Source organism: Psychrobacter sp. SHUES1, from assembly GCF_001652315.1.
Taxonomy (GTDB): domain Bacteria; phylum Pseudomonadota; class Gammaproteobacteria; order Pseudomonadales; family Moraxellaceae; genus Psychrobacter; species Psychrobacter faecalis.
In genome coordinates this window covers 1-44,816 of record NZ_LXWA01000034.1, presented here as the reverse complement: position 1 = coordinate 44,816, position 44,816 = coordinate 1, and the positions used below count along the sequence as shown (strand labels likewise).

The following is a 44,816-nucleotide window of genomic DNA, read 5'->3' as shown; positions in this document are numbered from 1 at the left end:
CTATTATCAGTCAGTGAGACCACACCGTTTTAATGACTATTTAACACCGCTAGAAAAAGAGAAACGCTACTTTAACAAAAACCTCTTATCAGGTGTCCTAAATTAGTTGACCACTATATAATCGCGCCACCAACAAGATCAGTTTTACCTTCTACAACGAGGTCTATACCACCGTCTCCAGTAAAGAGTCCTGACTGTTCCCTAACGGCTTTATAGTCAGCATCAACGTTAGTCTTGCCACCATTGACCGAAAGACTTGAGTCTGCACCCTCTAAAGCAACATCAAGGGTAAAGCCTGCATTCTTCTGATTGCTGTCATAAGTGGAGGTGCTTTAGTTTGAGTTAAAAAAAGCTACGGTATACTAAGTATCGTAGCTTTTGGTCTAAGTAAGTTATAGCTAAGGCTTTAAAGGCTTCCAGTTATCAATTATTTCTGTTAAAAATCCTTTGTACTCGGGATGAATTTCTAGAAAACGTTCACAAGCTTTTTTTGCATAATTAAAGCTGACTTTTTCTGGTACATAGACTTTCATATCTGGGTTATCAAACCCTATTTCGAAACAAACTCCTTCAAATACATCATCAGGATAAGGGCTACTCAAGTCAGGATAATACCACCAACATCCTTCTACACCTGCAGAATCATACTCTACTAATACATTGTGAATAGATTCTAGAAAAGCTCCGCTTTTGTATAATGTACTGAAGCATTCCTTAATGACTGCGCTCTCGCCCTCTTCAGGACACGACAGTAAATCATAAAAGAAGTAATAATTATTTGAGTCTTCAGGGAAATAAGAAAAATTACTACTGGGGATGAACATTATTAATTGCTCCTGTTTTTTGATCTATATATACGTGGAATTTTACTCCATTAATAGTTTCATCATACTGTCTTTTACCTAACCTGATTGCTTCATTATAGCCTTTTGCGGCGGCTTCTAGACCCATTTCTAATACTTCAGAATCTGAAAACTTTATTGGATCGTAAACTGTTTTAGGAGAACTTATACTTTTCCATCCATCAGGATTACCAGCTCTGTCTAATTTTGGTATCTCGTATCTAATAGATACGATACCATCAATGCCTGTAGGAGTTTCCGATGCAATTCTTCCGCCTTGTTTTTTTAGTTCTGCTTCAAATCTAGCTCTATTATGACCACCTTTTATACCTTTTGAACGAGAAAATCCATCTACGTTTGCTAAATGATATTTAAGATTAGCATTGACACTTAAGCCTTTTAAGTCTTTTAATAATTGATCTCTTGCTTTTTTTTGAGCTAATGTTTTAGCAGCTGATAATCCAACAGTACTCAAAGCCTTAAGCTCATTTAAAGGAATGTAATACTGCTCAGGAAATAACGGTGTTATTCTGTCACCGCGAGTAGCAACATCAATCATCTGTTTGTCTAGCCCTACAACTAGGTCATTATACTTTTTACCTTTATTCCTATTACCTTGATAGCTTCCTCCATAGGTTCCATAAATACTATCATCATTATAGTAACCACTGTCATCAAACATTTTAATATCTTTGTCTTGTTTAGATGAACTATTCTTATCTTTTGGTAATACCTTATTACCATAAGTAGCTTTTAAATTTTGATAGACCTGTTCAGCAACAACTATATCACCTTCAATTATATCTGCGAAAGCTTTTCCATTAGGACCATGTTTCGGCCCTCCTTCTAAGTTTTCAGTCAACCAATCTAGTTTACCTTTCCCTTCTGCATCTAAATGTGAGTATGTAACTCCATACAGCATAGATTCCCAGTATTCAACACTTCTACCATACTTTTTATAAAGATCCTGAGCCGACTTATTCAAAAGTGTCATTTCACTGAAATGCAACTGTCTATTATTCGCATCGACATTAGTAGCGGTTACTGTACTTGAAGTATCAAGTCCTGCTGCTGCACCAGTACCTAGTAGCGTTAAACTAATCACACCGCTGGCTGTCCCTTTAGCAATATCTTCACTCATACCGCTTGCAATCAATGACTCTGCTATCTTCTCTTGTACCTCATTAAGCGTAGGTGCAGCGGCAGCAACGCCACCTGTCGTGAATGCACCCTCAACACTACCCGTACCTAATGCGCCAAGCGCTGTGTGAGCCGCTACTCGGTAGATTCCGCCTTCATCCCACTTTTTTATAGCTTCTAATTTCTCATCAAGGCTAAGAGTAGGATCAGCTTTGATAGCATTAATACGGCTTTGTGAGAACTCAGCTACTGCTTTCGGGGCTTCCTTACCAAACTCTTGAGTAATCTGCGCCTGCGCCCCAAGCTCTTCATTCACTCGATTGGCATCAAACACATTTTCAAGCGCACCTGCATATTCGGCTTGGTTGTCAGTAGTGATACCACTATTACCTGCAATACCTGTGATGCCCGCTTTCGTGATACTACCATCACTATCGCTATCAGTACCATAGCCTAAACCGTTAGTGTTGCCTTGTGGCTTTCTATCGGTCATACCGAGACTGACGCCAACTTGTATCGCGTCTCCCTCATAGCTGCTAGTATTTACTATATCTTGAGTCGTGATACCGCCTTTACTCACGTATTTGTTACGTCCAGCAGCTACTGCCGCATCGGTCGTGGTAATCGCGCCACCTATCAGCGTAGTTTTACCATCAACTTCTAGATCAAAGCCACCATCTCCTGTGAGTATTCCAGACTGTTCACCAACCGCTTTATAATCCGCATTGATATCAGTCTTACCACCATTAAGAGATAGACTAGAGCCTGCACCCTCCAAAGCAACATCTGCGGTGAAGCCGATGTTCTTCTGCTTGCTGTCATAAGTTGCAGTATCTTGTAACGATTCGATATTAACGTCGCCAAGGATTTGGCCTTGCGCTTTATTGGTGTTAATGACCCCGCCTTTGATGTTGACATCATTACCAATATCTAAAGTCGTGGTATTACCAACTTTAATGTTACTGTTGGCATAAGTCACTGAATCGCTGTTGGCATAGCCTTTAGCGCGACTGCCACTAGCGGTTATACCTACACCACTGCCTGTTGAGGCATAACCGCCGATAGCGGTATTTGAGCTTTTATTAGTGCTACGGGTATTACTGTTCTGTGCCACGCCACTGACGTTGAAGTTATTATCCGCTTGGAATAGGGCATTATTGGTGACGTTTAGATTACTACCGTTAATATTGATATTACTATCAGTACCTGCGCCGGTTGCGATAAGCGCTAGGTTATTAGTGTTAATATTTGAGCCTTGGTTGACCTCGTTATAGCTTGAGCTGTTGGATTGACTCTTTTGGCTGCCAATAGTAGCTTGGGCACGAGTATTACCCATGCCTTTTAGGTTGCCATCTAATAAATCATAACCAGCGCTATTGGCTTCTTTAGCAAGTGCTTTTACCTTGAAAGCGCCAGCGACACCTGCCATACCTTTCATGCGTACGCTGTCAGTGTTACCACCCGCATCCACAAGAGCGTTAATGCTTTTAGCACTGTCAACGAGACTGTTAGAGACCGATACGGTCATACCGCTTTGTTTAGATTTTTGCTCGCTCTGATTGGTGTAGACGTCCATGGCGTTGTCAATATTGATACTCTTAGCTCGAACGACGGTGTTGCCTCGATTGGGGTCTTTGAAGTCCTTATCACTGTCATCCCCCATTCCAGCGATCAAATTACTACCCGTTTGCTGATATTTGCCTCCTGCGGTGATAATGACGTTGCCGTCGATGGCACCGACATTGCTTGCGGTGTGGGTTAGTGCAGTGCTGGCATTGCTGTCATCGTTTTGCTGTTTGCCAATGGTAAAGCCCATGCCGCCATCAGCACTGAATAGGCCTGATTTCTTGGTTTGACTACTGCTGCTTTGGCTTGAGGTGTTCTTAGCGGCTAGGATGCTGATGTCTCTGCCTGCGGTAAGAGTAGTGCCTTTGTCACTAATGGCATTAGTGCCTGTGAGGCTGATGTTGTTACCCGCTTGGATGGTAACTTTATTACCTTCTAAGTTGCTGGTAATGGCATTATCGCTTTGTGAGTCAAAGCGCTCTTGGGTGATCTTTTTGCCTAAGAAGCCTTTGTCGGTAGATTTAGTGGCGGTGCTTAGGTTCTGAGTGTTACGACCCTCACTAAAGGTGATGTTATTGCCTGCAGTAATACCAACGGTGCCAGTATTGCTGCTGATTTGAGTGGCTGTGCCGGTGACATTATTACCCGCTTTAACAATGATGTCACTGCTACCCGTAAGGTTGCTGCCAACATCACGGGTTTCGCCTTCTTTGATGTAGTTATTAGCATCGCCAATACTATTAGTCTGGTAGCTAGTTTTGACAGCATCAAGAGCGACATTACCCTTAGTGTCAATAAAGCTGCTTCCGCCTTGATTATCTAAACGACCAGCGCTAAAGGTGGTGTTGCCGCCGACGTTGGCAACAAAGGTAGTTAAGGGGTTGCCACTCGCATCGACTTGACCTTTGAGGCCATCGCCGATATAGATGCTGGCGATTTGAGTGATGCCTGTACGGGTCCCATTGCTAGCGCCTTTAACGGCTTCAGTGCTATAAGTGAGGCTGTTATTATTGAGATCGCCTCCAATATCAAGTTGCATAGCACTGTTAGCGCTTAAGGTCGCACTGAGGTTGTTGAGATCGTTTTTAGTGCCGATTTGGACGAAGTTGCCTTTGATAAGGCCGCCGTTCTCATTGGTTAGGTTATTAGCATTGATTTTGAGGGTGTTATGACCGACGATGTTGCCTTGGTTGCTCAAATCTCCGGTTAGTTGCATGTTGATATTGTTGGCAGCGATTAAATTACCAGTGCCATCGATTTGACCTACCGCTTGGCGAGTATAGACTTTGGGTACCAATACCTTTTGACTAGTACCATCCGCTAAGGTGACCTCTTGCTGTACCAGCCATACCATGTCGGTAGTTAATTGAGCGACTTGATCAGCGCTCAAAGCAACTCCAGGACGCAGGTTTAGAGCTTGCGCTGTAGTAATGCCAGCATTCATAAGACCTTGATATTGAGAATCTTGATCACCGTAATTTCCTAAATAGTAGCGGCCTGTGAGCATCATGATCTGATCACGGATATACTGCTGCTCGTAGTAGCCATCGCCCAAACGCTTTTGAGTGATACTAGGATCAAGGCTGAGTCTATCGAGCATATAGTTTGACGAGAGCCAGTTTTTATAGTTGGCAAAGGCGGCATCGGACTCTACTAGATAATCCGCATTGCTATCAGGGTCGATACCGTAGAGACCACCATTAGGTAGAGTGACTTTATTGCCACTAGTTCTTATCTCTTCGCTGGCAAACTGATTAATTTGAGTGTTGATATTACCGATTAAGTCCTCAACTTGCGTCGCATTAATCGGCTTACCTTTATTTTGGGCAGCTATTAGATCTTGAATCTGTTGCTTTTGAGATTTAGTTAATTGGCTATTCTCAGCTTTAGCAAATTTATCTAATAAGTTCGCTGCGTCCGCCAGCTCAGTATTAGATACTTCAGTGTTGCCACTTTTGTTATCCGTAGTTTGACTATTTTGCGTAAGCGCCTGCAAAGCATTGGCTATAGACTTTAGCTCATTAACTTTAGGTGTACTAACACCGTAATCGATAACTTCTTTATTTATTTCTTGGTTTAGGATAAGTAGCTCATAAGTGTCTGTAATTATAGGCGCTGGACTATATTTTACAGGCCCCCCTATTTTATCACGGCTCTTTTTACTACCAAGGGCGTGAGAGCGGACTTCTAACAACTGATAGCTACCATCGCGAGCGCTAACTTCGTTACCGATTAAGTCCTCTTTGTTCTCATTAATTAACTCTTTGCCATAAATCTTTTTATTTTCACCAGATAAAATAATACTCTTCTCATTAGTAAAAGTATTACCTGCTAAATACATATCACTACCGGATATAATTCTGGAAGCATCGGAGGCGACTACTCTATCTTTAGATATCGTTTCCGTATAATTATAATCGTTATAGTCTTCACCTAGTTCCTCACCTGTTTCTTTAACATAGTAATCCCAACTGGATCCACGCAACTCGCTTGGATCAAACAATCGACCTTGTTTATCGTTTTTAAAGCGCCATTTATTAACATGTTTTTCAGAGACGATCTCAGTGGTTTTTCTAAAGTCTGCATTAACGTTATTAAGCGTATTAGCGCTGATAGCCATATCGCCTGCTGACTCAATAGAAGCGCCTTTATTAGTTACTGTATTAGCACGACCTATAGCTTGATGATTACTATCTAAACGACCGCCGATATGCATCTCGCCATTACTGATAATCTGCGCTTGACCATTGAAGTCCTCATTAAAGATACCGCTACGTGCCTGATTAGGATTATTATTGAGAGTGTTAACACCAATATCTAAACGGCGACGAGCTGCGATAACAGGAGCAGAGTCTGAGGTAACTTTGTAATATTTAAAGTTATTATTTGCCATTATCTGTTGATATTTACTAGGATCACTTGTTTCTAACTTGGCCAGTTCATCTAAGTAGGTTTGAGACATCCAAACTTGTTCTTTTGATGCGGCATCATAAATCTCTACCAAACACCCAGGACCTGCCTTGCAGTTATCAACCTGTGTTTTAGTAAAGACATCAGGGGTGTTATTTAGCGTTGTCGCCTTTATAGCGACGTGATCGCCATAGATACGCCCATTACTATAGTTATTGACGGTACTAACTGCATCCAGATAGCTATTGACCCCATTGATCAAACCACGATTGTCAATGTTAGCTGAGGCGTTGAGCGCCGTAGTGCCATTACTAGTGATCTCAGCGCCCTTTAGGTTATCGATGTTATTAGCACTAACCGTAAGAGCATTTTGTGCGGATAGTTTCCCACTATTAGTGAAATTGCCTTGAGTCGTCAATTTTAGATCAGCAGCGTTGATGGTATCGCTTGAGCCGTAGTAAACACTATCATAGACATTGATATTGGCTTGATCCACCGCACTAATCGTACCGCCTGCATTGCTATAGCCTCTAGCGGTGATACTCAGATCTTTATTGGCGTTGATTAGCCCTTGGCTGTTAGCAACGACTAGACCGCGCCCTGCTGTATTGCTATCGCTAATGACAATATCTTGACTATTGATGGTACCTGACTGGTTATTAAGCTGATTGCTAGCTTTGATAGTGATTTTATCATTGGCTAGCAGCTGTCCGCCCGTGTTGCTGATTGTAGAGGCGTTAATAGCTAGGGCATTACCAGCTAAGATGCCTTGGCTTTTTTCAGAATTTGCCGATTGCTTCGTACTTTGATTACTCAAAGTACCCGTGGTTAACGTTAAATCTGTGGCGGCTTGAATGAGACTGTCTACGCCATTGTTATTAATACGGCCACTGCTGGCATCACCTATGATTAGATCAACTTTGTTAGCTCCAATCTGACCGCCTTGGTTATCTAGAACAGCATTACCAGTCGCCTTGATAGTCAGCTGCTTAGTGGCTTGCAATTGACCTTGTTTATTGCCCACATTGCCTGAGCTATCAATGGTTAGATTATTAGCAGCGATAAGTCCAGATAGATTGTTCAAGCTACCACTAGTGATAGCCACATCACCATTAGTAATGATACCGAGCTGTTTGTCTGAATTAGCAGGGGTGTTAGTATTTTTATTACTAAGCGGCCCTTTACTTTTAACTAACAGCACTTCATCAGTGCCACTTTGTATAATCAGACCACTGTCGTTATTGATACCTTGCTGACTGAGTAAATCAATAGCAGCTGCAGACAAAGTACCCGTTTGATTATTGAGATCGCCACCCGTGGTGACTTTTAAGGTTTTAGTCGTTGCAATAAGACCTTGGTTGTTCAAAGACTGCTTAGTATCAATAGTCGTATCAGTAGCCGCTTGCAGACGTCCTAAAGAAGCATTGTTGACAGTAGTCGCACTGATCGTGAGATCTTTATTAACTGAGGCAATCTGCGCGTCATTCTTGAGAGTACCTCCATTGATACCCATAGACTCATTACTGGCTATAACCGCATCGCTGCTATTATTTAGACTATCATCCGCTGTGATGGTTGCAGTGCCTTGTGCCATTACAGTCGCTTTATCACTATTGCTTAATTGCTTAGACTCAATAGTGAGGTTTTGACCGCTTTGAATATAAGCTTTTTCGCCTTGATTAATAATATCTGTCGCAACTAGCTGAAGATCACCGCTTTGACTGACCAGTTGACCATTTAAATTAGTAAGTTTGCCCGCAGCGACTTGTAGCGACTTAGCTTGAACGGCTCCCTCAGTACTATCAAAGTCTTTATTAACCGTTGCCGTCATTTTGCCATTACTAATGAGCTTACCTTGCAGATTTAATAGAGAATCAACAATGATAGTAGCGCCACTGTTAGCACTAGTATTGACATTAGCACTATGGACTATTGACCCTTGAGTATTGTTAAGCTGTCCTTGAGTGTTGATAGTCAAACTTTCCGCTTTACCACCGATATATCCGGATTGATTATTGATATCGCCTTTGGTTACTAGCGTAAAGGCTTGATTGCCGGTCTGGTTGATCGTCCCTGCTATATTTGACAGCTCGCTGATCTGCCAATCAAACTGTCCTGCTTGTAGCACGCCGCTATCGTTAGATAAGCGGCCAGTGGCGTTTAGCGTTGCCAGATCTGCGACACTAGTATTGGCTTTATTTAAGTTAATATCACCAGCGGTAGCCCTTAGCAGTAGATTACGGCTTTGATTACGACTGCCTATTAAGTCAAGATCACTACCTGTCAAGCTAACACCACCCGTAGCAATGTTAGTACCTGCATTGGTTTGCTGTCCGCGACTAGTAACGGTCAAGTTAGCGTTACCACCAAGCTCGCCATTAGCACTGAGTCCTGCGATCAGCTGACCTTCTTTACTTTGATTTAGGCTACCAGTATTGATAGTGCTATCACCTAAAGCGGCAATACTGCCTGAATTACTAAGCTTGTTTTGATTAGCTATCGTGATGTCTTTGGCATAGAGACTGCCACTATTGATGAGACTGTTTGAATTGACTTGTAGGCTTTGGCTTGACGATATTTGAGCTTTATCATTTTGTAAGTTACCTGCATTGATAATGAGGCTGCCGGTATTACTAGTAATAGCGCCCTTATCAGTTTGCTCAGTACTGCTAGTATTATTGATTGTGCCGCTAACGTTGAGCTGACTATCCTTAGTTTGAGTAGATACCTTTTCCTTACTGGCTACTGCTAGAATTCGACCATCGATATTATCTAAATCACTGGCGGTAATATCGAAGCGCTGAGCTTGTATCACTCCATTTTGGTTATCGATGTTAGTCGCCACTTGCCAAGTCTGATCCCCTAAACTGAGCACTTGGCCTTTATCGTTAATCACTTTATTAGCAGTTATAGATAGACTAGGGTTAGCCTGCGCCGCCTGCATAATCGCGCCACTGCTATTATCTAAAGTACTAGTCGTTATAGCGACAGTACTGGCGTTACTCGCGATGCGACCACGAGTATTATCAATACCTTCTGCTAGACTTAGCATTAAGTTTTGATTGCCGGTTTGCGCGATTTTACCGTCAGTATTATCTAAACTCTTGGCTATAATATCGAGATTTTGCGCTGATATCTCACTGCTTTGATTGTTCAGATTGCCTTGAGCGCTATCAAGGGTCAAATTCTCTTTTGCCACTATCGTCGCTTTTTGATTGCTGATGTCACCAGTAGCCCTCATAGTGATATTACGAGCTTGCGTGACACTGTCATCTAAACTCACACTACTACCGCTGATAGTCATATCACCAGTAGCCATTTGCTTGCCTTGACTGACTACCTTATCTTTAGCCGTCACTGTCAGAGCAGCACTACCACCCTCAATTAAACTACCATCCGTTTGCATACCGGCAACTAGACTACCAGATGCCGTTTGCGTGATGGTGCTTGCGTTAATAGTAGTATTGGCTTGACTACCGATAAGGCCACTGTTTTGTAGATCATTATTAAGGGTAATTTGGTTACCCGTTTGTCCGTATATCTGACCGCTGTTAGTTAGACGATTCGCCACAATATCTAGCTGCTGCTGAGCACTAAAGCTACCTTGATCGTTAGTGACATCCTTAGCCTTGACAGTTAGTTTACCTTCACTACTAGTACGACCTTTAGTGTTAATAAGGTTGCCGTTAGCATCAATAGATAGATTGCCTTTGCTACTTATTATCCCTTGCGTATTATCAAGCTCACTACTATTAGTCGTTAGATTGCCATTACTCTGAATCACCCCTTGAGTGTTGTTTAGCTGGTTACCTGCATTAAGGGTAATATCGCCCATAGCCGCGATAGTCCCTTGGCTATTATTGATCTGATCCGATGAGCGAATGTTAATGTCTTTGGTCGCGGTAATTTGACCTTTATTATTATCAAAGTTTGCCAGTTGCCAATTGATTTGATCGAGTTGCAAACGACTGTCAGCGTTAGTGACTTGACCATTACCTGCAATATTTATACGATCTACGGCTAAGCTTGATTTGCCTTGGTTGACTGCGCTTAGCGCATCAATGTTAATCTTCCCATTAGTGTAGAGGCTGCCCGTATTGGTAAAATTACTGACACTTATATTACCATCACGAGTGATAGCAGGTAGGGGCGCAAGGTTCGGCGTGGACGCTTCAATATCATTACCTCCTTGCACACTGCTACCATTAGCGGCGCTAGTTGGTGGCTTAGTAGTAGGAGCAACCGTTGAGGGATTGCTGGCATTAGCATACAGATTTTGCCCGATAATGCCGCCTTGTTGATTAACCAAAGCGCTGGTATCAATTGCCAACTGACCACTGCCAGTTTGTAATAATTTACCGCTATTATTTAGAGCGTTAGCTTTTACATCGAAGCTACCCGTGGCGATCTCACCTGAGTTAGTGATATTACCTGTTTGCTGCAAGCTTAAAATATCACGGCTACTAATCACCCCGCTATTATCAAGCGAGCTGCTACTGAGCGCTGCCGCATCTCGACTGCTGGCGATAGTGCCCGAGTTATTGATAGTATTGCTACCAACATTGACAGCGACTTTACCTTGATTGGCAATCAGGCTGCCCGAGTTGATCAAATTACCATCATTGTCTAACTGTAAGCCACCAGAGCTTGCAATGATGCTACCCGCATTGGTCACGCCCATGCCTTTATCGGTACCAATCAGGCGGATTTTGCCCGCATACATGGCGCCAAGGGCTGAGACATCAAGCGCCACGCCTGTCGCTTGATTGCTACCAGTTGAACTTTTAGGCGTAATGGTTGATTCTGTACCATCGGCCTCATAGCTAATCTGATTATTACCAGTGATGACGTCCAAATTCTTAGCATAAACCGCACCATTAATCTGGGCGCTCTTGGCGAGTATTTGCGTGTAGTCTGAGCCGCTGGTATCTAAACCATCACCATCTATACGAACCTTACCACCTGTCACATCAAAGCCAGTGAGCTTGCCTTGATCCATCAACGCATTACCGGTGGTCAATGTTGTACGCGAGGCATTGATAAACCCGCAACCTGCGCAGGTAATACCAGCAGGATTGGCAATCACCAGCTCAGCTCGTCCGCCTGCAATTTCAGTGTAGCCACTTAAACGACTTGGATCACTTGAATTAACCTCATTTAAAATAACACGGGCTTCACCGCGAGCCAGATACGGATTACCTTCAACCCAACCAGCAAGCTGCGTCTGAGCATTGGTGCGACTGTTATTTATAATAGCGCCATCAGTACCGACATCAAATTGACTAAAAACGTTACGTGAGACGCCAGCCGCGCTTGGGGCTTGAATATTCACTTGAGTGGTGCCGTTCGAAGACTTCAATATGGTTGCTTGCTGATTGGCCGCCGCATTACGATCAGCGACAATACTCGTGGCATCAGCATAAGCGCTATTACTGATACTGACGCTGCTAGCAACGATGGTGGCAAGCCCTAACGCCAATAATACATGTGAGCGCAGCGCTACAAGCTGGCCGCCTTGATAGGTGCTATTTGTTTGAGCAGCCGTTTGCGAAGCGCCTGCTACTTGGCTTATTTTACTACCGCCATTAGCAGGATTGCCTGTTTTGCCTTGAGAGCGGGCTGATTCCGACACCACCATAAGCATTCCACGGGCTTTGTTAAAGATAACTCGGTAGCACTGTGCGTTCATGGTGATGTCCTTTAAGATATAGGGTTATAACAAATATCGGATAGTTTTAAAGCTAATGTGTTTTAAGAAACTCTTATTTATAAATAAGACGAGTTAGTGATTTGACTGATAGCAACTAATACTGCCAACCCAAGCTAAAGCCTGTCACCCACTCTTTATCACTAAAGTTATCTGGCTGAGCTAATGGGTAGCCAGCAAATAAGTCATAGCTGGTTCTAATCGGCGTGACGTAGCCTTTGACACCAACGACCCCGCCAACCAGATGATTACCAAGCAGTAGATCATCTTGCGCAGCATTGTCGAGCTTCACATAACCGGCATCAATACCTGCATAAACCGCATGCGGCTTATCTCCTATATAAGCACTGAGCTCTTGTCTTAATAAAGCACCATGATCGCCACTTAAGCTACGCTCACCATCAAAGCCTCGTACACTATAGCGACCACCAATGCTAAAGCGCTCATTGGATGTCAATGCCTCTGTCGCATATTGTCCTTTAAACGCTGCGTGATAATTGAGCGCTTTATCAGCAAGCTTGATAGGTTGATTGATATCAATGTTGGTTTTGATGATACCGGCACGCGCACTGCCTTCATTAAACAAAGCTTCAGGCGGACTGATGGCATTAAAGGCAGCGGTACCACGCTGATAGATCACATCGCCTATCCATTGGGTTTTACCAATGATGGTCTCGTAACCAATACCTGCTTTATACCCTGCCGTGCGGCGACGCTGCACTTCAACTTCAGTATCATCAATATAGTTGTTTTGCTGCTTGGCATAACCGCCCGCTTTTAGGTAGGTTTTACTGTGATTGTCACGGTGGACCAAGTGGCTGACTAACGCTTCCGTATTATAAGACTCACCGCTGTAGACATAATCTTGATTGGCACCGGCAACCGTCTGATCATAGTTGTAACCGCTGTGCGTGAGTGTCAGTTGGGTATTATCAATGGGCAATACATACCCTACGTTATAGCCCCAACTGCCATCATTCTTGTCATTACCGCCATCAAGATCATGGTTATAAGACAGATATAATAAATCGTTATGCCAAGTCGGGTTGTCTAGTGACAAAGTAACGTTACCTTGATAGATACCCGTGCTCTTTTGTCCTGAATCATCAACAGAGGCCGATAAGCGCCAGCGCTTATCTTGCTGCCACTTGACTGCAATATCACTATAGCCCGGCGTGCTCATACGGCTACTTGGCGCAATGGAGAAGTCTGCATCGGCCGTAGGCACACGCTTAAAGTTCTCAAGCGCTTGTTCAATATCACGAACGTTTAATAAATCACCGGAGCGCATTGGCATGGCAGGTGCGAAGTTGGCAGGGTTGCCACTGCCGTCAGTATAGATAGGACGGGACGCTTTAATGTCAGTGGCGACAATCTGATCAATACGACCCGGAATGAGGGTTAAATATAAATTACCAGATTTAAGGTTTTGATTTTGTACCAGTACGCGAGTGGTCACGTAGCCTTCTTCTATAATAAGGTTTTGAACGTTGGTGACTAGTCTGTTGATATCATTGACGGATAAACAGCTGCCAAGTAAGGAGGACTTACCCATCGTATAGGGCGTCAGTGCAAAGCTGAATTGCTCGCTCAGCTCGCCGGTTAGATAAATGTGATTGATATCGAAGCAGGGAAGAGAGGCTTGGTCAGCACTCTGAGAAGCAGGAGGTGTGATAGAGGCTGAAGGCGCACGTTTGAAGACGTTGGTATCGATCGTGACATTGGGATTAACCAGCTGTTGCTGCTTTAAGGCTTCGCTACGCTGCTCTTGGTATTGCTCAGGCGTGATAGCCTGAGCGGCCATGCTCATCAAAATACTTGTCACACTGATCGATAAAAACCGCCACCCATGTCCTGCTCTGTTCTGACCAAAAATACTTGTATACATAAGTCCACCATTTTTATAGTGGCAAAATTATGCTATTGATAGCAGCTCATTGCAAGCTTTTTTTTCATTGTCTGTTAATATCTACTTCATTGTTTTTAATATACTTTTAAGTGCTTACTTTGTATTAAATGAATACTTCTTTATGAGAATAAGCTTATTTATACAAAGCTTGTTTAGTTATGTAGTTGTACTCTCAATAATATGTTTTAGCTTAAGTTATGATAAAAACTAATAGCATTAGTTGAGAAGTTCAGTGAATAGATGTCAGTGACATGTTATCTTGAGGTAGACACACAAAGAACGCTGTTAATATTACTCAAAAAGCGTGTCTGTATAATGGGCGGACTTTATAATACTGGTTAAATAGTTTTGGCACTATATCTGTTATTTTACTGTGCGTTATATTTAGCGGATTCTTTTATTTACCATAACGTCTGTTATGGGAACAAAGCTCAACTTGCCTGATAAGCGAAGTTTAAGGGATCAACTAGAATACCCCTATAGGGGTATTAACCAAGCTAGGAATGCCGTTAAAAGTCTTCAGCATATTGTAAAAAGTCGAATTCTCCAGCCTGTCTTGACAGTAAGTGAGCAGCATAATGATCAATTGCTTCTGCTGGTTTCATTAGCTTTTGGATACTATAGATATCCTGATCTTGTATCAAATATATATCTTTTTGGATATGGTTAGTGACAGAAAATATCTGGAAATTCTTCTGTTGTTCTAGACCATTAAATCTAGTGTCAAGTAAGGCGTGTAGCTGAAAGTGTGTATCATGTTTTTCATCGCCTTCATACCCATATTCCACCAAAAAAGGTTGATCAAACTTTTCCTCTAAAAATACCACCTTCTTATGAGCTTGTTTATTTTTACCTTCAATATCTGGGCAAATTGATCCAATAGGCGGATTGTTACTCGATGGCAAACCGCTTGGAGCTAATGGTCCATAAACAGCGTTCTCAGGGATATACCAACCAGCACTACGCCATAGCCACGACTGAATAATCTCTAGGGGTAAGTTAAACTCATTTTCCTGAGCATCATCAGCAATATAAGGCGTATACCGCAGATAAATAATAATGCCATTTATATTAATACCAAATGCTGTAATATCTGAAACTATCTCTGGAATGGTTGTTCGTCGAATGGCATAGAAAAAGTCTTCTTTAATCTCAGACAAGACCTTATAAGTCTCAGGTTGAGTGTCTTTAAAGTGCGTAAAAAAATACTCGTTAAAACTTTGGTCTTTAGGTTTGGCATATTTAAAATTCAACGCATCAAATTCAATATCAGTTTCATCTCTATCTTTAATATATACATCTTCAATGGTTACTTGATTTAAGTCGTAATAAATCTCATCAAACCTATCTAAAACATGGATATTCATTTTATTTGCCTTATTAAGCTTTCACAGCTGGGCTAGTTTTTTATTGTAAAATCTAAGCTTATTGCATCAGTTAAGTGATACTACCTCATTAAATGGGTTCGGTTCCCTATTGAGGACTTAAACCCTAAGCTGTGGGCTAATTTTATCAAGGATTTTGGTTACTTTATTCATTGTAGTGTATAGTCAATCCCACCTAAAAGTGTTATAAACTAACTATCAAATTCAATTGTTATTATAAAGACCATGACTTACTCACTAGATTTTCGCAAACAGGTACTAAAAAGCTTAGACGAGGGTATGACCTTTGCCGAGGCGGCTGAGTTTTATAATCTGAGCCCAACCACCATACAGAACTGGAAGCGGCGTGTTCATAGTAAAACAACCAGGCAAACCAAGCCCTATAAAATACCAGATGATGTGCTACTTAATGATGTCAAAGAGTATCCCGATGATTACCAGTATGAGCGAGCTCGTCGTCTAAACTGTAGTAAAACAGGCATTCATCATGCCCTAAAGCGTCTAGGCATCAGTCAAAAAAAAGACTTTAGAACATCCAAAAGCCTGTCCGATCAAAAGAGCGATATACCACAGTAAGCTTAATAGCTTTAGGCAGCAAGGCTATCCCATCGTTTATATGGACGAAAGCGGTTTTGAGCACGAGACCATTCGCTCTCATGGTTATGCACCGATTGGTAAGCCTTGTATCGATAGCTACAACTGGCAAGGTAAAAAGCGAACCAACGTTATCGGTGCTCTATATGAAAAGATGCTGTTTGCCCTAGATTACTTTAAGCACAACATCAACAGCCGCATATTCTACGAATGGTGCAAACACAAGCTGATCCCAAGTCTTAAAACCAAATGCGTGATTGTGATGGATAATGCCAGATTTCATAAGAGTAAGCGTATTCAAAAGCTACTGAATAGACATGGTCATCGTATTTTATGGCTGCCACCGTACAGCCCTGATCTGAATCCCATTGAAAAGAAATGGGCTCAGGTGAAGTTTCTACGCCAAGGTTGGATGGAAAACGACTTATCCAAATTGTTTTATGATGTTTGTCCTAACCATAACAATTTTATTTTGAACTGACTATACTTCACAGTGTACATATTGAGATGCTTAATGTGATTTGATCATCTCACTCTAGAGTAGGTAATTGATTAACCAAAATAGCGGAAGGCTTAAAATATGAAAAAATTTATACCTCATTTAAATGCTGATATTATCCCATTAAAAAGTGCCGCAGGCATTGATATTGGATTAAGCTTTGATGAGTTTCTTAAACATGCACCACATAAGCTGGTTGATAATGAGGAATATAACAAGCCATCAAATACTAAAGGCTTATGGTATGTCATACATCACAAAGGTACTAATAGCTTAGGAAAAGAGTTTGATGCTTATGCCTGTCGCTGGAATAATGATGTTGTTTTACAGTTTGATGGAAAACCTACAAAAATTCTTTACGGAATCATAGTTTCAGGCAATTATCAAGGTTCGCTATTTAATGAATTGAGAATTAATGACAGATTAGACAAATTATCTAGTCAGTACAATTTAGGATTTTATGCGGATGGTCATTTTTTAATAGATAAAGAAGATGCAGATATTTATGTACCAATTGAAATTGGTACAGATTATTTAGCCAGCTATGAAGATGTACCTAATCAAATTATTCGATTATTTTATGTGATAATGCATTTTGAAGAACAGATAAAGCATGGTATTACTTGGGATTAATTACACACCTTAATCGGACGGGCAATTTCAATGCCTAAAACTTTCTGACGATTGAACTGATTTTGTAATAACTATAGTTCGGTGCGCTATACAGGCTTCGAACTGCTAGTATTGTATGTATATTAATAACTACGAAATCGTTAGCAGAGATCAAAACAGTTAATGGGCAATTCAATGATAAAGATAGAACCAGTAATGGACGCAGATATTGTTCCAGGTATTCAGGCTGCTGGTATAAAGTTAGGAATAAGTTTTGACTACTTTAAAAAAAGCACAGAACATATTTATAAACCTACGAAGGAAGAATGTGATGTGCTATCAACTCATAATTTATGGTTTTTTTTCCATAGAGATGAGATGACTATAGGTGGTATACATATAAATGAGATTTATTGCTACTGGGATAATAATATAGTTTTAGAGTTCAGTGGAGATGAGTCCATATTAACTGGCATACATGTAATGAGCAAATATTCAGGGTATTTGTTAAAAAAGGGAGTTTCCTAAAAACTGTGTAACTGCTTATAATCCACTAACCGGAGAATAAGCAATGACTACTCAATCTGACATTAAAAAGCTGGCCGAGCAAATGGCTGGTAGCATGAAAAGCTTCGATGACATCAAAGACTTCCAAAAGCAGCTCATGCAATCCTTTATCGATACTGCCCTTGAAGCTGAGATGGAAGACCATCTCGGCTACCCCAAACATGAAAAGGCGGATAAACCTAATAAGCGTAATGGGCACACTAAAAAGACCGTCCGCAGTGACACAGGCGATCTTGAGATATCCACCCCAAGAGACCGTGATGGCAGCTTTGAACCTGCCTTAGTGCGTAAGCATCAAACCCGTATTAGTGGCCTTGATGATAAAATCATATTCCTTTACGCCAAGGGTCAAACCACCACTGAGATCGTAGAGAGTATTAAAGAGCTCTACGATGTCGACATCTCAAGCTCTCTTGTCTCAAGAGTCACCGATAATATATTAGAGGACATCACCGCTTGGCAGAACCGGCCGCTGAGCAGTGTTTATCCTATTGTCTATTTAGACTGTATTGTCGTCAAAGTACGTCAAGATAAGCAGATTATCAACAAGGCTATCTATCTGGCGCTAGGTGTTGCTCTTAACGGTAAAAAAGAGCTGCTTGGTATGTGGTTATCAGAGAATGAAGGCGCTAAGTTCTGGCTGGGTGTTCTCACTGAACTACAAAACCGCGGGGTACAAGATATCTTCATTGCCTGTGTCGACGGCTTAAAGGGCTTCCCTGATGCCATCAATACGGTTTATCCCAACGCTCAGGTTCAGCTGTGTATCGTGCATATGGTGCGTTACATGAAGTTTGTACCTTGGATAGATAAGAAGGCAATAGCGGCTGATTTAAAAGCCATCTACGGCGCTGATACGCTTGAGATAGCAGAGGCCAATCTTGAGCACTTTGATGAGGTGTGGGGCGAGAAATACCCGCACGTGGTTAAGTCTTGGCGCAATAACTGGGAGGGCTTAACGGTGTTCTTTAATTATCCTAAAGACATTAGAAAAGCGATTTATACTACTAATGCGATAGAGTCGCTAAACAGCGTGATTCGGACAGCAGTGAATAAGCGTAAGGTGTTCCCCTCTGATCAAGCTGCATTTAAAGTGGTGTACTTAGCCACCCAGCAGGCATCCAAAAAGTGGTCGATGCCCATTCGTAACTGGACGTCTGCTTTGAATCGCTTTATGATTATGTTTGATGATCGTATTAGTAAGCACTTAATCTAAATGGCAGTTACACAGAATTCGGGATACCCCCTTAAAAGGTCACGTAGCCTTTTTCGATGGTGGTGTGTCAGAAAGTATGCTGAGGAAATAAAAGGAGGAGTGACAGCCAGAGCAAGATGATATATTTGAGGTTATGAAGACACAAATAGATATCAGTTGCCCCGACTGTCACAGTCCCAGTTTTTCGATACACGGCAAAAAAAGCTATGGCAAGCAGAACTACCAGTGCAAGGACTGCAAACGTCAATTCATTGGCGACCATGCCTTAACTTATCATGGCTGTCACTCTAAAATAGAAGACATCATACGGCTAATGACGGTTAGAGGTTGCGGCGTCAGAGACATAGCCGTTATAGCCTCTATTAGTATTGGTAAAGTCCTTAGCACCATAGGCTCATCTGTTTATAAGATTACGCCTAAGAAGCGCTATTATGAACGCTTAGAGGTTGATGAATTCTGGACTTACGTGTATCGCAAAAAGCGTAAAGTTTGGCTTATTTATGCTTATGACCGCGCTACCAATGAGATTGTTGCTTATGTTTGGGGCAAACGTGACCTGAAAACAGCTAAGAAGCTAAGAGCCCGTCTTAAACAACTGAAAGTCAGCTATGGTTCTATTAGCATGGATAACTGGGATAGCTTTAAAACCGCCTTTAAAAGTGATAACAAACGAATTGGCAAACAGCACACCATAGGTATAGAAGGTAATAACTGTCGCCTTAGACACCGATTGCGACGAGCCGTTCGAAAGACCTGTTGCTTCTCAAAGAAGTTTGATAACCACTTTAAGGTGTTTGATTTGGTATTCTTCTATGTCAATTATGGCTATGTCTGATGTCAGCATACTTTTTAGAACACCACCAAATAATAGTCTGATAAGGTTTAGTAAAGTCTTACAAGCTGTATGTTGAGCTTGAATACAATTAAACTGGAATTCAAAAGGGTTTGAACTATAGATTGCCAAGACAGGTGTGGTTTGATTATTATCGTCGAGCTGCGTAATTAAAATCTCCCAAGTTTAACTGGGCGGATTTGACGGCAGGGGTCATAGTTTCGTAGAGTATACCGTTAAATAGATATTGATGATAAATTCTTCTAAGGTCAGCTCATAACTTTGTTGATTTCTTAGTCGAAGACACTAGATTAGTGAGGTGCTCTTCTTTTTTCAATGCTATTCCATATTGATAGTGAATTAAAGCTTATAACTCACTTCTATAAAATAACTTCTACAGTTTAAAGATGAGACGACACTTTAGGATGAAAAGCGTTAAAATGTCTCTGTATATATAAGCAATGTTTAAATCAACTGTAATAGACAGATAATGTTTTATATTCCAAATCACACCTATAAATAATAAAAGATTGAGACCTTCTATGAGCTTAAATACGATTCCTGAGATTATCGAAGACATTCGTGCGGGCAAAATGGTCATCTTGATGGACGATGAAGACCGCGAAAACGAAGGTGATATTATCATGGCAGCGACTCATGTGCGCCCTGAAGACATTAACTTTATGATTACCCATGCGCGTGGCTTGGTTTGTTTGACAATTTCAAAAGCGCGTGCCCATCAACTGGCATTGCCGTTAATGTCAGATCGCAATGAAGCGAAGTTTAATACTAATTTTACTGTGTCAATTGAAGCGGCTGAAGGTGTTACTACGGGTATTTCTGCCGGTGATCGCGCGCGTACTATTCAAGCAGCGGTAGCCTCTTCAGCCAAAGCTGAAGATATTGTACAGCCTGGCCATATCTTTCCTATTATCGCGCAAGATGGCGGCGTATTACACCGCGCGGGTCACACCGAAGCGGGCTGCGATTTGGCGCGCTTAGCAGGACTTGAGCCAGCATCTGTTCTTGTCGAAATCCTCAATGCTGATGGAACGATGGCACGCCGCGATGATCTTGAGATATTTGCTAAAGAGCATAATATCAAGATAGGTACCATTGCCGACCTCATTAACTATCGTATTGCCAATGAGCAAACAGTGGAAGAAATTGACTCACATCCTTTTGAGACTGAGTATGGTACATTCACCTTGCATCGTTTCCGTGAGTTTGGCGCTGACGAAACTCACTTAGCTTTAGTAAAAGGTGATGTGAGTCAAGGCGTCAGTACCGTTCGAGTACATGGATTTCAACCGTTACGTGACTTATTTGCTGCTAAAAATGATTCAACTGGACGTAGCGGCTGGAGTGTGCGTTCGGCGTTAGAAGAAATAAATAATTCAGAGCGCGGCGTGTTAGTTTGGATTGGCAATCATCAACCGATTGATTTAGGTGACGCGCTTGATAAAACTTCTGTCAACCAAACTATGTCTACTAGTGCTCAGCAGCCTTACCGTAGCATTGGGGTTGGTGCGCAGATTCTACGCCATTTAGGTGTTCGTGATATGCGCTTATTGTCCTCACCGATGAAGTTTTACGCTTTGTCAGGTTTTGATTTGAACGTGGTCGATTTAGTACATGCTCCTGAGAAAAAATAAAGATACTCTAGTAAAACCAATGAAACAGACTGGATGACCGATGCTCTAGCTGTTTAATACGGTAATAGGTGAATGAGGCAATCCGTGGGATATCACAGATTGGCTCAATCCTGTAAGTATCTTTATAATAATCGATGAACTTAACCATCACTTGGGCGGCCGGCCGAGCTCCGTCTGGACGAAAATAGCCGCCGCCTTACGTATAATATCATTGGCTTGCTTTAGCTCTCTACTCTCTCGTTCAAGCTCTTTGATTCGTTGTTCTTGGCGTTGTGCTTGAACTGAGGCGAGTACGGTTTGATCTATGATCGAGGAGGAGTCGTTTGCTCCTTTAATTAGAATACGAACAGCGCGCTCTTTAATTTCAGGAGTGTATGCTTGTCATTGTCTTATTCTCTCAGAATATTAAGTCGCCGACAATTCCGAGGTAGTTCACTTGCTAGATGAGAAGGTTAAACTTGAGGTTTGAGGATTAAAGTCTCAAATTCAAAGTAACATAGTTCTTGAAAAAACAATGTTTGGGAAGTTACCTTCAAAGTGATTACTTATATCAAAAAACGGCCTAGAAAATCTAAGCCATCTTAATTTGATGAATATCTTAAAAATATCTACTAATTTGATTTTTTTAATGTCTCAGAAAAAAGCTCTCCAGAGATAGCCCAGTTTTCCGTTTTTACATCATTAAAAATTACATAAACATATTGAGGGTCTACCCCTGTATGTTTAGCGATAGACTCAGTCACATCTTTGGCGATTGAGGCTTTAGCTTCATCCCGACCTTCAAACATCTGAATATTTACTACAGGCATAATCACTAATCCTTATTGATACTTGTGGATGACTCAATGTCAAAGCTATCTTATAAGAATTGGTAGGTATAAATAAACAGTCCAAAAGCGTTTCTATTGTTGAATGATATTCCACAATATCGCATAAAGTTTCCTTATATGACTGTCTTTAATTTTTAGCTAATTGAAGTGGCCTTTAGAAGACAACCGTACGAATTCATCAATGATAAAACGGACACTGGGCATTAAATAACGATTGGCAGGCCATATTACGTGTAAACCGACAGGTTCAGGAGTTATCTGAGACAGTAGAGGCACAAGGTTGCCTCTACTAATCGCATCTCGCAGTAATGATTCTGGGAATTGACCCCTGCCGTCAAATCCGTACAGTTAAACTTGGGAGATTTTAGTTACGCAGCTTGACGATAATAGTCAAACCACACCTGTCTTGGCAATTTATAGCCTAAACCCTTTTGAATTCTCGTTTGGTTGTAGTACAACTCGATATATCTAATGATATCGGTAATAGCAGCAAATCTGGTCTTATAGCCCTGATGATATACAAGCTCATTCTTTAATACACCCCAGAAGCTCTCTATGGGTGCGTTGTCATAACAATTACCTTTGCCACTCATTGAGCCTATAAACTGATGCTGTTTAATAATCTTATGATACGCATGGCTACAGTACTGACTACCTCTGTCAGAGTGAACAATTAGTCCCTTGCTTGGTCTCTTATTCTTAATTGCCATGTTCAATGCTTTGCAAACTAAGTCAGCGGTCATACGTTTGTTGATGGCATAGCCAACCCGCTCTTTGGTATACAAGTCTTTAACGCCTGCTAAGTACAGCCAGCCCTCGGTTGTCCAGATATAGGTGATATCACTGACCCATGCTTCGTTAGGACGGTTGACGTCAAACTGCTGATCGAGCACGTTGTCATAGATGAGCTTATTATGATTAGAGTCAGTAGTGACCTTAAAGCGCTTGTGGCGACGGCATTTGATGCCATGCTCCTCTTTAATACTTCTGACCATGTATGGGCTGATATCATATCCTTGCTCATTTAGATGCGCATGCAGACGCTCAAAGCCGTAGCGCTCCTTTGTTTCACTGTTTGCCGCTTTGATTAGCAGCTCAGACTGGTTATGATGTATCTGCTGAGCGCTGATGTCACGACCCAGCCAGTCGTAGTAACTTGAGGGTCTAATCTGTAGTACACGGCACATGCTACTGATGCGAAAGAGTTGCTGGTTGTCTTTAACAAAGGCGTACTTTACTAGCTGTGTTTGGCGAAGTACGCCGTCGCCTCACTCGAGCATAGCTCTCCCCTTGCGTCGGGGCGAAGCAGTGCTTCGCTTTATCCCTCCTCATTTAGTATCTCGCGCTCCTCTTCAGCCACTTTAAGCTGTCTTTTGAGGCGCTTATTCTCTTCTAGCACGGCCATTAGCTGTGGGTCATATTGCTCAGTCCCTGCAAGCTTGCCTTGAGTGGCTTTGTTCTGCCAGTTAGATAGCGTTTGCATCGCTATACCAAGCTGCTTTGCAGTCGCTGAAATATTGCCGTTATTGTCTGCTATCTTCTTGACGGCTTCTGCTTTAAATTCATCGCTGTAGGTTCTTACTTTCTTGACCATGGTAAACTCCTCTTTGAGTCGTTAGTTTACCAAGTTTAGTTGTACGGTTTCTTCAGCATAGCTCAGTTTGGTGACGACTATTTTGTAATATTGCTCTACCATTAAATAGATATTGATGATAAATTCGTCTATGGGCATCTCACAACTCCATTGTATTCTTGGTCGAAAACAATAGATTAGTGAGGTGCTCTTCTTTTTTCAATCACTTTCGAAGTTGAGAGTGGGGTTGTATAACTTATGAAGCGTTGATTTGCAATGGCTTAACAACTGATGAGCAGGACGGAACACCTTCTACTTTTTAGCATGAATTTTATCCATTACAAATGAGATCACAACTTACTATTTATAAATGCATTGACAGTCAGTCTTATTAACGTAATAATAATCTAGATGTTAATGGTTATCAATAACGCTTAGGTGTTTTTAATTCACATTATCGATTACTAATTCTATCGCCTTGCTTGGCTAGCAATACTTATTGATTAAACTTTTGCTATTTTTATCTCTATTCTCCGCTACCTTATATTTTCAGATGCCACTTACTTGACGGTTATATGAATGAACCGTTATGTGATTTTCTGGCTTGGATGACCCTTTATGGCTGAAACGCTTACTCGTTATGACACCGATAAAACCCCATTAGCCATTGCTGATAAAGCCATGTTTATTCACCATCTTAATGAAGAGCATCAAGATGAACTTGCGATGTTTATCAATGCCTTTACCTCTGCCTCAGTCGGCGAGTACGATATAGTATCGATAAAAGAGCTGTATCCTGACGGCCTTTTGTTAGATGTTATGACGATGAATCGGTATCAAAATAACTCTAATGCGTTAAAAGATAGCAGTTCTACAGATAACAGCCTCACTGAAAACATTTCTAGTGTTAATCATCAATACTTCATCAACTTTTTTGTGCCTATTAGCGACGCTGAGACACTACATGAACAATATATAGCGTTATTGCAGGCATCCGCTACTAAGCTTGGTAAGCGTACGATCAAACTTCAAGAACAGCACTTTAGTGTGATTGATGGTTACTATGTCAGCCCTAATATGTATCGACTGGTGGTCACAGCACCCGATAATATCCCACTCAATCATCCAGGCTACGCGTATTTATTTGAGTTAAATGCTGAAGTTTTATCTACCATAAATGGTGAGTCAGAAAATAACGATAAACCTTTACAGCGCTACTACACCCTGCGAAAAGCATGGCGAGATCCAATCAGCTCGTCTGTTCAAGCTTGGATAGATGTTTATATCCATGGCGACACGCCAGGTGGTAATTGGGCACGCTCTCTCGTCTGCGGTATGCCAATAAAAACGGTGCGCGATTACCCTGAGAAAATAGAACACCTCAGTGAGGGACAATGCTTATTAATTTGCGATGAAACCTCTCTGCCTACCGTCGCCAATCTATTAGAAAACTGGCAAAATCCGTTGCCGCCCCTTGTCATTGCTATCACCGAAGATCCAGAAGACATCAATTATTTACACACTCTCAATCTCTGTCAGCACTTAGGTCATGATGAGCGTTTTCTACAAGACAATCTACTTCATATCATTAAAACGCCAACAACCGATCTTTCTGAACAAATCATGAGCTTATTACATGCAAGATTAACGACATTGCCTCTTAAGATTGGCAAGGTATGGGGTGCGCTTGAAGCGGCGGACATCAAGTCATTAAGACAACGATTAAAATCCACCCTTGGTTTATCTCGTCAAGATATGGTCATAAAAGTCTATTGGCGCGCTCAATAACTGCTTCAATTCCATAAATAAAATGAAAATCATTTGCATTAACCAGCTACTTTTCTTTAAAATGCCCCATTTACTTTCGACTGCTCACTATGATGCACATCAATAATCTAAGCCTAATTCGTCAAAAAAAAGTTTTGCTTCACCCGACTTCTTTTATCATCGAACCAAATAAACTGTATGCCCTCATTGGGCATAATGGTTCTGGTAAATCTAGCCTTATAAAAGCCATGGCAGGAGAGATGACACCCACGCAAGGTGGCATTGAAATAGAAAATACAGATTTGCGAAGTTTTTCCGCTAAAAGACTGGCGACGCATCTTGCCTACTTACCGCAAAATCTACCTGATGCGGGTGCTTTTACGGTCTATGAGCTTGTGATGTTGGGCAGATACCCTCATCAAAAATGGCTACAAAAGCCGACTGCTGATGATCATCAACAAGTAGAAAAAGCCATCGCCCTCACTCAAGTTGACGCCTTTAGAGATCGTCAAGTATCAACGTTGTCAGGTGGTGAGCGTGCGCGCGTCTGGTTGGCGATGTGCCTTGCCCAACAGACAAAGTATCTGCTATTGGATGAGCCACTAGCGGCGCTGGATGTGGTCTATCAAATAGAAGTGTTAAAACTGATTCGTCAATTGGTCGACGAGCAAGGCTTAGGTGTTGTGATTATCCTGCACGACCTAAATTTAGCAGCAAGATTTTGTGATGAATTTATCGCCCTAAAACAAGGCAAGCTGTGCCATATGAGTGATGTCAAACGCACCATGGAAAAGGATGTACTGCGCTCCATATTTGGTGTCGATTTTACCCTACTAACCCATCCTACCACTACTCATAAAGTCGCGGTTATATGAAAGCACTCACCTTTTCGTTCGGGCTATGTGTGGCATTATGCTCAAGTTTATTGTTAAGCGGTTGCCAGTCGTCTGACGCCACCTCACAAGCACCACAAGCGCCACAAGCAATGTCGCCTAAAGACAATCAAAAAGCGCCTAAAGTCATGACGCCTGATTGGGGTATTGCTGCGACACTGACTGCCATGGGATACCCACCAGTTGCTATGGGTGATAAACCTTTCTATAGAGAATGGGTCGGTAAGCCTCTTATACCTGATACGACTCTCGACGTAGGAACACGCTATCAGCCCAATCCTGAAATGCTCTCACAGCTAGACTTAGATTTGGTCATAGACAACGATTTTTATGCGCATCTGCGTCCTATGTACGGCGATTTGCCTATCCACTCTATTGAATTGACCAGTCCTAACAACATTGCAAAGTGGGAAGACTTTATAGAGCCGACGTTAGAATTGGGCCGATCTATCAATAAACCGCAAGCCGCACAAGATTATTTAGACAACAGTAAGAAACAAATCATTCAAGCAGGACAGACTTTTCACGCGCGTTATCCTCATATCAAAAAATTGGCTGTCGTGCAATTTGCCGATACCAATAATTTGCGTATGTTTTCTTATAACAGCTTGTTTCAACCTGCTTTAGAGACGATGGGACTACAGCTAGTGGCGTTGGCAGATGGCAATCAATGGGGGTTTACGCCCATTATGCTAGGAGATTTAGCGCAGCTTGATGACGATACTTGCCTTGTGGTCGTTGAACCTCTTAGTGACCTTCTCAAACTTGAATTAGAAGACAGCTTAGTGTGGCAGCGCTTGGGTTATTCCTTTGATCAAGCGCATGCATCGAGCAAAAAAGGCCGCTGTATCACCTTACTACCTGCGACATGGAACAACAGTGGCGTGGCTTCTATGAATGTCTTGGCCGAGCGCTTAACGAATGTCACTTTTGTAGGCCATACCGATTTATGATGAATAAAAATAATTTTTTGTCAGCTAACCGCATTTATATGATGGTCGTTTTCTTAATGCTGCTAGCAGTAGTCAGCAGTTATGCAGTCGTACATCAGCTATGGCCTCTCACTTTTTTAGAATTGTTCACCCCCTCGTTTGACCTATCATTTTCGGACATGAGTATCCAGCTACAAATCCTACCGACCATGTTGGTAGCATTGACCGCTGGTGGCCTTTTAGGATTGGTCAGTGTGTTATTACAACAGCTGGTGAAAAATACACTGGCCTCAGACACGACATTGGCAGTCGGTAGCGGTGCAAACATGGCGCTGCTCATTGTCACGTTATTTCTACCTAGTTTGGCGTTAGGGGGAAGTTTTTGGGTCGCCTTTATTGGCGCGCTTGGTAGTATGGCGATTGTTTTTCTTCTAGCTGCGCCTAGTCGCATGAATCCTTTGGTATTGGTGCTTGGCGGACTGGTGACCAATATTTTATTGGGCGCTATTACTGCTTTATTATTGATTTATTATGCTGAAGAAACCTTAAACGTTATGGTGTGGGCGGCGGGCAGTCTCACGCAGAATAACTGGCAAGTATCTACCGTATTAAGCACCGCTAGTGTGGTCGCCTTTATTAGCTTAATGCCTTTATTAAAGCCATTAGAAATAATGAGCTTAGATGATAGGCAAGCCAAAAGTTTGGGCGTTCCTATCAACCTCATTCGTGGATTGGTGGTGGGATTGGTGGCCCTACTGACTGCCCTTGTCGTCAGTCGCGTGGGCCCTATTGGTTTTATTGGCTTAGGGGCTGCCACGCTGGTTAATGTATTTTCGGTACGGCGTATTGGTTACCGCCTGCTTTTGAGTTATGTGTTTGGGGCGCTGTTGTTATGGATCACCAGTAATGCCACGACGCTATTACAACATTATTTAAGCCTAAATATTCCTGCTGATGCAATGACGGCCATACTTGGTGCGCCATTGGTAATATGGTTAATCGTGAGCCAAAGTCGTCAACATACCGATGAGGTTATACCGACTTTGGTTTCAGAACGCCGTGACACTCATTTAATAGGTTGGGGAATCGCCTTAATACTGTTGATAGTAGGCGTACTTATCTTTACGGCGACTTCAAATGGCTGGCAGCTTAGTACGCTAGGACATTTAATTATTGACTTTAGATTGCCTCGCACGTTAAGCGCAGCCGCCACTGGCATAATGCTAGCCACTGCTGGCGTGCTGCTACAAACCTTGACACGTAACCCGATGGCCAGCCCTGAAGTACTCGGTATCAGCTCAGGCTCGGCGATAGGTGTGGTACTGGCCTTTGTTTTCCTACCCAGTTTTGGCTACACAGGCATTATATTATCAGGATTATTGGGCGCTTTTATTGTCCTTAGCTTGATCTTATGGCTTGCCCGTCGAATCAATCCAGCTTATTTATTATTAGTTGGTGTGGCCATTGCCGCATTGATGGGCGGTTTATTAAGCCTGGTAAAAATATCTGGCGATCAGCGGCTACAAGCGGTGTTAAGTTGGCTATCAGGTTCAACATATCTTGCCAGTCCAGAAACGGCATGGATTTTAGTAGGGTTGGCTTTTATACTTTTCCTATTAAGCTTTATGGTCATAAAACCATTAGAAATATTGAGCCTAGGTAGCGGGATTGCCCGTGAGCTTGGGGTATCTTTGAGGTTGTATCAAACCTTGATACTCATTCTTGTAGCATTACTGAGTACGATATCAACATTGGCAGTGGGTCCGCTCAGTTTTGTGGGTCTGATGATTCCTCACCTTGCCAGCACATTAGGCGCGGTGAAGCTCAAACGTCAAATTCAACTGTCCGCTATCTTAGGCGCGGGCTTAATGGTCATAGCAGACTGGGTTGGACGCTATCTTATATTCCCCTATGAGATACCTGCTGGCACCATCGCTGCCATTATTGGCGGCGCTTATTTTCTATATTTGATGCGGCGTATTAGAGCGTAACCTATATGGTTAATACTTCAATAACGACATGACAACATTATCGCTATTTAGGGCTTTAAAAATTTTTAAAATTAATAACGCGCCACTATTGTAATGAAAATGCTTATCATTATAATAGTGATTTAACTTACATATTGGTAACATTCATGCAATTGTCTCGCCTATATTCTGCTCTATTTTGCCTCAAAGCAACTAACAGAGCGCGTCACCCATTTTCAGTAAAATCACTGTCTATCTTTCATCTTTCTACTTCAGTCGTTTTACTTGCTGCAAGCCAAGCAGCGTGGGCACAAACCGATATAAATAACAACAGTCAATCAGATGTACCAAGTGTGGTACTTGATACGATTGTAGTGACCAGTAGTGCGGATGCGTCAGCGGATGGATTGCCAGATGCTTACGAAGGTGGCCAAGTGGCGACCGGAAGCCGCGTAGGAATTTTAGGCAATCAAGACATCATGGATACGCCATTTTCTACTACCTCATATACCAACGAATACATTGCCAACCAACAAGCACAAAGCGTGGGCGACCTGCTCAAAAAAGACCCAACGGTACGCGTGGCCAGAGGTTTTGGTAACTTTCAAGAAGCTTACTTTATGCGCGGTTTCATCACCACATCAGACGATACGATGTTTAATGGCTTATATGGTATTTTGCCCCGACAGTATATCGCCACCGAATTATTTGAGCGTGTTGAAGTCCAACGCGGCGCTTCTGCCATGCTAAATGGTGCCGCACCTAGTGGCGGCAATGCTGGTGGTACGATTAACCTATTACCAAAACGTGCTAGTAATGACCCGCTACGTCAATTAACGCTTGGTTATGGTCAAGGTGACCAAGGTAAAATTGCCGTCGACGTGAGTGACCGTTTTGGCACTGAGGATGCATTTGGCGTGCGCTTTAACGCCGCTTATCAAGATGGCGATAGTGCCATCGATGATGAATCTTCAACATTAGGATTGGCAGCGCTTGGTCTAGATTATAAAGGCGAGCAATACCGATTATCAGCAGATTTGGGCTGGCAAGATAACAAACTCAAAGAGACTCGCCCTAGTGTCAATCTTGGCGGTGTTTCTAGCGTACCAAAAGCGCCAGACGGCTCAAAAAATTGGGCGCAGCCTTGGACGTACTCAGATGAAAAAGATATCTTTGGTACCATTCGAGGTGAATATGATTTTAATGATAATCTCACCGCTTATGGTGCTTACGGCATACGAAGTGGCGAGGAAGAAAACTCACTAGCCACCTTAACCGTCAACAGTGCTGATGGTGCGGGCACGATTTATCGTTTTGATAACTCTAGAGAAGATTTGGTACAAAGTGCCGAGCTTGGTCTACGTGGTAAATTACAAACCGGTGAAGTGACTCATAACTTGGTGTTGGCCGCAAACCTCTATGATCAAGAAGAAAAAGGCGCATTCGCATATGATTTTGGCAATCAGCTAGCGACCAATTTTTACCGCCCTACCGACTACACGGAAGTCCCTTTTACAAGTACAACTACGTTTGGCGGCAACTTAGACGATCCAAAATTAACCAATGAAAAGCAACTCCAAAGCTTTGCGCTGGCTGACACCATATCGCTGTTCGATGACAAACTGAAAACCACCCTGGGTGTGCGTCATCAAAATATAAAAACCACCAGCTATGATGCCAACACGCAGGCAGAAACGGCTCATTATGATAAGAGTGAGTGGACCCCAAGTATCGGTATTGTCTATCAACCGAACATGGACTGGTCATTCTACGGTAACTATATTGAAAGCCTTGCAGCGGGAAAAAGAGCACCTCTAGAGAATAATGGCAATCCTGTTACCAATGCAGGACAAGACTTAGCTCCCTATGTAAGCGAACAAACTGAAATTGGCGTGAAGTATGACAACGGGCTTATTGGCAGTAGTTTGGCAATATATCGTACTGATGCCGCACGTGACTATATCGATGCTTCAAACACCCTTATATCTGCTGGTAAAAACCGTCACCAAGGCGTAGAACTGACCGTATTTGGTAGTCCTAGCGAAAATATGCGCCTAAATGCGGGGGTCAGTTATTTAAGTGCCAAACAAAAAGACACCGGTGATGCGGCGTTAGATGATAATAAAGTCATTGGTCTTCCTACCTTACAAAGCAATGTCAATCTAGAATATGATGTTGCGGCACTCGAAGGATTAACCTTAACAGGTGACATCATTCATACAGGCCCACGCTACGCCGATAATGCCAATACCTTAAAGGTTGACGGTTATACGACGTTAGATCTTGGAGCTCGCTATAAAACCGTGCTAGCCGGACAAGATGTTACCTTAAAAGGCATGGTAACCAATGTCACGGGCGAAGATTATTGGCAGTCGGTCGGTGGCTATGCAGATGCTGGTTATTTAAATGCCGGTGAACCCACGGCGTTAAAAGTTTCAGCGACGTTTGACTTTTAAATTTAAACGCTAAGCTTCGCCAATGTGACTACTACACTGATTAAATTATCGTTATAGAATCATTACCAGAGTTAAATAAAAGGGATTAGGCGCCACCTACTCCCTTTTGTGCTATCTAAAAATACGCAAAATTCATTTTATTATTGAGTCCTTATGTCCTCTCGCGCTACAGCTTCTCTATATCATATGATCTGGTCGCATTATCGCCTGCCTTTTCTCAAAGTTATCTTACTGAATTTAGTCAATGCGGCGGTCAGTGTGGGTATTATTGCTTATATTAACCACACCTTTATCAGTCAGCCTGTTTTTAATACCTTATCATGGCAGAGCTTAGGCTATTTTTCAGCGTTAGTCGTCCTCCTATTAGTCACGACTTTTTTATCACAATATGCCCTAACCCGCTTGGGTCATAGATTTGTGTATGAGCTCAGAACCAAGCTGGTCAAACAAATCATCGATACCAACGTTCCGCAGATTGACAAATTAGGAAACGCCCAACTACTCGCCAGCTTGTCTACCGATATCCAATCGATTACCGTCGCCTTTGTCCGTATGCCAGAGTTGGTTCAAGGGGTAATTTTATCTAGCGGAGTCGCCTTATATTTGGGTTGGTTGTCATTGCCACTATTGCTGATCATCATGGTTTGGATTGTAATGACGATTTGGATAAGCACCATTTTGGTGAAGCACGTTTATAAGCACTTAACAGAATTAAGGGAGATTAATGATCTTTTGTATCAAGATTATCAATCTATTATCGAAGGGCGAAAAGAGCTTGCACTTAATCAGCACCGCGCGCAAAAACTGTATACCAATGATTTTTTGAGTCACGCCCAGTCCTATAAAGATCGCGTTATTAAAGCGGATACCTTTCACTTATCAGCAGTGAATTGGTCGAACATTATGATGTTTGCAGCGATTGGCGTCGTCTTTGCGGTCTCAAACTATCTTAATATACCCATGAGCGTTGCCACTACTTTTTCTTTAACCATTCTATTTATGCAATCGCCGCTGCTACAAGCCGTTGGCGCTTATCCCACTTTACAAACGGCGCAAGTCGCGTTAGATAAAATACAGACGTTGGCGCTTGCTGATTATCAACCAGCATTTTTAACCAATATAGCAGCAAATGACTGGCAGACCATCTCACTGAACAATGTGAGTTATCGGTATCAAGGTATAAACCACCATACACAAGAAGGTGTACCTGAAAATGAGACGCTTACTGATAGCATTTTAAAAAATGTCAATCTCACCTTGAGGCGTGGCGAAGTGGTGTTTTTGATAGGCTCTAATGGTAGCGGTAAGTCTACCCTTGCAAAAATAATTACTGGTATTTTTACGCCTACGACAGGCGCTGTAAAAGTAGACCAGCAGACAATTGATTCGGATAACAATACCAATTATCGGCAGCTGTTTTCTGCCATTTTTAGCGATCAACATCTTTTTAAACAATTAATTGGCAGCCAAGACAATGACCCTGATATGTCTTTAGTGACCGAGTGGCTGCATAAATTGAACCTGCAAGATAAAGTGACAGTAACTGACCATCGATTGTCTACCGACAAGCTGTCACAAGGACAACGCAAACGCTTGGCCATGCTGCTCGCTGTCGCCGAACAAAAGGACTTCCTGTTGCTTGATGAATGGGCCGCTGACCAAGACCCTGCTTTTCGCCGAGTATTTTATCAAACGCTGATTCCTGAATTAAGAGCCATGGGCAAAACACTGTTTATTATCAGTCATGATGACGGTTATTTTGAGCATGCTGACCGCTTGCTGATGATGAAAGAAGGAAAACTGACAGAGTTAAATGCAGAAGAACGCCAACGTGCCAGTGCGGACGCCATTGCTATGTTAGAGTAATTGCTCAGCTAGAATAACTGCTGACAAGTCATACCATTAAACTACTTAATTCCAAAGATTAGCATAGCCTTTGGCGGACAAGACACATAGCAAGCAGGAGAACTTTATAGCAGCATTTTATTTTTAACATAGCTCTTTTATATAAACTGACTATGCCAATTTTTCATAAACAACCATGCTCAAATATACAACTCCTGCTGCTACGATTAAGCTGGCAAACCAGACGACGATAAAATAACCAGTATGAGGTGCAAAAAAAGGGAAAATGAAACCTATCAATAGCAGTAGCAACCCCAGCCATCGTAACCATTGCTGTTTAGTGATATATCGTTTCTGCTCATAATGATGAAACTTGTCCCTATGTCTTTTACTGGTCATCATTAATGCCATCATACCTAGCAGATTAAATGCCAATAGCAATCCAGATAACAGCGCGTTAGACATACTATACATTTTCCATCTGAAGCTTTGAACGACTAGGCGACTTTATTTTTTGCTGGTGAGATGCTTTCTTAAAACTGACCATATAAGTAATATAAGCAAACAGCAGTGCTAGAATAAAAAACATAACGTCAAAGCTGATAAACAGCACATCGACGCTCAAGATACTGTGAAGCAATCCGCGCTCGGTAGTTAGGCTGTTGAGTAGCGGTGTGAATAAAAGCAATAGAGTGACCAATGATAATAATAGACGCCACGCCTGACGACTAGACAGTAATAACGTCAGCAAGAAACCAAGCGCCCAGATAATAAAAAACCCATCTACCTCCCACTTGCCTCGTCCTGTTAACTCTAACGGCAATAGACGATTGAGCCATAAAAAACCTATCATCGCTAAAGGCAATCCCGCTAGCGGCGCAATATTGAGCTTTTCTACTAACCAAAATCCCCAATCAGGCTTATCTATAGTTAATAATTGGCGGCGACGTTTAACCGTCCAAAGCACTAAGCCTGTTGCAATCATACCGCAGCCCGCTGCGCCACATAAAAAGTACAACCAACGCAGCCAATTATCCGCAAAGCGTCCTGCATGCAAACCTATCATGACCGCTTGTGTTTGGACAGCGAGCGGCGGAGGTCGACTGTCTTTGAGTACTTTTCCTGTTCGTCCATCATAAATACGAAACACCCCTAGCGTCGATAATTGATGCTCAGCTTTACCGTCGATAATAATCATACTTTGGTCAGTATTGGGATGATTAATACTGACACTGGTCACGGTATAATTAGGGTTACGTTTTTGCCAATCAGATTGTGTCGTGGCAAGCAATGGAGCAATACTGACCATAGGGGCAGCCTGTAACTCGGTTGCATCCGCTGCCCGATAAGAGTAAATCTCCTTAAAAAACTGCTCATTATCTACCCCAGATACCATGCCTGCCCACGGCATATACAAGGTTATTAAGGTAATGATGCCGGTAAAGGTAATCATCAAATGGAACGGTATTGGCAGCACAGAAAAAGCATTGTGCGCATCAAGCCACGAGCGTTGCCCCTTACCCCAACGAAAGGTAAAAAAATCCGTAAATATCTTTTTGTGGACAATAACGCCTGTGATAATAGCAATCAACATCATCATAGAAGCTATACCGACGATAATTCTGGCCCATATCACACTCATATAATGCAAATCAAAATGCATACGATAAAAGAAGTGACCGCCTACGGTATCTCTTGGCGTATATGCCATTTGGGTTTGCGTATCAAACTGGTATTTTAGCCTTTTGTCATCTGTAGTCACATTAATATGTAGACGTTGAGCAATATTATCGCCATTAATATCTTTAGCAATAAACCAGTTTTTGGCATGGGCTTGGGTTTGCTGTAAGTGAGCGATTGCCATAGCAAAACCATCTGACTTATCTTCTAGATACGTCATATTTTGGTTGTACGTAGATGCTGAAGACGTTAATAGCGTTTGTTGAGAGCGTGCTGGAAGTTCAGGTTGCATCCATGCCGTCAGCTCATTATTAAAATAACTGACCGTGCCCATCAGAAAAATGGTAAACAGCAACCAACCTAATAACAGGCCAAACCAAGTATGGACGTCAGACAAAATGACTCGATAGCCCTTCACTTTATTTTTACTTTTTGTCTGAATATTACTCATTGTGGCAGTTTGTATCTTAGTAGTGTCTGAGGGCATAATAACAGCCTGATGGTAAGAAAAAATCTAAATAGCGACATAATCAATCACCCCTAATAGCCCTGCAATACCGACGACCACCGCCCATGCCAGCCATAAACGACGCAAAAAAAATACTAAGACAAGGATGAGCGCGCATACAACAACGCTAGCAATTTGACCCCAATAGATGGCAGAAATCTCATCTATAGGTAAGGCCAAAAACATCAAACTCGTAAGCACCGCGATGCCATAGCTACCAATAATCGCTAAAAGAATACGACTGAGGACTTTAAACTCAGGTAGATAAAAACCATGACTGCTACGGCGCTTACTCATGTGACTGCCTGCGTATGAAAGTAAAAGGTCATGATTGGCATAAAAGTGAAAAGCGATCGATTAAAAGCGATAGGTTAATCTACCGACTACATTCAAAGGCTCACCGTAAGTCAATTCACTAAAAGTGCTGCCCGCAAGATACTTTTGATTGAACAAATTATTCACATTAACCTGCGCTTCAAGATTGTCGTTAAAGCTATATCTTGCCATGATATTGGCAAGCGTCACATCATCTTGTCCGTACTTTTCAGATTGTTTCGTCACAGGGTTTTTGACAATGCCATAGTATCCATTTGACCAGTCAACGCCGCCGCCAATGGTTAAATTAGGAATGATATGATCAAGATTATAAGTGGCAAACAGATTCAGCGTGGTATCAGCAAAGCCAGTATTGACGGTTTTGCCCTTGTTGTCTTCAGCATTGAAATGCGTATAACCAACACTCGCTTGCAGTTGGTCGCTGATTTGACCAGACACTTGTACTTCTACACCCTGACTGGTGGCACCTTTTGCTCCGTAGTAGGCTTTTTCCAGGTCGGTGCCGGGTATTATTTGACCGCCATCGAGTTGAGCAAGGTTGTCCTGCTCGATTCTAAAAATACTCACTTGGCTTTGTAATGCGCCATTATCTGACTCACTTTTTAGACCGATTTCATAGTTTTTACCTTCGATAGGATCGAGGAATTTACCGTTTATATCACGCTGAGTTTGAGGTTTGAAGATATCACTGTAGCTGGTATAAAGACTGTGATTGTCATTAATCGCATAGGTAATACCTGCGTACGGAGTCCAGATGTGTTTGGCTTCCGTGTTGACGTTACGGCCATACTGCACACCTGAGCGTTCAAAATCAGACACACGCGTGCCTAAAATAACGGCTAAAGGATCCGATAATTTGAGCTGAGTTGCTGCAAAAATAGCTTTTTCTTTGGTTGTGACATCAGAGCTGCGATTGCGCGCTCCCCATTCTGGTTCAGGATAACTGCCATCCCAGTCAGAAAAATCTGGGAGCGGCAATATACCATCAGGCGGTGACTTATAAGTAAAAGTATCAAGATCACTTTTGCTATAAGAGCCGCCTACGATGAGCTTATGCGTCTTTCCCAGCGCATCAAAATTACCGGTTAACTTGCTTTTGACATTGAACTGTTTGCGTTCGGTATCGGCATGAAATGGGTTTAGGTTAAAAATCAGTCCGGTATCAGGATTCACGACTTGGTCGCCATTGGCATACATATAAAGCAACTTTGGACTACTGTCACTCTCGTTATAGCTGGCATTGGTGGTTAAGTTCCAATCGGCATTAAAATCATGATCAATATCTGCAAAGTAATAGGTATTATCAGAATCCCAGTTTGTCCAATCTGCGCTGCCATTTTTACTGGTATCCCAATCTGCTTTTGAGCCATCACTTAGGTAGTTTGGCAAACCGCCCCACATGGTTGATTTTGATTTGTTGTGTTGACGGCTAGCACCCACACTGACCGTGGTGCTGTCGCCCACGTCCGCATCTACTGTGGCATACACCAGACTTTGACCCAATTCTTGACGGTCGATAAAGGTATCACCATCTTGGTAGCTAGCCACCACTCGGCCTCGTACCGCCCCACTTTCGCTTAATGACTGACTACGGTCAACACTGAGACCATACTGCCCGTAACGATCAACATTGGCGGATAGCTCTGTTTTTGGAACGCTACTATCAGCCCGTTTACGTATTAAGTTAACATTGGCAGAAGGGTCGCCTGAGCCACTCATCAAACCAGTCGCGCCGCGTACGATTTCAACATGGTCAAACATCGCGGTATTGGCAGAGTATTCGCCCATGGCAGCTTGCTGGACAAAATCGGTATTTAAGCCGTCAATTTGGAAGCTATTGATAGCAAAGCCTCTTGACGAAAGGCCATTACGCGCGCCATCAACGCTACTTACTTGGATAGTAGGCGTGCGTTTAAGCACATCTATTAGGGTGGTTGAGTTTTGATCTTTGATTTGCTGATTAGTGACCACACTGACCGCTTGCGGGGTTTCTTTGGCCGACAAGCCCATACCGGTGGCGCTACTAGTGACAGGGATTGTATAGCTGTCAGTATTTTCCGTGACTTGTTTATTGGTCTCTGCCATGACCACGATAGTCGGTAGCGTGGTACTTGGTTCTGACCTATTGTCGCCACGATTGATTTCAATGCCATTGTCATTGATTGGTTGCTGTGATACTTCAGCATGGATCATAGATGAGCTTACTGCCAACGAAGCAATGGCTGAAAGGTGCATGGTTTGCTTAACGCACCAACTTAAAGGGTTAGGTTTATGCTGTTTTCTACTTTGTGTAATCATAAACATCAATGGTATCTCAATGAAAGTGAGGAGAATTTAAGGGAAAGCAGTTATTCAAGACAATAGTGCTTACTAATACATGTCAGCTTTGTAGAGCATCATGAGAAATGAGCTATTTATTAATAGTCTTGGTGAATAAATATATGGTTTGTTACATTAGAGTTTGTACATGATAAAGATAATAATAATGATTATCAATACAGTATTGAAATATTTTTGATACAGTGAAGGTCTACGTCATGAGATAGCACTACTTTTTGACAGAAAACGTCAAAGATGAAAATAGCACAATAAAAGAGGCCACTTTTAAAAAGTGGCCTCAATTAAAGATAAGCACAGTATTTGTTAAAAATTAAAGGGTTGTCCTAGATAATCAGTTCATTTCTTGTTTAACCTATTGTTTTAGCTGAATGAGCTGCGCTCGATAAACTGTAGAACCAAACTTAGGTAATTCCAATCGCAATTTCGGTTAGTCTCTACCCTAATGGCAATACCAAGTCTATGCTTCTTCTTAAAGTTCCTAACCTCTTTTATCCTACTTGAAGTCAGTTGCCAATGCTGCGGAGCAATAACTTCACCCCCTATCATCAAAAATTCAGCTAATAGCCCATGTTGTGACGTTTTAATACCAAACTTTCAGTAATATCTAGAGGTAATGTGCTTTTTTTTGAGCGATGGGCTTATCGTTATTATTTAAGCGACTCGCGTTTTTATATAACTTTCGTGCATTGAGTAAATAAATATCTAACGCTTACGTTCTATAAAGCACCTTAACCACATGCCAGCCAAATTTGGTTTTCACTAAATGTGGGATAAAAAGTTCGCCGTTAAAGCAAACTTTATCAAATGCTGGTACCATTTGACCTTTTTTAAACTCACCTAAGTTGCCGCCTTTTTTACCTGATGGGCAAGTTGAGTGTTTCTTAGCCAGCACGTCAAACTGCGCACCTTTTTTAAGTTTGGCCATAATGTCATCAGCCAGTTCTTTGTCTTTTACTAAAATGTGTAAGGCGCTAGCGGTACGAGCCATAATGTAAACCCTTTATAAAATATCGATTATCGCGGCATTATATCACTACTTAGTTTGGTTACTAACCTAACTTAAATGCTCCACTGCATCAAAAGTCATTACCTATTAGGCTATCGTTTTGAGGACCGCGAAGAACCTCGACCTTTTGCAGGATGCTTACCATTAGCAGCAGGTTTGCCATTGCCCCCAGACTTCTTGCCATCCCCGAAAGGACGCTTACCTTTAGAACCCGCTGGTTTTCTAGCGCCATCTTTGGAGTGCTTAGCATTTCCCTTTGCTGCGCCCGCTGGTTTTGACGACTCTTTTGATCTTGATGAAGTATCAGTACGCGGTTTTTTTCGTGGCGACTTACGCGATTTCTTAGCAGCAGTATTGTCTTCTGAAGAAGAGTCTTCTATAGATTTCAGTAAAACAGACAACTCTTTTGGGGTTAAATCTCGCCAGTCTCCAACGGGAATACCCTTTAGGCTCACATTCATAATTCGTGTGCGTTCAAGCTTTACGACTTCATAGCCAAAATGCTCACACATACGGCGGATTTGACGGTTTAATCCCTGTACTAGCGTAATATTAAACACGGTAGGCGCTACCTTAGTCACCGGGCACTTTTTCGTCATCCTGCCCAAAATAGGTACGCCACCTGCTAGACCTTCAATAAAACTATCGGTTATCGGCTTATTGACTGTCACCACATAATCTTTCTCGTGGTTATTACCCGCACGTAACACCTTATTAACCAAATCGCCATTGCTCGTTAAAAAGATTAAACCTTGGGAATCTTTATCCAAACGTCCAATCGGGAAAATACGGTCGCTATGTCCAACAAAATCAACGATATTGTTTTTCTCAGAGCTTTCTGTGGTGCTCACAATCCCGACTGGTTTGTTCAACGCAATAAAAATGAAATCGTCTGCTTCTCGTGGCTCAATGAGTTGCCCGTTAACTTTTACCGTATCTCCAGCAACCACTTGCGCACCTACTTGAGCACGTTTGCCATTGACGTACACGTTACCTTGTTCAATAAAACGGTCAGCGTCGCGCCGAGAGCAAATACCGCTTTCGCTAATATATTTATTTAAACGAGTCGAGGAAGTGTTAAACATAAAGTGCCATTTTCACCTAATAAAAAGCTTTTTGTACTAAGAAAAAGACTGAATTGAATGAATAATCAATAACGAGATAGCTGACATTATATAGGAAATTCAGTACCTATTTTAAGAGAGATGAACCCAAACCTGTTTATCATTACTAAAAACAACTTAGCGACTCATTGAGGCAGTCATATTATATAAGGTACATACTTAAACACATCTGAAATTTAGTATGACCGCGCCCTATCACTTGTAAACATAATCCTCTAAAATAGATGCCATTTCTACCAATCAGTTATTCATTACAGGGCAGATTACTGCGCATACTTTACTTCACAGTAAGTAAGTATGAATTGCATAGCATTGTTACTTGTTACGTATCACTTTAGCAGTAATGGACTGTCCGCTCTATCAACGTAAGGCTAATCATAATGACATCAATAATTAGAGTCGCCATCGCCGGTTACGGCAACCTTGGGCGCGGCGCCCAAGCCGCCATTAAGCAAAGCCCAGACATGCAGCTGGTTTGTGTATTCAGCCGCCGCGATCCTGCCTCCGTCACTCTGATTGACGACAGCGTGCACGTTTACGCGATGGACGATATTGCCCAATATAAAGATGATATAGACGTGCTGATATTGTGTGGCGGCTCTAAGTCAGATCTGCCTGAGCAAGGCCCAGCGCTCGCTGGTTTGTTTAATATCGTCGACAGTTTTGATACTCACGCCAAAATCCCTGAGTACTTTGCCGCGCTTGATACGCCTGCCAAAAAAGCCAATAAAGTCGCCATGTTGTCTGTTGGTTGGGATCCCGGTTTATTCTCTATCAACCGCTTATACGGCGAAGCCATTTTACCGGTCGGCGAAACCTACACCTTTTGGGGCAAAGGCTTAAGCCAAGGACATTCAGATGCAGTACGCCGCGTCGACGGCGTCAAATCAGGCGTGCAATATACCATTCCCTCAGAATCTGCGATGGAAAAAGTACGCAATGGTGAGCAGCCAACGCTAAGCACCCGCGAGAAACATACCCGCGAATGCTATATCGTGCTCGCTGATGGCGCCGATAGCGATAGCGTACGCGATACCATCGTCACCATGCCGGATTACTTTGCCGATTACGATACCACAGTGCACTTTATTGACGAGCAGACGTTTGAGCGTGACCATCAAAAGATGCCGCACGGTGGATTCGTTATTCGCAGTGGCGTAAGCGGTATGGATAATGCGCAAAATAACCAAGTGTTAGAGTTTTCGTTAAAGCTTGGCAGCAATCCTGAATTTACCGCCAGCGTGCTCGTAGCTTATGCCCGCGCTGCTTATAAAATGAATCAAGCAGGAGAGAATGGCGCAAAAACCGTCCTCGATGTCGCGCCTAGCTTGTTATCGCCTAAAACGCCTGCCCAGCTGCGTAAAGAGTTGCTGTAAGTACTGGCTATGAATTAGAAATAAAAAAAATCTCCACGCTAAAAAAAAGCACCATGCCATGCAAGCTCGGTGCTTTTTTTATACTTAACTTTCTTTATACTTAGTAACTTAATTAAAAACATCCATCAAAGCAAACCATTTTCCAAAAGTTTAGCCGTATTACTGACTTTAAAGTCATGATATAAATCATAAAACACAATCGGGTCTTCGACGCCATCAAGCAACCCACGTTTATTGAGCGCGACAAACATCGCTAGCGAATAGGCCGCACAATGGATAGATTTTTTGGGATTAAACTCACGATCAGTAAAGGCCTGATACTGCATGACTTCCTCATTTAGCTGAGGATTTTGCTTGAGCGCATTGACATACAGCCAATCATAAAACGCAGTCAATGGTTCAAGACTCCACTCCATGCCAAAATAATCATAGCCAATCAGCTCACCAGAGGTTGTTAAACGCTCGTCTTTTTTGGCCTGTCTTGGTGCGACGGTCAGTAAGTCAAGATACGGCCCACCGTGTTCGAATACTTTACTGGCTTGCAAAGCATTTTCGACACTATAGGCTTGACCGTCATGCTCATTGGTAATTTTTAAGCTTAATGGACTGAGCGGGAAACTGAGTTTATTGCCAGATTTGCTAGACAGCTCTAAAACATGGCTAAAGCCATATTTTTTGCGAATGACTTGATGCATATCATTGATGGATTTTTTCTTTTGTCTACTGGCAAACCCCACGTGGCGCTCAAACCTCACCATGTCCGTTTTGACCAAATTGTCACTATTGACTCTAGGCATAAAGACCGGTTGATGCTCTACCGCGTTTGGCGTTTGTTCCATAGGATTCTGTTTTTGTTGCATGGCAATACGCCTTATATCAATGGTCTGGTATAAATATTTGGTTAAGAGAATTGATATGCTGCTTTATCAATGCTGCTTTAAGCGATTCATTTAATTTTAGGATAGCTATGATACCCCATTAGAGTGCGCATTTCATGGGGCGATATTGTTTTTTGTGTGAGGCGTTTTTGTTTTTCAAAAAAAAGCCTTACCTATAAACTAGGCAAGGCCATCACTTACAATCTTAGTTATAAAAACAACAACCCCAGCCCAATCACAACGCCGCTGACAATCAGCACAATGACACAAAAACCCATGATATCCTTGGCTTTGAGTCCAGCGATTGCCAAGGCAGGCAACGCCCAAAACGGTTGAATCATATTTGTCCAAGCGTCACCCCACGCTACCGCCATCGCAACTTTAGCTGGATCACTACCGAGCATCTCCGCCGCCTCTAACATAATTGGCGCTTGCACCGCCCATTATCCGCCACCTGAGGGGACGAAAAAGTTAACCAGTCCTGCGCTTAAAAAAGCAAAAAGCGGAAGCGTATCCACTGTCGAGACGTTGACAAACGCTTCTGACATCACTCCGGCCAAACCAGAAGCCGTCATCATACCCATAATCCCGGCATAAAACGGGAATTGGACGATAATCCCGCCCGCCCCTTCGACTGCTTCTTGAATAGCAATCAAATACTTACGCGGCGTTCCATGGAATATAATCCCAAGGAATAAAAACATGAAATTCACCAAGTCGAGCGTTAAAGCAAAGCCGTTCTGCACGAAATAGTAAACGATAAAAGCAATACCCAATAAGCCGATGACCATGGATAAAATCCAACTATTCTCTAAGCGCTCCGCTGGGGTCATCGCTGACTTTGCTGGAAGCGCTTCAACGATAGGGTCTATTAAAAGTTTTGGATCTACCGTAATCGTATCTTCTTGTTTTGGCATCATCAGACGATTTAATAACGGCACGATAATGACCAATGCCGCGACGATAATTAAGTTATAGCTCGCAAAAATGGTAGCACTCGTTGGAATCACCCCAATCTTATCGACGAATGGATGGCCTTCTGTTGCAATGGATAACGGAATCGAACCAGAGAATCCTGCATGCCAAATGATAAAACCAGAATACGCACTGGCAATAAGCAAACGGTAATCCATATTTTCGACACGTTTTGCCAATTCTTTTGCGAATAACGCGCCAATCACCAAGCCAAAGCCCCAGTTTATCCAGCTAGCGGCAAGGGATACCAAGGTGACCAATATAATCGCGCTACTGGGCGACTTTGCAAAGCTTGCCAGTTTGCCGAGCCCTTTTTTAAATATCGGACTACTGGCCAACACATAACCCGTAACCAGCACCAACACCATTTGCATCGAAAATGCCAGTAGTGCCCAAAATCCTTCGCCCCAAAACGCCACCATCTGTATCGGTGAGGAATCGGTCAGACCCAAGCCCATGACAAAAATAACCAAGGTCAAGATAATGACAAACAAAAATGGATCGGGTAAATATTTCTCCATTAAGCTGTTTGAGAAGCGTGTGATTCCTTTCATTTTAAACTCCCTTTTTATTTACATTTACACCTCTTTTCTAAGCTTAATATTATACCAAACCCAAGATATATAGTATAATCCACTTATGACTATACCAATACATAACCTAGAAGACCATGACTTTGGCAAACACTCAAAGACTGAGCGCAATCCCAGAGCCCGACTACGCCTGCTCATCTTATACCAATATAGTATAGGCAAAGCCACTAATGATATTGCCAAAGACCTCTGCATACATCCTGAAACTGCCAGACGGACATTGAAGCGATATTATGAACGAGGACTTGAAAGTCTCTACGATCGTCATCGTCGAGGTCGTCACAGCAAATTGGCAGAAGC

At 42.3% G+C, this 44,816-nt stretch carries 27 protein-coding genes, 2 pseudogenes and 1 other annotated feature; of the genes and pseudogenes, 15 read left to right on the top strand and 14 right to left on the bottom strand.

What is annotated here, in order from left to right; translation table 11 throughout:
- Positions 1–398: 398 nt before the first annotated feature.
- The 4 genes from cdiI to A7325_RS03850 all read right to left on the bottom strand — a co-directional run bounded on the left by cdiI (position 399) and on the right by A7325_RS03850 (position 15,441).
- The gene (cdiI, locus tag A7325_RS03865; RefSeq protein WP_068404817.1) at positions 399–824 is read right to left on the bottom strand and encodes a ribonuclease toxin immunity protein CdiI; all 426 of its coding nucleotides are present in this window, start codon (positions 822–824) and stop codon (positions 399–401) included.
- Positions 808–12,147, bottom strand: coding sequence for a hemagglutinin repeat-containing protein (locus A7325_RS03860; RefSeq protein WP_068404815.1), 11,340 nt, complete (start codon positions 12,145–12,147; stop codon positions 808–810). The genes cdiI and A7325_RS03860 overlap by 17 nt, the downstream gene beginning before the upstream one ends.
- A gap of 115 nt (positions 12,148–12,262) precedes the next feature.
- Positions 12,263–14,053, bottom strand: a complete 1,791-nt coding sequence (locus A7325_RS03855) for a ShlB/FhaC/HecB family hemolysin secretion/activation protein (RefSeq protein WP_068404813.1) — start codon at positions 14,051–14,053, stop codon at positions 12,263–12,265.
- Between the two features lie 530 nt (positions 14,054–14,583).
- Complete coding sequence (locus tag A7325_RS03850; protein WP_068404812.1) at positions 14,584–15,441, bottom strand: hypothetical protein; 858 nt, start codon at positions 15,439–15,441, stop codon at positions 14,584–14,586.
- 243 nt (positions 15,442–15,684) lie between these two features.
- On the opposite strand from A7325_RS03850, the gene A7325_RS03845 reads away from it, so the two are divergent.
- The 7 genes from A7325_RS03845 to A7325_RS03815 all read left to right on the top strand — a co-directional run bounded on the left by A7325_RS03845 (position 15,685) and on the right by A7325_RS03815 (position 21,434).
- On the top strand, positions 15,685–16,035 hold the full coding sequence (locus tag A7325_RS03845; protein ID WP_068404810.1) for an IS630 transposase-related protein: 351 nt from the start codon (positions 15,685–15,687) through the stop codon (positions 16,033–16,035).
- Complete coding sequence (locus A7325_RS03840) at positions 16,010–16,534, top strand: IS630 family transposase (RefSeq protein WP_156508492.1); 525 nt, start codon at positions 16,010–16,012, stop codon at positions 16,532–16,534. Before A7325_RS03845 ends, A7325_RS03840 begins: the two co-directional genes overlap by 26 nt.
- Positions 16,535–16,633: 99 nt before the next feature.
- On the top strand, positions 16,634–17,185 hold the full coding sequence (locus tag A7325_RS03835) for a hypothetical protein (RefSeq protein ID WP_068404806.1): 552 nt from the start codon (positions 16,634–16,636) through the stop codon (positions 17,183–17,185).
- Between the two features lie 195 nt (positions 17,186–17,380).
- Positions 17,381–17,692, top strand: a complete 312-nt coding sequence (locus A7325_RS03830) for a hypothetical protein (RefSeq protein ID WP_156508491.1) — start codon at positions 17,381–17,383, stop codon at positions 17,690–17,692.
- 43 nt (positions 17,693–17,735) lie between these two features.
- Positions 17,736–18,947, top strand: a complete 1,212-nt coding sequence (locus A7325_RS03825) for an IS256 family transposase (protein WP_068404802.1) — start codon at positions 17,736–17,738, stop codon at positions 18,945–18,947.
- Between the two features lie 133 nt (positions 18,948–19,080).
- Positions 19,081–19,782 (top strand): IS1 family transposase, encoded by a 702-nt coding sequence (locus tag A7325_RS03820; RefSeq protein WP_068404800.1) that lies wholly within the window; start codon positions 19,081–19,083, stop codon positions 19,780–19,782.
- A gap of 539 nt (positions 19,783–20,321) precedes the next feature.
- Positions 20,322–21,434, top strand: a complete 1,113-nt coding sequence (locus A7325_RS03815) for a bifunctional 3,4-dihydroxy-2-butanone-4-phosphate synthase/GTP cyclohydrolase II (RefSeq protein WP_068404798.1) — start codon at positions 20,322–20,324, stop codon at positions 21,432–21,434.
- Positions 21,435–21,508: 74 nt separating this feature from the next.
- Positions 21,509–21,624, bottom strand: a sequence feature (AL1L pseudoknot).
- A 421-nt stretch (positions 21,625–22,045) separates the two neighbouring features.
- On the opposite strand, the gene A7325_RS03810 is transcribed toward A7325_RS03815, so the two are convergent.
- Positions 22,046–22,243: a tautomerase family protein gene (locus A7325_RS03810; RefSeq protein WP_068404796.1), complete on the bottom strand. Its 198-nt coding sequence runs from the start codon at positions 22,241–22,243 to the stop codon at positions 22,046–22,048.
- A gap of 389 nt (positions 22,244–22,632) precedes the next feature.
- Positions 22,633–23,858, bottom strand: a pseudogene (locus tag A7325_RS03805) (IS3 family transposase).
- 597 nt (positions 23,859–24,455) lie between these two features.
- Here A7325_RS03805 and A7325_RS03795 point away from each other — a divergent pair.
- From A7325_RS03795 to A7325_RS03770, 6 genes are all read left to right on the top strand, one after another.
- Positions 24,456–25,625, top strand: coding sequence for a siderophore-interacting protein (locus A7325_RS03795; protein WP_068404792.1), 1,170 nt, complete (start codon positions 24,456–24,458; stop codon positions 25,623–25,625).
- Between the two features lie 89 nt (positions 25,626–25,714).
- Positions 25,715–26,479 carry an ABC transporter ATP-binding protein gene (locus tag A7325_RS03790; RefSeq protein WP_068404790.1) on the top strand — a complete coding sequence of 255 codons (765 nt, stop codon included), beginning with the start codon at positions 25,715–25,717 and terminating at the stop codon, positions 26,477–26,479.
- Entirely contained in the window at positions 26,476–27,450 is a 975-nt protein-coding gene (locus tag A7325_RS03785) for an ABC transporter substrate-binding protein (RefSeq protein ID WP_068404788.1), read from the top strand. Before A7325_RS03790 ends, A7325_RS03785 begins: the two co-directional genes overlap by 4 nt.
- Positions 27,447–29,420: a Fe(3+)-hydroxamate ABC transporter permease FhuB gene (gene fhuB / locus A7325_RS03780; protein WP_068404786.1), complete on the top strand. Its 1,974-nt coding sequence runs from the start codon at positions 27,447–27,449 to the stop codon at positions 29,418–29,420. Before A7325_RS03785 ends, fhuB begins: the two co-directional genes overlap by 4 nt.
- A 146-nt stretch (positions 29,421–29,566) precedes the next feature.
- On the top strand, positions 29,567–31,855 hold the full coding sequence (locus A7325_RS03775) for a TonB-dependent receptor (RefSeq protein WP_068404784.1): 2,289 nt from the start codon (positions 29,567–29,569) through the stop codon (positions 31,853–31,855).
- Positions 31,856–32,008: 153 nt separating this feature from the next.
- Positions 32,009–33,721 (top strand): multidrug ABC transporter permease/ATP-binding protein, encoded by a 1,713-nt coding sequence (locus tag A7325_RS03770; protein ID WP_068404782.1) that lies wholly within the window; start codon positions 32,009–32,011, stop codon positions 33,719–33,721.
- Positions 33,722–33,871: 150 nt separating this feature from the next.
- On the opposite strand, the gene A7325_RS03765 is transcribed toward A7325_RS03770, so the two are convergent.
- The 6 genes from A7325_RS03765 to rluF form a co-directional block, all read right to left on the bottom strand.
- On the bottom strand, positions 33,872–34,165 hold the full coding sequence (locus A7325_RS03765) for a DUF3325 family protein (RefSeq protein WP_197488867.1): 294 nt from the start codon (positions 34,163–34,165) through the stop codon (positions 33,872–33,874).
- A 1-nt stretch (position 34,166) separates the two neighbouring features.
- Positions 34,167–35,867: a PepSY-associated TM helix domain-containing protein gene (locus A7325_RS03760; RefSeq protein WP_082894274.1), complete on the bottom strand. Its 1,701-nt coding sequence runs from the start codon at positions 35,865–35,867 to the stop codon at positions 34,167–34,169.
- 27 nt (positions 35,868–35,894) lie between these two features.
- Positions 35,895–36,185 carry a hypothetical protein gene (locus A7325_RS03755; protein WP_068404778.1) on the bottom strand — a complete coding sequence of 97 codons (291 nt, stop codon included), beginning with the start codon at positions 36,183–36,185 and terminating at the stop codon, positions 35,895–35,897.
- 60 nt (positions 36,186–36,245) lie between these two features.
- Positions 36,246–38,417, bottom strand: a complete 2,172-nt coding sequence (locus A7325_RS03750) for a TonB-dependent siderophore receptor (protein ID WP_197488866.1) — start codon at positions 38,415–38,417, stop codon at positions 36,246–36,248.
- A gap of 856 nt (positions 38,418–39,273) precedes the next feature.
- The gene (gene ppiC / locus A7325_RS03745; RefSeq protein ID WP_068404774.1) at positions 39,274–39,552 is read right to left on the bottom strand and encodes a peptidylprolyl isomerase PpiC; all 279 of its coding nucleotides are present in this window, start codon (positions 39,550–39,552) and stop codon (positions 39,274–39,276) included.
- A gap of 110 nt (positions 39,553–39,662) precedes the next feature.
- On the bottom strand, positions 39,663–40,655 hold the full coding sequence (gene rluF, locus A7325_RS03740; protein WP_068404772.1) for a 23S rRNA pseudouridine(2604) synthase RluF: 993 nt from the start codon (positions 40,653–40,655) through the stop codon (positions 39,663–39,665).
- Positions 40,656–41,074: 419 nt separating this feature from the next.
- Between rluF and A7325_RS03735 the strand changes: the two genes are divergently transcribed.
- Positions 41,075–42,070 (top strand): diaminopimelate dehydrogenase, encoded by a 996-nt coding sequence (locus A7325_RS03735; protein WP_068404770.1) that lies wholly within the window; start codon positions 41,075–41,077, stop codon positions 42,068–42,070.
- A 125-nt stretch (positions 42,071–42,195) separates the two neighbouring features.
- On the opposite strand, the gene A7325_RS03730 is transcribed toward A7325_RS03735, so the two are convergent.
- Together A7325_RS03730 and A7325_RS03725 are read right to left on the bottom strand one after the other, a co-directional pair.
- Positions 42,196–42,909 carry a DUF6977 family protein gene (locus A7325_RS03730; protein ID WP_068404819.1) on the bottom strand — a complete coding sequence of 238 codons (714 nt, stop codon included), beginning with the start codon at positions 42,907–42,909 and terminating at the stop codon, positions 42,196–42,198.
- Positions 42,910–43,157: 248 nt separating this feature from the next.
- Positions 43,158–44,477: pseudogene (locus A7325_RS03725) on the bottom strand (short-chain fatty acid transporter).
- An 85-nt stretch (positions 44,478–44,562) separates the two neighbouring features.
- Here A7325_RS03725 and A7325_RS13380 point away from each other — a divergent pair.
- A partial coding sequence (locus tag A7325_RS13380) for a helix-turn-helix domain-containing protein (protein ID WP_156508490.1) occupies positions 44,563–44,816 on the top strand: 254 nt, incomplete at its 3' end.

Bases quoted from the DNA above. Each gene is read 5' to 3' on its own strand.
- cdiI (WP_068404817.1), bottom strand. From the start codon at position 824: ATGTTCATCCCCAGTAGTAATTTTTCTTATTTCCCTGAAGACTCAAAT.
- A7325_RS03860 (WP_068404815.1), bottom strand. From the start codon at position 12,147: ATGAACGCACAGTGCTACCGAGTTATCTTTAACAAAGCCCGTGGAATG.
- A7325_RS03855 (WP_068404813.1), bottom strand. From the start codon at position 14,053: ATGTATACAAGTATTTTTGGTCAGAACAGAGCAGGACATGGGTGGCGG.
- A7325_RS03850 (WP_068404812.1), bottom strand. From the start codon at position 15,441: ATGAATATCCATGTTTTAGATAGGTTTGATGAGATTTATTACGACTTA.
- A7325_RS03845 (WP_068404810.1), top strand. From the start codon at position 15,685: ATGACTTACTCACTAGATTTTCGCAAACAGGTACTAAAAAGCTTAGAC.
- A7325_RS03835 (WP_068404806.1), top strand. From the start codon at position 16,634: ATGAAAAAATTTATACCTCATTTAAATGCTGATATTATCCCATTAAAA.
- A7325_RS03830 (WP_156508491.1), top strand. From the start codon at position 17,381: ATGGACGCAGATATTGTTCCAGGTATTCAGGCTGCTGGTATAAAGTTA.
- A7325_RS03825 (WP_068404802.1), top strand. From the start codon at position 17,736: ATGACTACTCAATCTGACATTAAAAAGCTGGCCGAGCAAATGGCTGGT.
- A7325_RS03820 (WP_068404800.1), top strand. From the start codon at position 19,081: ATGAAGACACAAATAGATATCAGTTGCCCCGACTGTCACAGTCCCAGT.
- A7325_RS03815 (WP_068404798.1), top strand. From the start codon at position 20,322: ATGAGCTTAAATACGATTCCTGAGATTATCGAAGACATTCGTGCGGGC.
- A7325_RS03810 (WP_068404796.1), bottom strand. From the start codon at position 22,243: ATGCCTGTAGTAAATATTCAGATGTTTGAAGGTCGGGATGAAGCTAAA.
- A7325_RS03795 (WP_068404792.1), top strand. From the start codon at position 24,456: ATGGCTGAAACGCTTACTCGTTATGACACCGATAAAACCCCATTAGCC.
- A7325_RS03790 (WP_068404790.1), top strand. From the start codon at position 25,715: ATGATGCACATCAATAATCTAAGCCTAATTCGTCAAAAAAAAGTTTTG.
- A7325_RS03785 (WP_068404788.1), top strand. From the start codon at position 26,476: ATGAAAGCACTCACCTTTTCGTTCGGGCTATGTGTGGCATTATGCTCA.
- fhuB (WP_068404786.1), top strand. From the start codon at position 27,447: ATGATGAATAAAAATAATTTTTTGTCAGCTAACCGCATTTATATGATG.
- A7325_RS03775 (WP_068404784.1), top strand. From the start codon at position 29,567: ATGCAATTGTCTCGCCTATATTCTGCTCTATTTTGCCTCAAAGCAACT.
- A7325_RS03770 (WP_068404782.1), top strand. From the start codon at position 32,009: ATGTCCTCTCGCGCTACAGCTTCTCTATATCATATGATCTGGTCGCAT.
- A7325_RS03765 (WP_197488867.1), bottom strand. From the start codon at position 34,165: ATGTCTAACGCGCTGTTATCTGGATTGCTATTGGCATTTAATCTGCTA.
- A7325_RS03760 (WP_082894274.1), bottom strand. From the start codon at position 35,867: ATGCCCTCAGACACTACTAAGATACAAACTGCCACAATGAGTAATATT.
- A7325_RS03755 (WP_068404778.1), bottom strand. From the start codon at position 36,185: ATGAGTAAGCGCCGTAGCAGTCATGGTTTTTATCTACCTGAGTTTAAA.
- A7325_RS03750 (WP_197488866.1), bottom strand. From the start codon at position 38,417: ATGATCCATGCTGAAGTATCACAGCAACCAATCAATGACAATGGCATT.
- ppiC (WP_068404774.1), bottom strand. From the start codon at position 39,552: ATGGCTCGTACCGCTAGCGCCTTACACATTTTAGTAAAAGACAAAGAA.
- rluF (WP_068404772.1), bottom strand. From the start codon at position 40,655: ATGTTTAACACTTCCTCGACTCGTTTAAATAAATATATTAGCGAAAGC.
- A7325_RS03735 (WP_068404770.1), top strand. From the start codon at position 41,075: ATGACATCAATAATTAGAGTCGCCATCGCCGGTTACGGCAACCTTGGG.
- A7325_RS03730 (WP_068404819.1), bottom strand. From the start codon at position 42,909: ATGGAACAAACGCCAAACGCGGTAGAGCATCAACCGGTCTTTATGCCT.